The 57,671-nt window shown below is 27.6% G+C and carries 54 protein-coding genes, 1 tRNA gene, 1 other RNA gene, 2 riboswitches and 1 other annotated feature (1 of these 59 running past the window's edge); of the genes, 39 read left to right on the top strand and 17 right to left on the bottom strand.

Annotated elements, in window-relative coordinates; all coding sequences use genetic code 11:
- The 10 genes from yqfD to ppdK all read left to right on the top strand — a co-directional run.
- A protein-coding gene (gene yqfD, locus TY07_RS05365) for a sporulation protein YqfD (RefSeq protein ID WP_042396390.1) crosses the window boundary here: on the top strand, positions 1-570 show its 3' end. 570 nt of this gene lie to the left of the window's left edge; 570 of the gene's 1,140 nt are visible here — the last part of the coding sequence; its start codon lies beyond the left edge, outside the window; its stop codon occupies positions 568-570.
- Positions 571-599: 29 nt separating this feature from the next.
- Complete coding sequence (locus TY07_RS05360) at positions 600-2,663, top strand: HD family phosphohydrolase (protein ID WP_042396389.1); 2,064 nt, start codon at positions 600-602, stop codon at positions 2,661-2,663.
- Positions 2,664-2,784: 121 nt separating this feature from the next.
- Positions 2,785-3,285, top strand: a complete 501-nt coding sequence (gene ybeY / locus TY07_RS05355) for an rRNA maturation RNase YbeY (protein WP_042396387.1) — start codon at positions 2,785-2,787, stop codon at positions 3,283-3,285.
- Positions 3,286-3,306: 21 nt separating this feature from the next.
- Entirely contained in the window at positions 3,307-4,008 is a 702-nt protein-coding gene (locus TY07_RS05350) for a diacylglycerol kinase (RefSeq protein WP_042396386.1), read from the top strand.
- Positions 4,009-4,086: 78 nt separating this feature from the next.
- Positions 4,087-4,488, top strand: a complete 402-nt coding sequence (locus TY07_RS05345; protein WP_042396384.1) for a cytidine deaminase — start codon at positions 4,087-4,089, stop codon at positions 4,486-4,488.
- A gap of 9 nt (positions 4,489-4,497) precedes the next feature.
- Positions 4,498-5,388: a GTPase Era gene (gene era / locus TY07_RS05340; RefSeq protein WP_042396383.1), complete on the top strand. Its 891-nt coding sequence runs from the start codon at positions 4,498-4,500 to the stop codon at positions 5,386-5,388.
- Positions 5,389-5,395: 7 nt separating this feature from the next.
- Complete coding sequence (gene recO / locus TY07_RS05335) at positions 5,396-6,145, top strand: DNA repair protein RecO (protein WP_042396381.1); 750 nt, start codon at positions 5,396-5,398, stop codon at positions 6,143-6,145.
- Between the two features lie 7 nt (positions 6,146-6,152).
- On the top strand, positions 6,153-6,764 hold the full coding sequence (locus TY07_RS05330) for a DUF4342 domain-containing protein (RefSeq protein ID WP_042396380.1): 612 nt from the start codon (positions 6,153-6,155) through the stop codon (positions 6,762-6,764).
- Between the two features lie 187 nt (positions 6,765-6,951).
- Positions 6,952-7,590: a transcriptional regulator CcpN gene (gene ccpN, locus TY07_RS05325; RefSeq protein ID WP_042396378.1), complete on the top strand. Its 639-nt coding sequence runs from the start codon at positions 6,952-6,954 to the stop codon at positions 7,588-7,590.
- 69 nt (positions 7,591-7,659) lie between these two features.
- Complete coding sequence (gene ppdK, locus TY07_RS05320; RefSeq protein WP_042396377.1) at positions 7,660-10,293, top strand: pyruvate, phosphate dikinase; 2,634 nt, start codon at positions 7,660-7,662, stop codon at positions 10,291-10,293.
- Positions 10,294-10,349: 56 nt separating this feature from the next.
- On the opposite strand, the gene TY07_RS05315 is transcribed toward ppdK, so the two are convergent.
- Entirely contained in the window at positions 10,350-11,402 is a 1,053-nt protein-coding gene (locus tag TY07_RS05315) for a CotS family spore coat protein (protein WP_042396375.1), read from the bottom strand.
- Between the two features lie 160 nt (positions 11,403-11,562).
- Between TY07_RS05315 and TY07_RS05310 the strand changes: the two genes are divergently transcribed.
- The 5 genes from TY07_RS05310 to TY07_RS05290 all read left to right on the top strand — a co-directional run bounded on the left by TY07_RS05310 (position 11,563) and on the right by TY07_RS05290 (position 17,545).
- Positions 11,563-12,591: a deoxyguanosinetriphosphate triphosphohydrolase gene (locus tag TY07_RS05310; RefSeq protein WP_042396373.1), complete on the top strand. Its 1,029-nt coding sequence runs from the start codon at positions 11,563-11,565 to the stop codon at positions 12,589-12,591.
- Between the two features lie 224 nt (positions 12,592-12,815).
- Positions 12,816-14,597, top strand: coding sequence for a DNA primase (dnaG, locus tag TY07_RS05305; RefSeq protein WP_042396371.1), 1,782 nt, complete (start codon positions 12,816-12,818; stop codon positions 14,595-14,597).
- Positions 14,598-14,605: 8 nt separating this feature from the next.
- Positions 14,606-15,736 (top strand): RNA polymerase sigma factor RpoD, encoded by a 1,131-nt coding sequence (gene rpoD / locus TY07_RS05300; protein WP_042396369.1) that lies wholly within the window; start codon positions 14,606-14,608, stop codon positions 15,734-15,736.
- A gap of 321 nt (positions 15,737-16,057) precedes the next feature.
- A complete protein-coding gene (locus tag TY07_RS05295) occupies positions 16,058-16,750 on the top strand; it encodes a tRNA (adenine(22)-N(1))-methyltransferase (protein WP_042396367.1) in 693 nt (230 codons plus the stop codon).
- Between the two features lie 12 nt (positions 16,751-16,762).
- Positions 16,763-17,545, top strand: a complete 783-nt coding sequence (locus TY07_RS05290; RefSeq protein ID WP_198133979.1) for a Nif3-like dinuclear metal center hexameric protein — start codon at positions 16,763-16,765, stop codon at positions 17,543-17,545.
- Positions 17,546-17,667: 122 nt separating this feature from the next.
- On the opposite strand, the gene rnpB is transcribed toward TY07_RS05290, so the two are convergent.
- Both rnpB and TY07_RS18320 read right to left on the bottom strand, forming a co-directional pair.
- An RNA gene (gene rnpB, locus TY07_RS17210) (RNase P RNA component class A) lies at positions 17,668-18,032 on the bottom strand.
- Between the two features lie 45 nt (positions 18,033-18,077).
- A complete protein-coding gene (locus TY07_RS18320; RefSeq protein ID WP_042396364.1) occupies positions 18,078-18,302 on the bottom strand; it encodes a hypothetical protein in 225 nt (74 codons plus the stop codon).
- A 190-nt stretch (positions 18,303-18,492) separates the two neighbouring features.
- Here TY07_RS18320 and TY07_RS05280 point away from each other — a divergent pair, with 190 nt between their 5' ends.
- Entirely contained in the window at positions 18,493-19,155 is a 663-nt protein-coding gene (locus TY07_RS05280) for a TVP38/TMEM64 family protein (RefSeq protein WP_052330621.1), read from the top strand.
- A 43-nt stretch (positions 19,156-19,198) separates the two neighbouring features.
- Here TY07_RS05280 and TY07_RS05275 read toward each other — a convergent pair whose 3' ends face one another.
- Positions 19,199-20,749 carry a ClC family H(+)/Cl(-) exchange transporter gene (locus TY07_RS05275; protein ID WP_042396361.1) on the bottom strand — a complete coding sequence of 517 codons (1,551 nt, stop codon included), beginning with the start codon at positions 20,747-20,749 and terminating at the stop codon, positions 19,199-19,201.
- Positions 20,750-21,027: 278 nt separating this feature from the next.
- On the opposite strand from TY07_RS05275, the gene TY07_RS05270 reads away from it, so the two are divergent.
- From TY07_RS05270 to TY07_RS17200, 16 genes are all read left to right on the top strand, one after another.
- Positions 21,028-23,037, top strand: a complete 2,010-nt coding sequence (locus tag TY07_RS05270) for a molybdopterin-dependent oxidoreductase (RefSeq protein ID WP_042396360.1) — start codon at positions 21,028-21,030, stop codon at positions 23,035-23,037.
- 236 nt (positions 23,038-23,273) lie between these two features.
- Positions 23,274-24,044 (top strand): DUF2087 domain-containing protein, encoded by a 771-nt coding sequence (locus tag TY07_RS05265; protein ID WP_042396357.1) that lies wholly within the window; start codon positions 23,274-23,276, stop codon positions 24,042-24,044.
- A gap of 18 nt (positions 24,045-24,062) precedes the next feature.
- The gene (locus TY07_RS18020) at positions 24,063-24,209 is read left to right on the top strand and encodes an N-acetyltransferase (RefSeq protein WP_207743549.1); all 147 of its coding nucleotides are present in this window, start codon (positions 24,063-24,065) and stop codon (positions 24,207-24,209) included.
- 127 nt (positions 24,210-24,336) lie between these two features.
- A complete protein-coding gene (gene tpx, locus TY07_RS05260) occupies positions 24,337-24,822 on the top strand; it encodes a thiol peroxidase (protein WP_042396355.1) in 486 nt (161 codons plus the stop codon).
- A 23-nt stretch (positions 24,823-24,845) separates the two neighbouring features.
- Positions 24,846-25,163 carry a hypothetical protein gene (locus tag TY07_RS05255; RefSeq protein WP_042396353.1) on the top strand — a complete coding sequence of 106 codons (318 nt, stop codon included), beginning with the start codon at positions 24,846-24,848 and terminating at the stop codon, positions 25,161-25,163.
- A 226-nt stretch (positions 25,164-25,389) separates the two neighbouring features.
- On the top strand, positions 25,390-26,499 hold the full coding sequence (locus tag TY07_RS05250) for an ABC transporter ATP-binding protein (protein ID WP_042396351.1): 1,110 nt from the start codon (positions 25,390-25,392) through the stop codon (positions 26,497-26,499).
- Positions 26,500-26,524: 25 nt separating this feature from the next.
- Positions 26,525-27,466, top strand: coding sequence for a PucR family transcriptional regulator (locus TY07_RS05245; protein WP_042396349.1), 942 nt, complete (start codon positions 26,525-26,527; stop codon positions 27,464-27,466).
- Between the two features lie 179 nt (positions 27,467-27,645).
- On the top strand, positions 27,646-28,590 hold the full coding sequence (locus tag TY07_RS05240) for a PucR family transcriptional regulator (RefSeq protein WP_052330619.1): 945 nt from the start codon (positions 27,646-27,648) through the stop codon (positions 28,588-28,590).
- A 251-nt stretch (positions 28,591-28,841) separates the two neighbouring features.
- The gene (locus TY07_RS05235) at positions 28,842-29,861 is read left to right on the top strand and encodes a LacI family DNA-binding transcriptional regulator (RefSeq protein WP_042396347.1); all 1,020 of its coding nucleotides are present in this window, start codon (positions 28,842-28,844) and stop codon (positions 29,859-29,861) included.
- Between the two features lie 65 nt (positions 29,862-29,926).
- On the top strand, positions 29,927-31,423 hold the full coding sequence (gene malQ / locus TY07_RS05230; protein ID WP_042396345.1) for a 4-alpha-glucanotransferase: 1,497 nt from the start codon (positions 29,927-29,929) through the stop codon (positions 31,421-31,423).
- Positions 31,424-31,539: 116 nt separating this feature from the next.
- Positions 31,540-32,304, top strand: coding sequence for a potassium channel family protein (locus TY07_RS05225; RefSeq protein ID WP_042396343.1), 765 nt, complete (start codon positions 31,540-31,542; stop codon positions 32,302-32,304).
- A gap of 67 nt (positions 32,305-32,371) precedes the next feature.
- Positions 32,372-32,458: transfer RNA gene (locus TY07_RS05220), tRNA-Leu, on the top strand.
- An 83-nt stretch (positions 32,459-32,541) separates the two neighbouring features.
- On the top strand, positions 32,542-33,501 hold the full coding sequence (locus tag TY07_RS05215; protein ID WP_042396341.1) for a D-2-hydroxyacid dehydrogenase: 960 nt from the start codon (positions 32,542-32,544) through the stop codon (positions 33,499-33,501).
- Positions 33,502-33,560: 59 nt separating this feature from the next.
- Positions 33,561-33,754: a binding site (T-box leader), on the top strand.
- Positions 33,755-33,838: 84 nt separating this feature from the next.
- A complete protein-coding gene (gene leuA, locus TY07_RS05210; protein WP_042396339.1) occupies positions 33,839-35,509 on the top strand; it encodes a 2-isopropylmalate synthase in 1,671 nt (556 codons plus the stop codon).
- A 65-nt stretch (positions 35,510-35,574) separates the two neighbouring features.
- A riboswitch (glycine riboswitch) is annotated at positions 35,575-35,648 on the top strand.
- Positions 35,649-35,740: riboswitch (glycine riboswitch) on the top strand. It abuts the riboswitch before it with no gap.
- 306 nt (positions 35,741-36,046) lie between these two features.
- Positions 36,047-37,453, top strand: a complete 1,407-nt coding sequence (locus tag TY07_RS05205) for an alanine/glycine:cation symporter family protein (RefSeq protein WP_042396338.1) — start codon at positions 36,047-36,049, stop codon at positions 37,451-37,453.
- Positions 37,454-37,689: 236 nt separating this feature from the next.
- On the top strand, positions 37,690-38,460 hold the full coding sequence (locus tag TY07_RS17200; protein ID WP_052330618.1) for a glycoside hydrolase family 73 protein: 771 nt from the start codon (positions 37,690-37,692) through the stop codon (positions 38,458-38,460).
- A gap of 69 nt (positions 38,461-38,529) precedes the next feature.
- Here the strand turns inward: TY07_RS17200 and TY07_RS05195 are convergent, their stop codons facing one another.
- The 6 genes from TY07_RS05195 to TY07_RS05170 form a co-directional block, all read right to left on the bottom strand.
- Positions 38,530-38,802 (bottom strand): acylphosphatase, encoded by a 273-nt coding sequence (locus tag TY07_RS05195; protein WP_042396335.1) that lies wholly within the window; start codon positions 38,800-38,802, stop codon positions 38,530-38,532.
- 152 nt (positions 38,803-38,954) lie between these two features.
- A complete protein-coding gene (locus TY07_RS05190; RefSeq protein WP_042396333.1) occupies positions 38,955-40,016 on the bottom strand; it encodes an ABC transporter substrate-binding protein in 1,062 nt (353 codons plus the stop codon).
- A 1-nt stretch (position 40,017) separates the two neighbouring features.
- On the bottom strand, positions 40,018-40,830 hold the full coding sequence (locus TY07_RS05185; RefSeq protein ID WP_042396331.1) for an ABC transporter permease: 813 nt from the start codon (positions 40,828-40,830) through the stop codon (positions 40,018-40,020).
- 17 nt (positions 40,831-40,847) lie between these two features.
- Positions 40,848-41,675, bottom strand: coding sequence for an ABC transporter permease (locus TY07_RS05180; protein WP_042396329.1), 828 nt, complete (start codon positions 41,673-41,675; stop codon positions 40,848-40,850).
- Complete coding sequence (gene potA / locus TY07_RS05175) at positions 41,659-42,717, bottom strand: spermidine/putrescine ABC transporter ATP-binding protein (protein WP_042396327.1); 1,059 nt, start codon at positions 42,715-42,717, stop codon at positions 41,659-41,661. The genes TY07_RS05180 and potA overlap by 17 nt, the downstream gene beginning before the upstream one ends.
- Before the next feature lie 74 nt (positions 42,718-42,791).
- Positions 42,792-43,331 carry a helix-turn-helix domain-containing protein gene (locus TY07_RS05170; protein WP_042396324.1) on the bottom strand — a complete coding sequence of 180 codons (540 nt, stop codon included), beginning with the start codon at positions 43,329-43,331 and terminating at the stop codon, positions 42,792-42,794.
- 553 nt (positions 43,332-43,884) lie between these two features.
- Here TY07_RS05170 and pflA point away from each other — a divergent pair.
- Positions 43,885-44,598 (top strand): pyruvate formate-lyase-activating protein, encoded by a 714-nt coding sequence (gene pflA / locus TY07_RS05165; protein ID WP_042396321.1) that lies wholly within the window; start codon positions 43,885-43,887, stop codon positions 44,596-44,598.
- Between the two features lie 54 nt (positions 44,599-44,652).
- Here pflA and TY07_RS05160 read toward each other — a convergent pair whose 3' ends face one another.
- Both TY07_RS05160 and rocF read right to left on the bottom strand, forming a co-directional pair.
- Positions 44,653-45,279 (bottom strand): 3'-5' exonuclease, encoded by a 627-nt coding sequence (locus TY07_RS05160; RefSeq protein WP_042396320.1) that lies wholly within the window; start codon positions 45,277-45,279, stop codon positions 44,653-44,655.
- Between the two features lie 111 nt (positions 45,280-45,390).
- Positions 45,391-46,290: an arginase gene (gene rocF, locus TY07_RS05155; protein ID WP_042396319.1), complete on the bottom strand. Its 900-nt coding sequence runs from the start codon at positions 46,288-46,290 to the stop codon at positions 45,391-45,393.
- A gap of 428 nt (positions 46,291-46,718) precedes the next feature.
- On the opposite strand from rocF, the gene TY07_RS05150 reads away from it, so the two are divergent.
- Both TY07_RS05150 and TY07_RS05145 read left to right on the top strand, forming a co-directional pair.
- Positions 46,719-48,092: an LCP family protein gene (locus tag TY07_RS05150; RefSeq protein WP_052330617.1), complete on the top strand. Its 1,374-nt coding sequence runs from the start codon at positions 46,719-46,721 to the stop codon at positions 48,090-48,092.
- A 120-nt stretch (positions 48,093-48,212) separates the two neighbouring features.
- Positions 48,213-48,860, top strand: coding sequence for a site-2 protease family protein (locus TY07_RS05145; protein WP_078061299.1), 648 nt, complete (start codon positions 48,213-48,215; stop codon positions 48,858-48,860).
- 15 nt (positions 48,861-48,875) lie between these two features.
- Here the strand turns inward: TY07_RS05145 and TY07_RS05140 are convergent, their stop codons facing one another.
- Positions 48,876-50,393 carry a Ppx/GppA phosphatase family protein gene (locus TY07_RS05140; protein WP_042396317.1) on the bottom strand — a complete coding sequence of 506 codons (1,518 nt, stop codon included), beginning with the start codon at positions 50,391-50,393 and terminating at the stop codon, positions 48,876-48,878.
- A gap of 126 nt (positions 50,394-50,519) precedes the next feature.
- Here TY07_RS05140 and TY07_RS05135 point away from each other — a divergent pair, with 126 nt between their 5' ends.
- From TY07_RS05135 to TY07_RS18015, 3 genes are all read left to right on the top strand, one after another.
- On the top strand, positions 50,520-51,956 hold the full coding sequence (locus TY07_RS05135) for a DALR anticodon-binding domain-containing protein (protein WP_042396315.1): 1,437 nt from the start codon (positions 50,520-50,522) through the stop codon (positions 51,954-51,956).
- Positions 51,957-52,090: 134 nt separating this feature from the next.
- The gene (locus TY07_RS05130; RefSeq protein ID WP_052330616.1) at positions 52,091-53,089 is read left to right on the top strand and encodes an AI-2E family transporter; all 999 of its coding nucleotides are present in this window, start codon (positions 52,091-52,093) and stop codon (positions 53,087-53,089) included.
- A gap of 21 nt (positions 53,090-53,110) precedes the next feature.
- Positions 53,111-53,266 carry a hypothetical protein gene (locus tag TY07_RS18015; protein WP_157029144.1) on the top strand — a complete coding sequence of 52 codons (156 nt, stop codon included), beginning with the start codon at positions 53,111-53,113 and terminating at the stop codon, positions 53,264-53,266.
- An 18-nt stretch (positions 53,267-53,284) separates the two neighbouring features.
- Here the strand turns inward: TY07_RS18015 and TY07_RS17575 are convergent, their stop codons facing one another.
- From TY07_RS17575 to TY07_RS05120, 3 genes are read right to left on the bottom strand one after another with little or no spacing between them, the layout of a single operon-like run.
- Positions 53,285-53,416: a FeoB-associated Cys-rich membrane protein gene (locus TY07_RS17575; protein ID WP_198133978.1), complete on the bottom strand. Its 132-nt coding sequence runs from the start codon at positions 53,414-53,416 to the stop codon at positions 53,285-53,287.
- A 28-nt stretch (positions 53,417-53,444) separates the two neighbouring features.
- Positions 53,445-55,202 carry a ferrous iron transport protein B gene (feoB, locus tag TY07_RS05125; protein ID WP_042396313.1) on the bottom strand — a complete coding sequence of 586 codons (1,758 nt, stop codon included), beginning with the start codon at positions 55,200-55,202 and terminating at the stop codon, positions 53,445-53,447.
- Between the two features lie 20 nt (positions 55,203-55,222).
- On the bottom strand, positions 55,223-55,444 hold the full coding sequence (locus TY07_RS05120; RefSeq protein WP_042396311.1) for a FeoA family protein: 222 nt from the start codon (positions 55,442-55,444) through the stop codon (positions 55,223-55,225).
- A gap of 237 nt (positions 55,445-55,681) precedes the next feature.
- Here TY07_RS05120 and TY07_RS05115 point away from each other — a divergent pair, with 237 nt between their 5' ends.
- On the top strand, positions 55,682-56,536 hold the full coding sequence (locus tag TY07_RS05115) for a ribonuclease H-like domain-containing protein (RefSeq protein ID WP_042396309.1): 855 nt from the start codon (positions 55,682-55,684) through the stop codon (positions 56,534-56,536).
- Positions 56,537-56,633: 97 nt separating this feature from the next.
- On the opposite strand, the gene TY07_RS05110 is transcribed toward TY07_RS05115, so the two are convergent.
- Positions 56,634-57,497: a ComEC/Rec2 family competence protein gene (locus TY07_RS05110; protein WP_042396307.1), complete on the bottom strand. Its 864-nt coding sequence runs from the start codon at positions 57,495-57,497 to the stop codon at positions 56,634-56,636.
- Between the last annotated feature and the right edge of the window lie 174 nt (positions 57,498-57,671).

Raw genomic sequence — 57,671 nt, 5'->3', positions numbered from 1 at the left:
GTAGCCACTAGAGAAGGAGAAATAAAGAGAGTATATACATTTGCTGGAAGAAGTGCTGTGAAAGCAGGTCAATTAGTAAAAGCAGGTGATGTTATAATTGAAGGTATTGATGGGGCTGAAGGTGGGGAATATATTTTGCCGCCAAGAGGAATAGTGATTGCAAATACGTTTTATGAAAAATCTATAAATGTAAAAGTTAGTGGTACTTCTTTAGAAAGAAGTGGAAGAAAAGATAGTGATATTTATATATCTATTTTTGGTAAGAAAATATACTTGAAAAAGGCTATAAAAGATTTTGAACAATATGATAAAATAGAAAAGAGTGGAAAAATATTTAATAAGGTGTTATATTATGAGAGAGTAGAGAAAGAAATTAATTTATCTCAAGATGAGGCAATTGAAAATTCGGTTAAAGAATTAGAAAACTCATTGTTAAATGATTTAAATAGAGATGCAAAGATAGTTGATAAATTAATAGATAATGAAATGCAGGATGAAGAGAATTTATTAGTAAAGGTAGTATTTGTTGTAGAGCAAAACATAGTTAGTGAAGAAACCGTAGGCTATTAAAATTAGGGGAAGATGAGAAGGTGAACTAAATGAAAGATAAAAGTGATGTTTTAAAAAAGGCGCATATGGATAAGTGGAAAAGAATATTTTTATTTACTATTACAGCTATTTTCATTTATTTTATAATGTTGACCGTTGTCACACCAAAGAGATATAAATTAAATGAAGGTGATATTGCAACAGTAGATATTAAAGCACCACGAGATATAATTGATGAAGAAGCTACTAAAGCTAAGGAACAAGAGGTTACGGCAAAGGTAGAAAAAAAATTTACACTTAAAAATGAAATTAAAATAGAAGCAAGTGAGAATATAAAAAGCTTTTTTGATAAGTTAATTAATTTGAAGAGTAATGATATAGACGAAAAAAGTAAGATAAGTGAGTTGAAAAAAATAGATGCATTTAAGCTTTCAGATGCAGAGTATAAAACTTTGCTAGATTTAAATGTAGATAAGGACACAGAATTACAATGGATAGCATTAACTGCTATAGATAAGGGTTATGAAAAGCAAATAGAAGAAGATAATAGCGAGGATATAGCAGAAGCAAAAACAATTGTTGATGATTATTTATCGAGTCAAGAGTTAGAGTCAAATATTGAAGTTATTTTAAGAGAAATGTGTGAAAGTCAAATTAAAGCTAATTATTTTTTTGATCAGTCTAAAACTGACGAAGCTGTAAAAGAAGCATTAAAAAGTGTTTCTAAGGTGATGATTAAAAAGAATCAAACTATTGTTAAAGAAGGAGAGCCGATTACTCAGCAACAAATAAATATTTTGGCAGAACTAGGCCTTGTAGGAGAGGATTTAAGTAAAGATTATATTTATACTTATATAATATTAGCCTTTTTTGTTTTATTTGTATTAGGAATGCAGTATATGTATCTAAAAAAAGAAAAGAAAGAAATCTTAATAGATACAAAATTAGTATTTTTAATTTTATTATTAAATTTATTATCAGTAATTTCGGCAAGAGTATTTACGTTTGTATCATTATTTATAATACCAATAGCTTGTGCTCCTATACTTATGACTGTATTTTTAGATTCAAAGATTTCTATTGTAATAAATTCTTTAAATTTATTGTTTGTAGCAGTTATTGTTGGATTTGATCCACAGGTGATTTTGATTGGGATTGTATCAACTATAGTATCGTCAACTACATTGAAGAAAGTTAGTCAAAGAAATGATATACTATATTCAACTGTTTATGTAGCAGCTGCTGTTGCTGTTGTAATTTTATCTAGTGGAATACTTTTATCTAATAATATAAAACAAATATTATTGGATGTGATATTAGCTGTATTTGGAGCATTTATTTCAGGAATTCTAGCAATGGGGTTATTACCATTTTTAGAATCAAGCTTTAGTTTAGTTACTAATATGAAGTTATTAGAATTGTCTAATCCTAATAATCCATTATTAAAGAGATTATTAATGGAAGCACCAGGAACATATCATCATAGTGTAATGGTAGCTAATTTGGCTGAAGTTGCAGCGGAAGAGGTAGGAGCTAATCCTATGTTAGTTAGGGTAGGAGCCTATTATCATGATGTAGGAAAAATCAAAAGGCCATTTTTCTTTGGAGAAAATCAATTAGGAGGTACAAATCCTCATGATAAAATTTCACCAACATTAAGTACTACAATAATAATTTCACATGTTAAGGATGGTTTAGAGTTAGCTAAGGAATATGATATTCCTAAGGTAGTAAGTGATATGATTGTTCAGCACCATGGAACTACATTAGTAAAGTATTTTTATTATACTTTAAAAAATAGTAGTGAGAATCCAGATGAGATAAGAGAGGAAGATTTTAGATATCCAGGACCAAAACCTCAAAGTAAAGAAGCTGCAATTATTATGATGGCAGACAGTGTTGAAGCTGCTGTAAGATCAATTCAAGAACCAACATTAGAGAAAATTGAAGATATGGTAAATAATATTGTTAAGGATAAAATGAACTCTAATCAATTAAATGAGTGTGATTTAACATTTAGAGAACTAGAAGTTATTAAAGCTTGTTTCTTAAGAGTTTTAAAAGGTATTTATCATCATAGGATAGAATATCCAACTGAAAAGGGGAAAGAGTAAAAAGGGAGGGAAACCTCCCTTTTTATATAAGTTGCGAAGTTCAAATAAAAGACGTATAATGAATAAACGCAAGCAATAATAGTACACATATTATATGATAAGTATAAGGAAGGGAGAAAGTATGTTATATACTGATAATAGACAAAATTCAATTGAGGTAACAGATGACTTAATTAATATTATTAATGAAGTGTGTGATGTGGCATTAAAAGATGAAGAAGTTACAATCCCATATCAAATTTCACTTTTGTTTGTAGATAATAATGAAATAAGAGAAATAAATAATGAAACGAGAGGGATAGATAAAGTAACGGATGTATTATCTTTTCCTATGCTAGATTATCCTGAAAATATGGTATTTAAAAATGTTTATAAAAATAAAAAATTTAATGAAATATATTTAGATGGAGAAGAATTAGTACTAGGTGATATGGTTTTATCATTAGAAAGAGCTAAAGAACAAAGTATAGAATATAATCATTCTTTTGAGAGAGAGGTTTGTTATTTAGTAGTACATTCAATACTTCATTTATTAGGATATGATCACATGAATGATGAAGATAAAGCTAAAATGAGAACTAGGGAAGAAGAGATATTAGGTAAATTAAATATAAAGAGATAGATATGGTAAGAGGGTGAATTTATGGAGATGAAAAAGTTGTTAGAGAGCTTTAATCATGCAATTAATGGGGTAATTGATGCTGTTAGAACACAAAGGAATATGAAAATACATATTGTAGCTTCAATAGGAGTACTTATAGCATGTTTTTTCTTTGATATTTCTAAGGCAGAATTTTTAGCATTAGCAATTACAATTACAATGGTAATTAGTGCTGAACTTGTAAATACAGCAGTAGAAGCTGCTGTAGATTTAAATACTAATTATTATCACCCATTAGCAAAGGTGGCTAAAAACACTGCGGCAGGAGCTGTATTGGTAACAGCAATAAATGCATTGTTAGTAGGATATATTGTGTTTTGGGATAAATTATCGAATTTTTCTTATGAGGTAGTATATAAGATTAAACATTCAGAGCCATATATGATTTTTATTGCGTTAGTAATAGTTATATTAGCAGTATTAATAATTAAGGCTATATTTGGTGAAGGTACACCCCTTAAAGGAGGAATGCCAAGTGGGCATAGTGCATTGGCATTTTCAATATCAACAGCTATTTCGCTTATAACTGAAAAACCTATTTGTATTATATTAGCTTATTTAATGGCATTTATTACAGCTCAAAGTAGGGTTGATTCAGAAGTTCATACTGTTTTTGAAGTAATTGTTGGTGGTGTGTTAGGAATTTTATTAACATTATTAATATTTACTATATTTAAATTATAAAGTTAGTTATAAATATTTAGTTTTTATGAGATATTAAAATTAATATATATGATATACTATTTAAATGGAGGAATAAGAATGGAATATAGAGAATTAATTTTAAGTGCATTAGAAGCAAGGGAAAAAGCTTATTGTCCATATTCAAATTTTAAGGTAGGTGCTGCTGTACTTTTTGAGGATGGAAAAATATATGATGGAAGTAATATTGAAAATGCTTCTTTTGGTGGAACAAATTGTGCTGAAAGAACAGCTATTTTTAAAGGTGTTCATGAAGGGAATAGAGAAATTCAGGCTATAGCAGTAGTTGGTGATATAAAAGCATATACTTATCCGTGTGGAATATGCAGACAGGTCATTGCTGAATTTGCTAAAGATGAAAAGATACCAGTAATAATTATAAAGAATGAAAATGACTATATAGTGAAAACTTTTGAAGAAATACTTCCAGGTGTTTTTTCGAAGAAGGACTTAAAAGGCTAGGAGGATAAAATGTTTAAATCAGGATTTGTAACAATAGTAGGAAGACCAAATGTAGGAAAATCTACATTATTAAATGAAATAATGGGGGAAAAATTATCAATAGTATCTAATAAACCTCAAACAACAAGAAATAATATTCAAACTATATTAACTGGGGATGATTATCAGTTAGTTTTCGTAGATACTCCAGGTATACATAAGCCTAAACATAAATTAGGTGAATATATGGTGAATTCAGCTAAAGATTCAATAAAAGAAGTAGATTTAGTATTGTTTTTAGTTAATCCATGTGAAGAAATTGGTAGAGGAGATAAGTTTATATTAGAAGCTTTAAAAGCTCAAAAGGCACCAGTTTTCTTAGTTGTAAATAAGGTTGATGAAAATTCACATGATAAGGTTGCAAAAACTTTAGAAATGTTTTCTAAGGAATATAATTTTGAAGAATTAATACCAATATCAGCACTAAAGGGGAAAAATGTTGATTCATTAGTAAAATTAATGGTTGATAAAATGCCAGAAGGACCACAATACTATCCAGAAGATATGATTACTGATGTTCAAGAAAGATTTATTGTAGCTGAAATTGTAAGAGAAAAAGCTTTAAAGAACTTAAGAGATGAGGTACCTCATGGAATAGCTGTTGATGTTATTCAAATGAAACAAAACGAGAAAGGTACATATCATATTGAGGTAGACTTGATTTGTGAAAAAGATTCACATAAAGGAATAATAATAGGTAAAAACGGAGCAAGTTTAAAGAAGATAGGTGAAACTTCAAGATATGAAATAGAAAGATTCCTTCGTGCTAAAATTAATTTAAAGATTTGGGTTAAGGTAAGAAAGGAATGGAGAGATAACGGACTTCTACTTAGAGAATTAGGATATAAAAAAAATAAGTAGATAGGAGTTGATTATTCTGTCTATTACAAAAACTAAAGGTGTAATAATTAAATCGATAGATTATAAAGAAAATGATAAGCTAATTTGGGCATATTGTGAAGAGTTAGGGAAAATAACATTCATAGCAAGAGGTGCTAAGAAAAGTAAAAGTAAAAACTTAGCACTTACATTACCATTATGTTTTGCAGATTATATATTTTTCAAGGGAAGAAATTTATATAATTTACAAGAAGGAAGAATTATAAATTCATTTCAAGGATTGTTAGATAATTTAGATAAATTAACATATTCATCATATATTTGTGAATTAATAGATATTTGTGTACAAGAAGGAGAAGTAAATAAAAACTTATTTAGAGATTTCATCACATGCATATATTTATTAAATACAGATGCTATGGAGTATGAATTATTAATAAGAGCTTTTGAACTAAGATTGCTTAATGCTACTGGATACGGTTTGCAATTTGATAAGTGTTCTATATGTAAAAAAGCAATTAATACAAGTGATTATATTTCTTTGTCATATTTTGGTGGAGTTTGTGATACATGTAATAAAGAACATGGAATATATATATCAAGGGCGGGATATAATGCTCTTAGATTTTTAAGTAATACACCAATGGATAAGATATATAGACTAAATGTTACAAAAGAGGTTAAGCAACAAATTGAAAAAGTAACAACGTTTATAATTAATTCAAATTACTCAAGAAAGCCTAAAAGTTTAGAAATGTTAAAATATATAAAGGAGTAGAGAGAGTATGGATATTACATTGGAAAAAGTTGATAAAGTAAAGGAAAGAACTGGAGTTAGCTATAGTGAAGCAAAGGAAGCATTAGAAATATCTAATGGAAGTGTTTTAGATGCAATAATATTTTTAGAAGAAAAATCTAAAAATAATGCAAATAATAATGAAAATATGGAATATAACAAGAAAACTGAAACTATAGATGAATTAAAGGTTTGGTTAAAAGATTTAATAAACAAAGGGAATGTTACTAGAATTAAAGTAAGTAAGGATGGGAAAAAGTTAGTTGATGTACCAGTAAATGCAGGAATAGCAGCAGGAGTTATTGCTATTGTTATTCCACCTATACTAGCATTTGTAGTTGTTGCAGCCGTAGTTACACAAGTAACTATAGAAATAACTAAAGCTGATGGAAGTGTTGAAGTAGTTAACAAATATATTTCTGCAGCTGTAAATGAGGCAAAAGATAAAGCAAGTGATTTTGCAGATAAGGTAAAAGAAAAAGTGCAAGATGTTAATATCGATAGTATTAAAATGCATGGAAAAGGTAATGCCAAAGAAGAGGATGATAGTAACACATTTACTTATACCGTAAATTTTGATGATGAAGATGATAAAAAATAGCAAATCGAAGAAAAACAAAGATATAATATAGATAATTAGAAAAGAATGGGAATATTCAAACGAAATGAAAGAATTTTCTTAAAATTAGGTATAGTAAAAAGATTATAAAATGTTATAATTATACTGTAAATAGAAAAAATTCTTAATTGTCTGAATATTCCTTTAATAGTCGAAAAGAGGGGTAGCATTGAAGTTTACAAACAGACAAGAGGAAATAATTAAAATAGTTAAAGCCGGTGAGCCGGTTACAAGTGAAGCGATAGCTGAAAAGCTAGGCGTAACAAGAGCAGCTTTAAGAGCTGATTTAGCGATACTTACAATGACTGGTACTTTAGATGCTAGACCAAAAGTAGGTTATGTTTATTTAGGTAAAAAGGTTGACGGGGACATATTAGAAAATATATCCAAAATAAGGGTGGGAGACATTATGTCAAAGCCTGTAACCGTTAACGATGCTACGACGGTTTATGATGCAATTGTTCATTTATTTTTACATGATGTAGGAACACTATTTGTTGAGAGTAATGGTAATTTGGTTGGTGCAGCTTCTAGAAAGGATTTCTTAAAGATTGCGATAGGGGGAACTGATATACATAAGGTCCCAGTTGGAGTAATCATGACTAGAATGCCTAATATAATTTATGGTTCACCAGATGATAGTGCTTATTCTTTAGCAAAGAAAATAATAGAACATGAAATTGATAGTATACCGATAGTAGAGAAATCTTGCGATTCAGACGATGGAAAGTTTAATTTAAAAATAGTGGGTAAAATTTCTAAGACTAACATAACTAAGTTATTTGTTAATCTAGGAGAGGCAAAGTAAATTAAAGGGTAACTACAAGATTATAATCTTGTTAGTATATATTTATTGTATGAACGGAGGAGTATTGAGATGGAGAATAAAAAGTATGTTTATCTTTTCAGTGAAGGTGACGGGTCAATGAGAAACCTTCTTGGAGGTAAAGGGGCAAATTTAGCAGAAATGACTAGAATAGGGATTCCAGTTCCTCAAGGATTTATAGTTACAACTGAAGCTTGTAACAAGTATTACGAGGATGGAAAACAAATTACAGATTCAATTGTAGAAGAGATCCATGCAAACATCAAAGAACTAGAAAGAATAACAGGAAAAGAATTTGGAAGCAACACTAATCCATTATTAGTTTCTGTAAGATCTGGTGCAAGGGTATCAATGCCAGGTATGATGGATACAATATTAAATTTAGGATTAAATGACGTTGCTGTAGAAGCTGTTGCAAAGTCAACAAATAATCCAAGATTTGCTTATGATTCATATAGAAGATTTATTCAAATGTTCTCTGATGTTGTTATGGGAATAGAAAAGAGACTATTTGAAAATTTAATAGATGAAGCTAAAGAAGCAAAAGGTGTTAAATATGACACTGAATTAGATGAAAATGATTTAAAAGAATTAGTTGTAAAGTATAAGGAATTATACAAGAAAGAAAAGGGTGAAGACTTCCCACAAAACCCAATAGATCAATTAACAGAAGCTATTACGGCTGTATTTAGATCATGGGATAATCCAAGAGCCATCGTTTATAGAAGATTAAATGATATTCCAGGTGAATGGGGAACTGCTGTTAATGTTCAACAAATGGTTTTTGGTAACAAGGGAGAAACTTCAGGTACTGGTGTTGCATTCTCAAGAAATGCTGCAACAGGTGAAAAAGAAATTTATGGTGAATATTTAATGAATGCACAAGGTGAAGACGTTGTTGCAGGTATTAGAACACCACTTCCAATATCTAAATTAGAAGAACAAAATCCAGCTATATATAAACAATTCATGGATATAGTTCATACTCTTGAAAATCATTATAGAGATATGCAAGATATGGAATTTACTATTGAAGAAGGTAAATTATACTTTTTACAAACAAGAAATGGTAAGAGAACAGCTCAAGCTGCATTAAAGATTGCAGTTGATTTAGTTGAAGAAGGTATGTTAACTAAAGAGGAAGCAATACTTAAAGTTGAACCTAAGCAATTAGACTCTTTATTACATCCAGCTTTTGATGCTAATGAATTGAAAAATGCAAATGCTATAGCTAAGGGCCTTCCAGCATCACCAGGAGCAGCTTGCGGTAAAATTGCATTTACTGCAGAAGAAGCTAAGGAAAGAGCTGAAAAAGGAGAAAAAGTAGTATTAGTAAGACTTGAAACTTCACCAGAAGATATTGAAGGTATGATTGCAGCTGAAGGTATTTTAACTGTAAGAGGTGGTATGACATCTCATGCAGCAGTTGTTGCAAGAGGTATGGGTACTTGCTGTGTTGCAGGTTGTGGAGACTTAAAAGTTAATGAAGAAGCTAGAACTTTAGAAGCTAACGGAAAAGTTTATACTGATGAAGATTATATTTCAATAGATGGATCTACAGGAAATGTATTTGGTGGAGCTATAAAAACAGTTACTCCAGAAATTTCAGGGCACTTTGCAACATTTATGGGATGGGCAGATGATATTAGAAAGCTTAAAGTTAGAACTAATGCAGATAACCCAAGAGATACAAAGCAAGCCGTTGAATTTGGAGCAGAAGGTATAGGACTTTGTAGAACAGAGCATATGTTCTTTGAAGAAGATAGAATTATGTCTATGAGAGAAATGATAGTAGCTAAGAATGAAGAGGAAAGAAGAGCTGCACTTGCTAAATTACTTCCAATGCAAAAGAAAGACTTTATTGGAATGTATGAAGCATTAAAGGGAATGCCAGCTACAATTAGATTTTTAGATCCACCACTACATGAATTCTTACCTCATACTGATGAAGAAATTGCAGATCTTGCAAAAACAATGGGATTAACATTTGATGAACTTAAGGGAACAGTAGAAAGTTTACATGAATTTAATCCTATGATGGGTCATAGAGGTTGTAGATTAGCTGTTTCTTATCCAGAAATTGCTGAAATGCAAACTAGAGCAGTTATTGAAGCTGCAATAGAAGTTAAGAACAATAAGGGATATGATATAGTTCCAGAAATAATGATTCCTTTAGTTGGTGAAGTAAAAGAATTAAAGTTTGTTAAGGATATAGTTGTTAGAACAGCAGAGGAAGTTATGAAAGAAAAGGGAGTTAAATTAGAATACCATGTTGGTACAATGATTGAAATTCCAAGAGCTGCTATAACTGCGGATGAAATAGCTAAGGAAGCTGAATTCTTCTCATTTGGAACAAATGATTTAACACAAATGACATTTGGTTTCTCAAGAGATGATGCTGCTAAATTCTTATCAGATTATTATGAAAGAAAAATATATGAACAAGATCCATTTGCTAAGCTTGATCAAAAAGGCGTTGGGCAATTAGTTAAGATTGCAGCTGAAAAAGGTAGAGCTTCAAGACCAAATATCAAATTAGGTATTTGTGGAGAACATGGAGGAGATCCATCATCAGTTGAATTCTGTCATGATATTGGATTAAATTATGTATCTTGTTCACCATTTAGAGTGCCTGTTGCAAGACTTGCAGCTGCACAAGCACAAGTTAAGAATCCAAGAAATTAAAAATTAAAATAAGAATAAAAATAAAGGAGTGTGAAAACACTCCTTTATTTTTATTCTTAAAATTTTATATCATAGTAACGTTTATATATGTCAATCATATTATTAATATAATCAAGTTGCGCTTCTGAATGATTTAACCCTTTGGTCAATAAAGAAATAAATGAATTTTTATTACACTTATCAATGTTTTTATAGTAATCTCTAGAAATTTTCCAGTATTTTTGAGGAAATGCTAAATAAGCTAAAATATACTTTAAATCTGATTTGCTCAAATTATTATACTTTCTATAAGTATTAAGAATATTAACAGTTAAAGCGGAATTCCAGTTAGTTGTGTTACGCTTAAGTAATCTTCTCAAAAAATAAGAAATATCATGAGCGGAATAATCTATTTTACATTTATCAAAGTCAATAATCCAAACATCATTATTAGATTTATTTATTAATATATTTTTATTTACATAATCACCATGACATAGGGATATACTTAAATCATTATTGTTTATTGATGAAGATATTTCAAGAGATAATTTTGCAAGTGCTAAGTTATTATCAAAGTTTTTTAAATATATTTTAGAAAATTTATCTTTATATGAAAAAGCTAAATTTGCATTTTCTAGGAGTTCATTAAAGTGTTTATTTACAGAAAGATAATAATCTTCTAATCCAATTCTTTTTTCACTACCATCAATTGGGCTGAAGTCTTTAGAACATTTATGTAATTTTGCAAGAGTTTCAATAGACAAATTTAAGTCACTTAGTGAATCAAAATCGCATTTTTCACCTTCAACCCAAGGAGTTAAAATAAAAAGCATACCTTCATAAATAATATATCTGCACTTATCATATGAAGGTAGCAATTTAGGGACCTTGATATTATTTCTATATAACCATTCCATTGCTGAATAAACAAATAGTAAATTCCTTTCATCATAATATACTTTTTTTAAACAATAATTCTTATTATTTGAGCTTATTTTAAATACCGCTCTTTGCTTGTCAGTATCTTTAAATTTAATCATAGTAATATCAGCATTATCTAAAAAAAATTTAGGAAGTATATTTTTCCTTATATTATCAATATCAATGACGTTATTTTCATTGTTCATTATAAATCTCCTTATTAAATTTTCTTATTATAATAATATTATGGAAAATATATAAATATACATAGCTAGGAGAGAGAATAAAATATAATAATGTGATACCTATTATAAAATAGAGGATTTATGAGAAAAATATAGAATAGATTATTTTGAGGTGAGTTATATGGAAATAAGAGAAAGAATAGAAAATAACGAAGACTTGACATTAATTCCAGAAGCTATTCATAGTAATAAAAGTATGGGGAGAGAGATAAAAGAAGAAGCTGATAATATTAGAACTTGTTTTATGGTGGATAGGGATAGAATTATACATTGTAAATCCTTTAGAAGATTGAAGCATAAGACACAAGTATACATACGAACTTTTGGGGATCACTATAGAACTAGACTTACTCACACTTTAGAAGTTGCACAAATAGGAAGAACTATAGGTGCAGGTATAGGATTAAATGAAATGCTTATTGAAGCAATTGCATTAGGCCATGATTTAGGACATGTTGCTTTTGCCCATAATGGTGAAGAGGTACTTAATGAATTTTTAGATGGTGGATTTAGGCATAATGAACAAAGTGTAAGAGTGGTAAAAAAGCTAGAGAAAGATGGAAAAGGATTAAATCTTACTGAAGAAGTTATAGATGGTATACTTAATCATAGTGGATTAGGACAAAAAGAAAATATAGCAAAAACATTAGAAGGTCGAATAGTAAAGTATAGTGATAAGATTGCATATTTAAATCATGATATTGATGATTCAATTAGGGCAGGATTATTACATGAAGAACAATTACCTAAGGAGATTATTAAAGTATTAGGGAAAAATCATTCGGAGAGAATACATGTACTTATTAATGATATGATAAATGAAACAACAGAAAATTTAAAAAATGGTAAATACGATATTAAGCAAAGTGATGAAGTTAAGGAAGCAATGATTGAATTAAGAAGATATATGTTTAAAAATATTTATTTAGCCGATGTTTTAAAGGAGGAGCGTGGTAAAGCAAAATTTATATTGACACATGTAATAGATTATTTTTATAAACATAGTGAAGAATTGCCTAATCTTTATAAAGAAATTGCAAATGAAGAAGGATTAAAAAGAGGCGTTGCAGATTATATAGCAGGAATGACAGATGATTATTGTATTTCAACATTTAATAAAATATATGTTCCAAAGTTTGTAATTTATTAGTAAAAAAATTGTATAATACAAAAAAATTGGGAACAATAAATTTTGTAGAAGAAAAAGGATTTTAAGAATTGAGATAGAATTAATAATATTAGGGTAGAATAACAATAAAAATTCTATGAGTATGACATAATAAAATAAATTTAATTAAAAAAGTTAGAAGGAATTTATAATAATATGTCGAAATGTATAGAGTGGGAAAAAATATTAGGTAAGGAGGGATCTCCTTGCAGATTTCTGAAGAGATTTTAGAAAAAATAAAATCACAAAATGATATTGTAGATGTAATTTCTGAAAGGGTTAGACTAAAGAAGGCTGGTAGAAACTTCACGGGACTATGCCCTTTTCATAATGAAAAAACACCTTCTTTCTCAGTATCTCAAGAAAAGCAAATTTATAAGTGTTTTGGATGTGGAGAAGCTGGAAATGTCATTTCCTTTGTGATGAAAGATAAAAATTTACCTTTTATTGAAGCTGTTAAATATTTAGCTAATAGGGCGAATATTCCTTTGAAATTAGGAAATGGAGAACAAAGCCAAAGTAATAGAAAAAAAGAGTTGTTATATAAAGTAAATGTTGAGGCAGCAAAGTTCTTCTTTTCAAATCTTATGAATAACCAAAATGCAAAAGAATACTTTTTAAATAGGGGAATTAAAGAAGAAACAATTAAAAAGTTTGGCTTAGGATATGCCAATGATAGTTGGAATAGTTTAATGTTCTATTTAAGAAAAAAAGGCATTAATGATGGGTTATTAGAAGAAGCAGGTCTTATTTCTGTTAATAAAGAAAAAGGTAGAAAATATGATAGGTTTAGAAATAGGGTTATGTTCCCGGTGTTTGATTATCAAGGTAAGGTAATTGGATTTGGTGGAAGAGTATTAGATGATTCAAAGCCTAAGTATTTAAATTCACCTGAAACTTTAGTTTTCCAAAAAGGTACTAATTTATATGGATTAAATTTTGCTTTAAAGCATAATATGAGCGAGAGGTATTTTGTTATCGTAGAAGGATATATGGATTTAATATCATTGCATCAATATGGTATAACTAATGTCGTTGCATCTTTAGGAACTGCTTTAACAATTAATCAAGCAAGATTACTAAAGAGATATGCAGATAAGGTTGTAATTTCTTACGATGCTGATTTAGCAGGGCAGATGGCAACATTAAGAGGTCTTGAAATTTTAAGGACTGCAGGTTTTGATGTTAGGGTATTAAGTATCCCTCAAGGAAAAGACCCTGATGAATATGTCAGAAGTAATGGAAGAGAGGCATTTTTAAAATTAATAAATAATGCGGAGCCATTAATAGACTATAGAATTAAGAAGGCTGAAGAAGGAATTGATTTTAAAAATAGTCAATCCGTAATTTTATATTCAAAGAGAATAATGGATATAATTTCAGATTTGGATCCTATAGAAAAAGATGTTTATATTAAAAAGGCATCTGAAAATACTGGCATAAAAGAGCAGGCGTTGTATGATATCCTTAAAATTAAAATGAAAGATAATAGAGAAAATGATTTTAGGAATAATAAGGAAGAAGATAGGTCAAAATTATATGTAGAACCTGGATTTTTAAAAGCAGAAAGAACACTATTAAAAATGATGCTTGAAAATGAAGAGTATTTACAGTATATAGAGGAAAGAATATCAGAAAACGACTTTATTTTGCTAGAACATAAAGAAATTTTCACTGTTATTATATTGGGAAAAGGGGAAAATATAAATAACATAGAATCATTTATAGAATCAAGACTAAGCAATGCAAAAAGTATTGGAGAATTAGTTAAGATTAAAGAAGAGAATATATTCTTTGCTGATAATATAAAAGTACAAATTGATGATTTAATTAATGAAATACATTCGTATAAATTGAAGCAAAGAATCGATCAACTGAGAAAAGAGCAAAAAGAACTTGAGAATCAAGGTAAAATTGAAGAATCAATTAAATTAGCCATTGAATTAGCAAGTATTACAAAAAAGTTGAAAGAGAGTAAGAGAGTGTAGTTGGTCATATAACGAAAGGAGGTAGTCAGCTAGTGGAAGAAAAAACAAAAGTAAATAAGAATAAGCCTAAGGATGGTCAAGATAGAAATAATAGAATGAGTATCGTAAAGAATTTACTTGACAAAGGTAAAAAGAATGGGGTACTAACATATCAAGAAATATTAGATGAGGTAGAAAATATAGATTTAAGTCCAGAACAAATTGAAAAAATTTATGAGGTACTTGAATCAATGGGAATCGAAGTTCAAGGTGTAGCCAATGATGTTGACATTATTGAAGAGGAGATTGATTTATCAGTACCAGAGGGTATTGCAATTGATGACCCAGTAAGAATGTATTTAAAGGAAATAGGTAAAGTTCCACTATTATCATCTGAAGAAGAAATGGAGCTTGCTAAGCAAATTGAAGAAGGAAGTCAGTATGCTAAAAAGAAGCTTGCTGAAGCCAATCTAAGACTTGTTGTTAGTATAGCTAAAAGATATGTTGGTAGAGGAATGTTATTCTTAGACTTAATTCAAGAAGGAAACCTTGGATTAATTAAAGCGGTAGAAAAGTTTGACTTTAGAAAGGGATTTAAATTTTCTACTTATGCTACATGGTGGATAAGACAAGCGATTACTAGAGCCATAGCTGATCAAGCAAGAACAATAAGAATACCAGTTCATATGGTAGAAACTATTAACAAGTTAATAAGAGTTCAAAGACAATTATTACAAGAATTAGGTAGAGATCCTTTCCCTGAGGAAATTTCTAAAGTTATGGATCTTCCAGTAGAGAAGGTAAGAGAAATTCAAAAGATTGCTCAAGAGCCAGTTTCACTTGAAACACCTATTGGTGAAGAAGAAGATTCTCACTTAGGAGACTTTATACCTGATGATGATGCTCCTGCACCAGCTGAAGCAGCCGCATTTACTATGCTTAAAGAACAATTAATTAACGTTTTAGATACATTAACTCCTAGAGAAGAAAAAGTATTAAGATTAAGATTTGGATTAGATGATGGAAGAGCAAGAACACTTGAAGAAGTTGGTAAAGAGTTTAATGTTACAAGAGAAAGAATTAGACAAATAGAAGCAAAAGCATTAAGAAAGCTTAGACATCCATCTAGAAGTAAGAAGTTAAAAGATTACTTAGATTAGTTAATTAGCACCAGAGTTGGTGCTAATTTTTGCATTAAGTAGGTAAATTTAATTAAATAAAATTTTTAAAATAGCATAACTTAATAAAGTCAAGATAAACTGAATTTTTAGCTTTAGCATAGAGTGTTAACTCTATGTGAAGATTGAAATTTGTTATGTCCCAAGGAAACTAGTCTAGTGGCTTATCTGTTATTACATCCAACCTAAAAACAGGTAGAAGTGTTATAAGAGCTAGCCATAATATAAATAATAAGCTTGGATTTAAAAATAATATAAAATATTAGAGCAAATGATTAAATAATATATATAGAGGTAGTTAAAATGGAAGTTAGTAATAGAATAGAATTTATAATCGAAAATTTAGAAAATGTAGAAGTACTTGCAGATATAGGGACTGATCATGGATATGTTCCGTTAATAGCACTAGAAAGAGGAATATGTAATAAAGCTATTGCTTGTGATATTAATAAAGACCCATTAGATAAGGCGAGATTAAATGCAATACTTGAAGGTGCTGGAGACGAATTAGAATTTAGATTAGGTGGAGGGTTTGAGCCACTAGAAGTAAATGAAGCTAATGAAGTTGTAATAGCAGGTATGGGTGGTAATTTAATCAGAGATATATTAGAAGCTGATTTAGAAAAAGTAAAATCTGCTGAATATTTAATTTTAGTGCCAGCACAAAATCCAGAGGTATTAAGAGAGTATTTATATAAAAATAATTATGAGATTATAAAGGAAGACTTATGCCTTGATGAAGGAATATATTATGAATTATTTAAAGTAAGAAGTGCAGAAGGTCAAACAACTGAACTTGATAGTATATATTATGAAATAAGTCCAATATTATTAAGAAGTAAACATTCATTAATGAAAGATTTCTTACAAAATAAAATAGATGAATATAATAAAATTTTAGGATTTATAACTGAAGCAACTGTAAGTGCAAATAAGAGAAGAGAAGAAATAAAAGAGAAAATTAGTATTATAACTAGTATGTTAAATTATTTATAAGGTGATTTTATGATAAAAGTAAATAATGTTATTAAAGAAATGGAAACATTAGCACCAATATGCTTAAAAGAAGATTTCGATAATGTTGGTTTAATGGTTGGGGATAGAAATAAAGAAGTTAAAAAAGTGTTATTAGCATTAGATTGTACTTTAAAGGTAATTGAAGAAGCAAAAGACGAAAATGTTGATTTAATTATAACTCATCATCCTCTTATTTTTAGAAAGCCTAGTAGTATTACAACTGATACTTTGCAAGGTAAAAAAATAATAGAACTTATAAAAAATGATATTTCTCTTTATGCAAGCCATACCAATTTAGATTCAGTAGAAAATGGATTAAATCATACTATTGTTTCTATATTAGGATTTAATGACTCTATAATATTAGAAAAGAATAATAGAGATGATAGTGCTGGATTAGGGAGATTAGTATCTTTAGATGAAGAAATATCTTTAGAAGAGCTAGTAAGTAAAATTAAAGGTGCTTTAAATATATCTAATTTAAGAGTTGTTAAAGGTAAAGATAAAGTTTCTAAAATTGCAATAATAAATGGTAGTGGTCAAGATTTTATTGCTAAAGCAGTTTCAAAGGGAGCTGATTGTATTATTACTGGTGATACAACATATCATTTTGCTTCTGATTATAAGGAAATGGGAATAAACATATTAGATGTTGGACATTTCGCATCTGAGCACGTTACTTTCTTTAACGTAATGGAAAGATTAAAGGAAAAGTTTTCTGATGTTGAATTCATAACTTCTAAAGTTGAAGAGGATCCATTTAGTTTTTATTAAAAATATAAGGTATAAGTTTTACTAAAATGTAAGACTTATACCTTTTTTCTTTATTTGAAATTAAATTGTCAGTTTTATAGTAAAAAAGAAAAAACACTAGACTCAAACCTAGTGTTTTTCATGATGCGAGATAATCCGTAAGCGGAGTTCTGTATTAAGCAATCATCTATCTAGGCTTACTGTTACCAGTAAGCTCAAGCGACACACCACATGGCGGGACGGGCAATCCCATAATGCCATTACTCGGTCTTGCTCCAGGTGGGGTTTACATAGCCATGATGTCACCACCATGCTGGTGAGCTCTTACCTCGCCTTTCCACCCTTACCAGTCATATAAAATGAACTCAGTTAAAAAACTTCTGGCGGTATATCTCTGTTGCACTATCCTTCAAGTCGCCTTGACTGGCCGTTAACCAGCACCCTGCCCTATGGAGCTCCGACTTTCCTCTCCTAGCTTAAAGCTAGCAGCGATTGCATGTATTACTCGCAGGATTTATAATAACATAAATTTTTTAATAATACAAATTTTTTTTTAGACAAAAGATAAAATAATAAACAACATGATTATTATTATCCAACTATAGATACCAATTCCAGAAAAAAGTAATGTAATTCCAATAAGTATTAAAATACATATTCGAGCTTTAGGATTTGGACAATTCGGTTGTTTAGGTTTTGAAGAAGGTGTTTTAATAGCACAAATTATATCATTAACAGTTTCCCTGACTACTTTACCCCAATCAGTTTTCTTTGACAATTATTTCAACTCCAGAAATTTATATTACTATAATATATGCATTTTTATTGTGACAATAACAAAAAATTATTAATACTTTATTACGTTAATAGAAATTTAATAGTAAATTAATATGAAATTATGAAAAGTTATTTTATAATAAATAAATGATAAGAAAGTTAATTCATATAAGAGGAGTGGATTATAAATAGTGAATAAAAATAAAAAATCCTATATAGCTATTTTTATTATTATAGCAATTGCATTGAGTATTATAGGGGTTAAAACTTTAGCTAGTAATTTAAATATAGATTTTAGTGTAGATTCTTTAAGGCAGTTGATTGATTCTATGAAATATTCAGAATTTATATTTGTAATATTATGGTGTATTAGATTAATTAGTCTTATTCCCGGTGTTACATTAATGATATTAGGAGGATTGATTTTTGAACCAGAAAAGGCAGTTATACTATCATTAGTGGGAGTTTTAATAAGTGATATAATAGTTTTTTTTGTTGCGAGAATTAATTTATTTAAAGGATTGAAAGAAAAAATCAGCGAAAAGCATCCAGAAATAATAGAACTTATTGATTCATACAATTATAAGATACTTGCAGTAGGTGTTTTGTGCCCTGTGGCGCCTACAGATATAATAGTGTTTGTATCATCATATATGGGGATTAGTTTTAAGAAATTTACCTTAATATTTACAGTGTCAAATATGCCTGCTATATTTTTATATAGTTATTTAGGGGAAAGTTTTGATGGCTCTATTATTAATACTGTAATGATAGTTATTACTTTGATAATAACAGGAGTTTTTTCTATAAAGTTATGGAATGAAATGAAATATAAATTAATAAAAGATAATTGATATAAAAGGCAAGTTAACCTTATAAAGATTAATTTGCCTTTTTCTATTCTATAGTTGTTAATGAATCCATTAGCTCTCTAACTTTCCATTCATTCTTTAAATCAGTCATAGTAAGAATCGTATCGCCAGCTTTAATAAGAGTATTTCCTTTTGGAACAATAGAAACTTCATCACGCTTAATTGAAACAATAAGAGTGTTTTCAGGTAGTTTAAGATTATTTAAGTATGTTTTTTCTATTTTGGAACCAAAGTGAACTACGTTAGTAATAATAATTTTTTTTGTACTTTTACTGTGATATTCATTAATATTATTTTTAAGTAAAAGTCTTTTAAGTAATGAGTCATATATAGGAGTACTTTTTAGTAAATCAGCAACTATATATGAAATTATAGATACCACTGAAAGTGATAATAAATGTGTAAATGACCCAGTCATTTCTGTAATAAGAATTATTCCTGTAATAGGAGCTCTAACTATTGCAGTAAAGTACCCAGCCATAGAAATTATAATAAAATTATTAAATAGTGCAGGACTTATTCCAAGATAATTAATTGCAATATAACCAAATACTGCACCAAAGGTTCCACCAATAATTAGAAGTGGAAAGAAAATACCACCAGGAGCACCAGAACCAAAGGATATAATAGAAAATAAAAATTTTGCTACAAGCATTAATAAAAGTAAGCTTAAAGTTGTTGTTAAAGACAATTCTTCAACTATTGCATGACCACCACATAAAACTATAGGAAATAATAAGCCTAAGATTCCTGCAAGTAAAAAAGGTATCATTAGCTTTATTGAAGTAGAACATTTTAATTTAGCATATAAATCTTGCGTCTTTAATGTTATCCAGTTATAAAAAGCACCGAAAATTCCTAAGCAAATTCCTAATATTAATAATATCCAATAATTATTTAAAGGAATAGCTTGAGAGGTTGAGAAGTTAAATACTGGATTTAATCCGAAAAACTGTTTTGAAATAAAATCAGCAACAACTGCAGCCGTGATTGTTGATATTAATACAAGAGGTGAAAAATATTTATAAATTTCCTCTAGAGAAAATAAGACACCTGATAATGGGGCATTAAATGCTGCAGCTAATCCAGCAGTAGCACCACTGCTTATAAGAAGTCTTCTTTCAAGTCTTGTACTTTTGAATTTTTTACTTACTATATCACCTACGCTGGAGCCAAGTTGTACAGAAGGACCTTCTCTTCCTAGAGATAAACCAGAGACAATACAAAGTGTGCCTCCAATAAATTTATTGATTATAATTGAGAGAGGTCTATTTTTTATATATCCTCCCATTACACCTTTAACTTGTGGAATACCACTTCCACTTATGTAGGGTTCTTTATCTATTAGTTTTCCTATAAAAAAGGCTAATAGTATTAAAATGATGAACCATATTGGTATAAGATATTTTTTATCTTTAATAAATGAATAAATAAAAAATGAAAAATCTTCTGCATAGGATAATGCAAATCTATATAATACAACTACAAAAGCAGCAATAATTCCAACGAGAAGACCTTTAAGGACTAGTTTAGAATGATGTTCTCTATCGTTAGTGATTATATCAAAGTTTTTCATTTTATTATCACCTCCAATTAAATTGATATAATACTAGTATAGCATTAGTAAAAGTTTTCATGAAAATATAAATAAAATAAATATAAGAGGAAATTATTAGAATATAAATTATTGCAACTTCAATAGTTTTATTATTATCAGTTATTGGATAAAGAAATACTATTAATAATAAAAAAGTTTTTTATATAAATAATAAAGGTTATAATAAAAATAAATAAAGTATAATTAGAATTTCTGAATAAAGGCCATTAATTAAGCAATAATTGAGGGGGAAGCAAATGAAAAAATTAAGTCATGGTTGTACATTAGATTGTGCAGATTGTTGTAAATTTAATGTATATATAGATAAAAATGAAGTAGTAAAAATAGAAGGAGATGAAGGACATCCTTATACTAAGGGATTTATATGTAAGAAAGGTTTAGCGCATTTAAAAAGAGTAAATCATGAGAAAAGATTATATAATCCTTTATTGAAAGTAAATGGAGAATGGAAAGAAATATCTTTTAAGGAGGCCATAGATATTATGGCAAAAAGATTAAAAGATTATAAAAATGAATTTGGAAGCAGATCTATTTTATATTATGAGCAATATGGAAATGGTTCATTATTAAAAAGTATAGGTGAAAAATTCTTTAATTTTTATGGTGGTGTTAGTTTAGCCAAGGGTGGACCTTGTTGGAGTGCAGGAATTGCGGCACAAAAATTAGATTTTGGAGATTCTAAAAGTCATTCATTAGAAGATATGATGAATAGTAATAATATTTTTGTATGGGGTAAAAACCCTGCTAATACAACAATACATACTATGCAAATGATAAGAAAAGCTAAAGCAAATGGAAGCAAAATAATAGTTATAGATCCAATAGAAACTGCAACTGCAACCTTAAGTGATAAATATATTAGAATTAAGCCAAATGGAGATTTAGCCCTAGCATTAGCAATAGGAAAGGTAATAATTGAAAATGAATTTTTTGATGAAAAGTATATAAAATCATATGTTAATGGATTTGAAGAATATAAAGAATATGTTTTATCTTTAAATATTGAAGAGTTAAGTCTTGAATGTGGAGTAGAAATTAATGAAATTAATGAATTAGTAAGATTATATTGTGAAAAGTATTCTACTATTTTATTAGGTTTTGGAATGCAGAAATATAAAAATGGCGGAATTACTATTAGAGCAATAGATGCTTTAGGCGCTATAACAGGACAAATAGGATTTAGTGGTGGGGGAGTAAATTATGCTAATAAAGTTTATCCTAAAATATTAAATAGTGATCCTTATAATAGTGAAAAAGCAGCTTCTAATAGATATTTTTATACTAGTGAGATTAATGAGTTTATAGAAAAATGTTCTTTAGGTAAAACATATTACAAGAATGATATTTTTATCTGTAATAAAGATAAGGAAAGTGATTATGACTTAAACATTCCAATAAAAATGGCTGTAATAACTAAAAGCAATTTAGTAAATCAGCTTCCAAATGTAAATAAATTGAAAAAGTCCCTATCTAAGATAGATTTTAAGGTGTGCTTTGATATGTTTATGACTGATACTGCAAAGGTATGCGATTTGATTATACCAACGAGTAGTCAACTTGAAAGTGAAGATTTATTATTTAGTTCAATGATGAATCCTTATTTAATATACAATGAGAAATTAATAGAACCTAGGGAAAAATTAATGGATGAATATTATTTCTTCATGGAATTAGCAAAGGAAATGAACTTAAATGATTATCCCTATCTAGAAAAGACAGATTATTTAGAAAAAGTAATAGAGCCATTAAAACATATTAATAGTAATATAAATTTAGAGTTTATAAAAAGTAATTATCTTACTTTACATAAAAATATTGCTTGGGAAGATAAAAAGTTTATGACTAAAAGTAGGAAATTTGAAATTATAAGATTATATGATCTTAATAATAAAGTTAAATGTAGTGAAAATAAAGCAAAGATAAGATTATTAACTAATCATGGAAGAGATAGTTTATCAAGTCAACATTTTATAGATGAAGAGGGAATGTCTATTGCATATATTAATGAAAATATGTCAAAAAGTTTAGATATAGATAATGATGAAATAGTATATTTAAAGTCAGAGAATGGACAAATAAAAGTAAGGATAAAAATAGATAGTTCAATTAGTGATAAAGTTGTAATGATGTTTGTTGGTTGGTGGGAAAAACATGGTAATCCTAATGTTTTAACTAATAGTGGTATTTCAGATATTGGTGGACAAATTACTTATAATGAAACTTTTGTGGATATAATTAAAATATAGTGATTAATTTATGAGTCAGCATTTTATGCTGACTTTTTCTTTTAAGTAAAGTTGCAAATTTATAATTTTGATAATTGAAATTACTAATATGGTTCAATATGATTATGAGCTTCTCTATGAAATCAATATAAAGCAATAATATAATAAACAAAAGATAAAAATATCTATAAAATAATAGACAAAAATAGAAAGTATCTATATGATAATTTTAAGAGCAAGAAAAGGAGTAAGAGAAAATGAGCAATGAAAATAAAAATGAGTTATGGGATTCAAAGATAGAAGATATAAAAAAGGGCTATATAGAAAGAGATGAGTATTATAAATGTTTAATTTGTAATGAAGTTTATACAAAGGGGAGGATTTATGAAGTTGATTCATATTTATATGAAGCTAAAAAAGCTATGGAACTGCATATAAAAGAATATCATAAGTCTATGTTAGATTATTTGTTAAATATGAATACAGCATATACAGGTATTACTGAAGTGCAGAGAGAGTTAATTGTTTTAATTGTACAAGGATTAAGTGATAAAGAAATAGCTAATAAACTTGGTGTAGCTGCATCTACAGTTAGAAATCATAGATATAAGCTAAGAGAAAAGGAAAAGCAAGCAAAATTATTCTTATCAATGATGGAATTATTAGCGTCTCATACAAGTAAAAATATTTGTAAAATGGATAATGAAGAAATATGTGATTCACATGCTGGTGCAACAACATTAGATGATAGGTATAACATTACAGATAAAGAAAAATTACAAACTGTTAAAAGTTATATGACAGAAGAAGGAGCACTTAAAAATTTCCCTGCAAAGGAAAAAAAGAAAATTATAATTTTAGAAGAAATAATGAAAAATTTTCGTAAGGGTAAAATCTATTCTGAAAAAGATATAAATAAAACATTAAAAAGAATATATGAAGATAATGCTACTATAAGAAGATATTTAATTGAATATGGATTTTTAGATAGATCAAAGGATTGTAGCAAGTATTGGGTAAAGGAATAAAGGATTAGGAAAAAACTTTTGGAAACTGCTATAAAATTTCTAGTTGATAAAAATGTTGATAAAATAGGACTAATAGTAATTGAGAAAAATAAGGTAGCTTATGAACTATATAAAAAGAGAGGATTTATAAAAGAAAATACCATAAGTGAGTGGATAGAACTATAAATATAATAAAATCCAAAGATGTAATTAATATATCTTTGGATTTTGTTATTGAAATAATTAAATTACATACTATTGGGGAACTATATTAATGTAGCAAGTATTAATAAGTTTAAGGGAGGTGTAATTTATGCAAATAACATTTAATGGTGATCCTATTACTCTTGTTGGAAACATGCTTAAAGTAGGAGATGATGCACCTGATTTCTTAGTGGTAGATAACACTTTAAAAGATGTAAAGTTGAATGACACAAAAGGAAAAAGAATATTTGTAACTGTACCATCAATAGATACTTCTGTATGCGATATGGAGGTAAGAAAATTTAATGAAGAAGCTTCAAAATTAAATGATGTTACAGTATATGTAGTATCAATGGATTTACCATTTGCACAAGTAAGATGGTGTGGAAATGCTGGTGTTGATAGAGTAAAAACAGTATCAGATTTTAAACAAAAAAGCTTTGGTAAACAATATGGAACATTGATACAAGAGTTTGGATTTTTAACTAGGGCTATATTTGTAGTAGATGAAAATAATAAAATTACATATGTTGAATATTGTAATGATGTAATAAATGAACCCAATTATGAAAAGGTATTGGATGCTGTAAAATAATTTTTATAAAAGGAGATTTTATTATGAGTATAAAAGAATCAATCGAAGAAATGAAAATTCATCATGAAGAAAGAAAAGAAGAGAGACATGAAAGACATGAAGAGAAAAAATTTGCTCATGAAATAAAACATCAAATGAAAGAAGAGGAAAGAGAAGAAAAAAAGGCACAAAGAGAAAAACAACATGAATTAAAGAAGGAATTTAAAGAAGAAGAAAAAGGAGCTGAAAAGATAGCAAAGGATTTAGATAAAGAAATAAGAAAGTATGAAAAAGAAGAAAGAAAGGAACAAAAAGAATTTGCTCATGAATTAAAAAAGCAAATGGAAAAAGAAACTGAATAAAAGAAATTAGCATAAAGGCATATAGAGAGTTGTTTTCTATATGTCTTTTAGTTTATTATATATTATGTAAAAAATATCATTTTAATAATAGTTTTAGATAAATATACAAAATAAAGGTAACATATTTGTAAATATTGCATATGGATGAAAACAGTTACAGGTTGTACAATAAATATATCAAATGAAGTTAATAAATTTAGAAGTTGATTTATGGGAGGAATAAAAAATGGCAAATTTATCATTACAACATATTTATAAAATATATCCAGGGGATGTAACAGCAGTTAAAGATTTTAATTTAGAAATTGAAGACAAAGAGTTTATTGTATTCGTTGGACCATCAGGATGTGGTAAGTCAACAACTTTAAGAATGATTGCAGGGCTAGAAGATATTTCTAAAGGGGAATTATATATAGGGGACAAGCTAGTTAACGATGTTGAACCAAAGGAAAGAGATATAGCAATGGTTTTCCAAAACTACGCATTATATCCACACATGACAGTATTCGATAACATGGCATTTGCATTAAAATTAAGAAAAGTTCCAAAAGCTGAAATAGAACAAAAAGTAACTGAAGCAGCTAAAATATTAGATATTGAACACCTATTAAAGAGAAAGCCAAAAGCTTTATCAGGAGGTCAAAGACAAAGAGTTGCATTAGGAAGAGCTATCGTAAGACATCCAAAAGTATTCTTAATGGATGAGCCTTTATCAAACTTAGATGCTAAATTAAGAGTTCAAATGAGAACAGAAATAACTAAGTTATATAGAAAGTTACAAACTACATTTATATATGTAACACATGACCAAGTAGAAGCTATGACAATGGGTACTAGAATCGTTGTAATGAAGGATGGAGTTATTCAACAAGTCGATTCTCCAATAAATATTTACAATAATCCAGCTAACCTTTTTGTAGCTGGATTCATAGGAAGCCCTCAAATGAACTTCTTAGAAGGAAAAGTAGAAAAAGATGGAAATGATGTTTGTGCGGTATTTGGTGAAAATAAAATAATATTACCAGCTGAAAAGGCTCAAATATTAACAAAATCTGGATATGTTGGTAAGTCAGTAACATTTGGTATTAGACCAGAACACTTGAGTGATGATGCAGATTTAATTGCAGCTAATCCAGGAAGCATTGTAAAAGGGCATGTAGAAGTTATTGAACTTATGGGTTCAGAAAGTTATATATATACAAAATGTGGAAATAATCCGCTGAACATTAAAATTGAAGGTAGTACAGAATTAAAGATTGGTGAAGTAGCAAGTCTTTACTTAAAGGCAGAAAAGTTACATGTATTTGATAAGGAAACAGAATTAAGAGTTGTATAATAATTAATTCGTTGGAGGAGATATTGTGAAATGTATTGAGAAACTGGTAAATGAAGTGTATAACAGTTGTAAAATACCTTTCCAATTAATAATGCACGATGTAGGGGAATATTCTACACCGCAATTTGAAATTGCTCAAAATGAAGTTAATAAGAGATTTATTTATAATAACACTGAGTGCTGCATCAAAATAAATGCAGCATTTAGTGTTACACTTGATTTATTACAACTTTATGTAGAAGAAAGGTTAAATAAAGTATTTTTAAGTAAAAAGAGTATTATTTCAGCATTGTTAGATGGTAAGGAAATTGAAGAAGAAATAATTAAAGCTAGTTGGCCAGTGCTAACAAAAGATTTTGATTTAATAAATATATATATTGATAATTATAAGGATGAAATAATATCATATCTTAAACAGGGATATTCATGTAGTAAAGTAGATATTATAAATTATAAAGGTCAAATCCTTATGTTTGGAAAATTTGAAGACATGCTAGAACATGCTAAAAGCATTAAGGATACTATACAAAGTGTAATTACTTGTAAGTGTTATATTAGTTATTGCAATGTTGAAAATTATTTAACATTAAAAAAACATTATGACGATACAAGATATAAAATTGATTTAGCATTTAAATATAATATTATTGATGGAATATTTGATGCAAACAAGATTATTTTAGAGGGTATAATAGACTCAGTTTCGGAAGAAATGAAAAAAGATGTATATGATAGGTTTGAAAAAGGAATATCAAAGTTAGATAATGAAATGATAAGAACTATGGAAGTTTTCTTTAAATGTGGATTAAATTTAAGTGAAGCTGCAAAAGAATTATATATTCATAGAAATACATTAATTTATAGATTAGATAAGATTCAAAAGTATACAAATTATGATATAAGAGATTTTAATGATGCTGTACTATTAAAGATCATATTCTTTATTTGGAAAGAAAAAAAATCTTGAGAATATTTTGAAAATAGTATATAATAACATTGAAAACGATACCGAAACTGTAAATTTAAGGGTAATTAGAATCTCCTAATATTTCTACCAATTTATTTAATTGGTGGAAATATCCTTAAAATGAGTGGGAATTATTTATCAAAACACCAATAGTATATGGGGTATTAGGAGGAGATAGTTTGGGAAATATTGATACCTTAGTTAATGAAATATATAATAATTCACAAATACCATTTCAATTGAATATTGAAGGAATTGGTAAATATACTACACCAAAATTTAAAAATGCAAATAGTACTGTGGAAAAAGCTATTAAATATAAAGGTGTAGATTATAAGGTTATGGTAAATAATCAACACAATTTAGCAATTGATTTATTAATGTTTTGTTTACAAAGTGCACTTAAAAGCATAATTATTGAAAAAGAAAATTTAATTTCTATGCTCTTAGATGATAATGAGGTGGAAAAGTCAATAATATTAGATATATGGCCACGGTTAAATGGAACATTTCAATTAATGAATATATTTGTTGAAGGAGACACTAACAATATATTAGCATGTATTAAGAAAAGTTATATAAATACCGAAGTAGAAGTTGTATTATATAATGGAAATATAATAGTAATAGGTGATTTACAAGAGACTATTAATCATGCAAAAAAAATAAAAGAAATTATAAATACACAATTTAATAAAAAATGCTATATTAGTTATTGTGAAGTAAGTAATTACAAAAAGATAAGACAAGCATATATTGAAAATCTTAAAAAAATTCAAATAGCAATTAAGTATAAAGTTAATTGTGAAATTTTTGATGACAATGAATTAATATTAGAAGTGATAGTTGATTCAATTTCAGATGAGATGAAACTTAGAATGTATGACAAATTTGCATCGAAAATATCGAATTTAGATGGAGAAATGATAAGAACTATAGAAACGTATTTCAAGTGTGGTTTAAATACAAGTGAAGCAGCTAAAGAATTGTTTATTCATAGAAATACTTTGTTATATAGATTAGATAAGATACAAAAAATAACGTCCTATGATATAAGGGAATTTAACAATGCAATGTTAATGAGGATAATGTTTTTTTATTTAGGAATAAAAAAGCAATTTTAATATTGAAAATATTAAAATTATAAGATACAATTATATTTGGAAACGGTACCGAATGGAGGGTATTTAAAACAAATATATTTAGTGAAAGTATTATTTAATCATGTATAGACATAAGTGACTCATTGGTGTAATATTTAGTAAGATTAATGAATCACTCCAATATAAAAAATGTTTTTGGTGTGGTCCATATCGTATTTTTTTAGATTTTACAGGTAACGATACCATAAATATTTTTTTGAGGAGGTATATTGATGAATATAAGGGATATCGCGAAAATATCCGGGGTTGGAGTTAGTACTGTATCCCGTGTTTTAAATAATCATCCTGATGTTAAAGAAAGTACTCGTGAAAGAGTTTTAGCAGTTATTAGAGAAAGTAATTATGTACCCAATAATAGTGCTAGAATATTAAAACAAAATAATACTAAAAATATAGGTGTTTTAGTAAAAGGGGTTTTTAATCCATTTTTCTCTGAGCTTATTAATGTTATTGGAAGCAAAATTAACGAAAAAAATTATACAATGATTTTACAACAAAATGATTATGTGTTAGAGCATGAAGTAGAAAACATAATTTCATTTGTAAAAGAAAAGAGATTACAAGGGATAATTTGCCTTGGAGGTAACTTTATTGATTTAGATGAAGATAGTTTCAAGAATATTGATGTTCCAGTAGTCTTAACGTCAGTTAATACTGTATCACCTTTAGGTAGAGATAAATATTCTACTGTGGGGATAGATAATCTTCAAGCTTCCTATTCTGCTACAGAATATCTTATAAAAAAAGGCCATACAAACATAGCATTAATGATAGGTGAGGAAAATGACTTTTGTGTTAGTTGGTGGAGATATAAGGGATATATAAAGGCTTTACGGGAATATGATATTGAAGTAAATGATGATAATTTACTTATTGGAGATTATGACACTAAAAAAGCTTACGAAGAAACATTAAAGTTTTTAAAACGTAGAAAAGATATTACTGCAATTTTTGCAATTTCAGATTTTATGGCTATAGGTGCAGCTAGAGCAGTTGTAGATAGTGGATTAGTTGTAGGTAAGGATGTATCTATATTAGGGTTTGATGGTATGGATATTAGTTGTTATTATAACCCAGGAATTTCAACTATAAAGCAACCTAAAAAAGAAATGGCTGAGAAGAGTGTAGAGATATTATTCGAACTTTTAAAGGGCAACGGAGAGAATAAACATATTTTATTAGATACAGAACTTTTAGAGAGAGAATCAAGTTCTTGTATTAATAAAAAATAAAATATTTATTAACGTAAATATAATATAATCAATTAAAATTATCGTGATAAAAGGAGCAGAATTATATGGAAAGAAGTGCAGGGGTTATAATGCATATTGCATCTTTACCAGGGAAGTTTGGTATTGGTACTTTTGGTAAAGAAGCGTATGAATATGTTGAATTTTTATTTAAATCAGGGTTAAAATACTGGCAGATATTGCCTTTAGGACAAACTGGATATGGGGATTCACCTTATCAATCATTTTCAGCATTTGCTGGAAACCCATATTTCATAGACTTTGATATTTTAAATAAAGAAGGAATTCTTAATAAAGAAGATTATGTAAATGAAAATTATGGAGATAATGAAGAATATATTGATTATGGGCGTTTATATGAAGTTAAATATATAGTATTAAAAAGAGCTTATGAAAATTTTAAAAAGCTAAATAATATAGATTTAAAAGCCAAATTTGAAGAGTTTACAAAAGAAAATGATTCATGGTTAGATGATTACTCGCTTTATATGGCAGTTAAGGGTAGATTTGGACTAGTTAGTTGGCAAGAATGGGATGAAGATATCAAGAAGAGAGAACCAGAAGCAATTAATAGATACAAAGACGAATTGTCTGATGAAATAGGATTTTGGTCTTTTATTCAATTCCTATTCTTTAGACAATGGAATGAATTAAAGAGTTATGCTAATGAAAAAGGAATAAATATTATAGGTGATATTCCTATATATGTGGCAGAAGATAGTGCTGATGTATGGAGTAATCCAGAAGCATATTTAATATATGAAGATACGTTAAAACCAATATCAGTAGCTGGATGTCCACCAGATGCTTTTTCAGAAACAGGACAACTATGGGGGAATCCTCTTTACGATTGGAACTATATGGAGAAGACAGGCTATAAGTGGTGGATTAAAAGAGTAGAAGAAAGCTTAAAGCTTTATGATGTAGTTAGAATTGATCACTTTAGAGGTTTTGAAAGCTATTGGGAAATTCCTTATGGTGAAGATACTGCTATTAATGGTAAGTGGGTTAAAGGACCTGGAATTAAATTATTTAAGGCAATTAAAGAAACATTAGGTGAAATAAATGTTATTGCAGAAGATTTAGGGTATTTAACAGATGAGGTTATTGATTTCTTACAAGAAACAGGATTCCCAGGAATGAAGGTATTACAATTTGCTTTTGATGCAAGAGAAGAAAGTAATTATTTACCTCATACTTATACAAGAAATTGTATAGCATATACAGGAACACATGATAATGATACTTTTAGAGGATGGTTTGAGTTAACAGGAAGTAAGAGTGATGTTGAGTATTGTAAAGAGTATTTAGCATTATCAGAAGAAGAAGGATATAACTGGGGCTTTATAAGAGGAGCATGGAGTAGTGTTGCAAATGTTTCAGTAGCATTAATGCAAGACTTCTTAAATCTTGGAAATGAGACAAGGGTTAACTTCCCATCAACTTTAGGAAATAACTGGAAATGGAGAGCTAAAGAAGGTAGTTATAATACTGAATTAGCAGATAAAATTTACAAGTATACAAAAATGTATGGAAGATGTTAATTATAATAAAGGACTATTGCGTAAATGCAATAGTCCTTTGATTTTTTATTCATCATATATCAGTTACATATAACATAAATATAAATATATAAATTTATATTTTATGAGGCAAGGGTATGAATAAGAAATGTGTATATGATTTTTTTATAGGATTGCTTGCGCTTATGTTAACGTTAATGTTGATTATAGAAATTTTCATTAATATTCCCAAAGAGGTAAGTTGGACATTTTATTATATTGATAATATAGTCAGATTGATATTTATAGGTGATTACGTTACAAGACTTGCAATAAGTAAAGAAAAAAGGAAATTTATAAAAGAAAATTTAATAGATTTGTTTTCAATATTTTCTATAAGATTTTATGTTAGAGTTTTAGGTTTTACTATTATTCCTTCAAAAGTTAATTCTTCATATTGTATAAAAGCTATTAAATCTATTATGTTAATTATTTGTGCAATAAAATTTAAAATAAGAGTCAAGGATGAAATTAGAAAAAGTAGGTTAAATTTTTTATTAGTTGTTTCTACTATTTTTATAGTAATAGGGGCTGTATTAATATCTATAGTTGAAGGTATGTCAATAGGAGATGCTTTATGGTGGAGTTTTGTAACATTTACTACGGTTGGGTATGGTGATATTTTATTAAAAACTCAATTAGGTAAAGCAATTGCTGTTTTATTAATGATTATAGGTATAGGTGTTATAGGAGTTATAACAACTAGTATTACATTATACATAATAAATGGCGGTAAAAAGATAGAAAAAACATATGAGGAAAAAGTCATTGAAGATATTAAGAGTATGCTTGATAATTTTGATGATTTAAGTAATGAGGATTTAGACAATATTGTAAAGATACTAAAGGCTTTAAAGAAATAAATGGAAAAATATACTTGAAATTAATTTATTAATAACATAAAATTATATTATAGTTTTTAAATTTTGCGCAGGTGTGCTGGAATAGGCAGACAGGATAGATTGAGGGTCTATTGAGGGATTCCTCGTGTGGGTTCAAGTCCCACCATCTGCACCAATAATAGAACTGCATCAAAGGTATATGTGAATATATTTTTGATGTGGCTCTTTTTTTATAGAAATTTTCGGGAGGATTTATAAATGAAAAAAATAGTAATACTTGATGGTAAAACTTTAGGAGATATTAGTATAGAAAAACTTAATGAAATTGGAGAAGTGCAATATTATGAAGCTACAGATGAAAGTCAAGTAGTTGAAAGAATAAAGGATGCTAATATAATATTAACTAATAAAGTAGTGTTAAATAGAAATAACATGAAAGATGCAAAAAATCTTGAATTCATTGCAGAAACAGCTACAGGATTTAATAACATAGATATAGATTATGCTAAAGAGCATAAAATAGGGGTAGCTAATGTAGCTGGATATTCAACAAATGCTGTAGTTCAACATACATTTGCTAGTGCACTAGGACTATTAGATCAAGTAGTATATTATGATAGGTATGTAAAGGAGGGTGAATATTCAAAATCAGGATCTTTTACATGTTTAAATAAACCTTATTATGAAATTGAAAATAAAGTATGGGGAATTATAGGTCTAGGAGCAATAGGAAATAGGGTAGGAAAGATAGCAGAAGCTTTTGGTGCGGAGGTAATATATTATTCTACTTCTGGCAAAAACTCTTCTACTCAATTTAAAAAAGTATCTTTTGAAGAGTTATTAGAAAAAAGTGATATTATTTCTATACATGCTCCATTAAATGAAAATACAAAGGGATTAATTAATTATGAAGCATTAATTAAGATGAAGAGTAGTGCAATACTAGTAAATATGGGCAGAGGGCCTATTGTTGTAGAAAAGGATTTAGCTAGGGCTATTGAGGAAGAGCAAATAAGAGGGGCTGCGCTAGATGTCTATGAGACAGAGCCAGTTGGTGAAGATAATATTTTATTATCAATAAAAAATAAAGATAAGCTTCTTTTATCACCACATATTGCATGGGCAAGCATAGAGGCGCGTGAAAGATTATTTAATGAAGTTGTAGAAAATATTAAAGCTTTTTATAATGGAAAAGATAGAAATAGAGTTGATAAATAAAATAATTATGTTCATTGACAAATATAAAGCAATATAGTAATATTATAGAAAATAAAATAAATATTGCTAGGAATGAGAGTAGTAAAGAATCCATGGTTTTTCAGAGAGTAGACGGTTGCTGCGAGTCTATAAATTATATTTTTGAACTCGCTCATGAGCTATAAGGGTGAACTTTTAGTAGCTCTTATCGGTTAATACCGTTATTTTAATTAAGTATAAATTTTGGATGGTACCGCGTAAATACGCTCCAATGGAGGGTAATATTACGCGTTTTTTTTATTTATTATAATAATATGTTAATAATTTATTTTATTTATATATAAGGGGGCATTTATACATGTTAAATTACAGTAAGTATAGGAGATTTGAAACAATCAGTTTGAAGGAAAGAACATGGCCAAATAATGTTATTGAAAAAGCACCAATTTGGTGTAGTGTTGATTTAAGAGATGGAAATCAAGCTCTTATAAATCCAATGAATATAGATGAAAAAGTAGAATTCTTTAATATGTTAGTTAAATTGGGGTTTAAAGAAATTGAAGTTGGTTTCCCTTCATCATCTCAGATTGAATTTGATTTTTTAAGAAGATTAGTAGAGGATAATTGTATTCCTGATGATGTAGTAGTACAAGTATTAACTCAGGCAAGGCCACATTTAATAGAAAGAACTTTTGAAGCTTTACAAGGAGTAAAACAAGCTATAGTTCATATATATAATTCAACTTCAGTTTTACAAAGAGATGTAGTATTCAATATGAGTAAAGAAGAAATAAAGAATATTGCAGTTGAGGGGACAAAGCTTGTAAAAAAATATACTTCTGATTTTGAGGGGAAAATATTTTTAGAATATTCACCTGAAAGTTTTACTGGAACAGAAGTAGAATATGCATTAGAAGTTTGTGATGCAGTTGCTGATGCTTGGGGTGCAACTAGTGAAAATAAGATTATTATAAATTTACCATCAACAGTACAAATGGATACACCAAATGTATTTGCTGATCAAATAGAATATATGTGTCAAAATTTTAAGAATAGAGATAGAATTATTGTTAGTGTTCATCCGCATAATGATAGAGGTACAGGTGTTGCTGATGCTGAGTTAGCTTTATTAGCAGGAGCAGATAGAGTTGAAGGAACATTATTTGGTAATGGAGAAAGAACAGGTAATGTAGATATATTAACGGTTGCATATAATATGTTTTCACATGGAGTTAATCCAATGTTAAATCTTGAAAATATAAATGATATAATTGAGATTTATGAAAGATGTGTAAAAATACCAGTACCGGTTAGACATCCTTATGCAGGAAATTTAGTATTTACTGCATTTTCAGGTTCACATCAAGATGCAATAAATAAAGGGATGAAGAAATATGAAGAAAGAGGCTCAAAAATATGGCAAGTACCATATTTGCCTGTTGATCCAAGTGATCTTGGAAGAGAATATGAACCATTAGTTAGAATTAATAGTCAATCAGGTAAAGGTGGAGTTGCATTTGTAATGGATCATTGTTTTGGATTTAAATTACCTAAATCAATGCAACAGGAATTTGCAGAAGTGGTACAAAAAATTTCTGAGAAAAAAGGTGAAGTTCAGCCAAACGAAATTATGGATGCATTTAAAGAGCAGTATTTATCTTTACAGGAACCTTTTAAATTAATAAGTATTTCTATATCAGATATCAATAGTGATACAGAGAAAACAACGAAAGTAAATGCTGTTATTAATTATAAAGGAGAAGAACGTGAAATAGAAGGTATAGGTAATGGACCAATAGATTCATTAGGTAAAGCATTATCTAATAGTAAATTAATAGATGTTAGTATAATTGATTATAAGGAACATGCATTGAGTACAGGTTCTGAAGCTGAAGCAGCAGCATATGTTTATATGAGTAGAAATGATACTAACAAAAAGACATTTGGTGTTGGAGTTGATAGTAATATTACGAGAGCTTCAATAAAGTCTATAATAAGTGCTTTAAATAGATTGTATGGAAGTAAATAAAAATTTTTATATTGATTGATTTGAAATTTATGTATATAATAAGCTTTATAAGTTAATATGTTCGGTTGAAGGTAATGGGAGAGCGATTTAGATCCACCGAAGAAGTAAATCTTTCAGGTATTAGGACCGTTACTGGACGAGCCTCTGGAGAGACTCATAAGAGCACCGAAGGAGCAAGGTTTAATTTAAAGTTAAACTGAAACTCTCAGGTAAAAGGACAGGGGATTAAGATTAGTTAAAAGTTAATAGTTAATAGTTAGTAGTTAAGGTTTAAACTCATTATTGAGTTTATTAGTTTTATCTTATGGATAGTAATTTACAACCAATTTTTAGGTTAGAGATAACAAGGAATAAGATTTAGATAACGAATTCTAATATTAAGATTGCATAAAAATTTAATCTTAATATTAGAAATTCACTTTATATTAAAAAATTCAGGTTACCTGAATTTTACCTTAGCGCCTAACTAAAAACTCTTAACTAAAAACTAACTCTAATCTCCTCCTATAAATTTATAATTTTAAGGAGGATTTTTTTATGGAATTTTTAAATGGAGTTGAAAAAGTATTAAATAGTATTGATGGGATAGTATGGGGGCCACCTTTGCTAATATTATTAGTAGGAACAGGAATATACTTTACTTTTAAATTAAAGTTAATACAAGTATTTAAATTACCACTAGCACTTAAATATTTATTTGTTAAAGATGATGAAGAAGGTGATGAAGAGGCAAAAGGTGATGTATCAAGTTTTGCGGCATTATGTACTGCTTTATCAGCTACAATAGGGACAGGAAACATCGTTGGTGTAGCAACGGCTATTGCAGCAGGGGGACCAGGAGCTTTATTTTGGATGTGGATTGCTGCATTTTTTGGAATGGCAACTAAATATGCAGAAGGAGTTTTAGCTATAAAATATAGGGAAGTAGATGAAAATGGACAAATGTCAGGTGGACCTATGTATTATATAGAAAAAGGTCTTGGTAATAAATTTTTAGCTAAAATGTTTGCTGTGTTTGGCGTAGGGGTAGCACTTCTTGGAATAGGTACATTTGGACAAGTAAATTCTATATCTAAAGCAGCATTAATATCTTTTAATATTCCTTTATGGTGTACTGCTATTATAGTAACTGTATTAGTTGCATTAGTAACTTTAGGTGGTATAAAAAGAATATCAAATGTTGCTGAAAAGATTGTACCATCAATGGCTATATTATATATATTAGGTGCATTATTAGTATTAGGATTTAATTTAAAAGAAATACCTTCAGCAATAATGTTAATAATAAATAGTGCATTTAATCCAAAGGCAGCATTAGGTGGTACAGCAGGTATTACTGTAGCTTTAGCCATTCAAAGAGGTGTTGGAAGAGGCGTGTTTTCAAATGAAGCAGGTCTTGGTAGTGCACCAATAGCAGCTGCTGCGGCTAAAACAAAATCACCAGTTAAGCAAGGTTTAATTTCAATGACGGGTACATTTATTGACACAATAATAATATGTACTATGACAGGTCTTGCAATTGTATTAACAGGAAGCTTTAACAGTGGTCTTGAGGGTGCTGAAATGACTACATTTGCATTTCAACAAGGATTACCATTTGCAGTTATAGGAAAGTATATAGTAAATATAGGATTAATTTTCTTTGCATTTACTACTATAATAGGATGGAATTATTATGGAGAAAGATGTATTCAATATTTAACAGGTGTAAAGGGCATTATATTTTATAAGATAATATTTATTGTTTTTGTAGCAGTAGGTCCATTCTTATCACTAGATTTAGTATTTATAATAGCTGATATAGTAAATGGATTGATGGCATTACCTAATTTAGTTGGATTAATTGGATTAAGAAATGTAGTAATAAATGAAACTAATGAGTTTTTTCAAGAATTTAAGAGGGAACAAAGTAATGCTTTAGAGAAAGTTTATGAAATAGAATAATGAAAAAGTTGAATCTGTTATAGGTTTTAGATTATAAATTTAGCCTATAACAGATTTTTTTATTATATATGTATTTTTAAAATTATGGTTACTTTAGTAATAAAAATATACTTAAAAAGGTAAAATAAAGTATAGGAGGTAAATATGATTTATAAATATCCAAAGGTGTAGCTTTAAAATATAGATGGAAAAGTGAAGCCACTAAAGAGTATTTTAAAATTATAGGAGAGTTTAAGATGAAAAGTAATATTAAATACAGAGGTTTAAATAGTTATGTTTTATCTGATAAGAAAACTATGCTTTATAAATTTGCTATGATAATTATTTTATCTTCATTGATGATTGTAACTATATTTAGTACAATAAAAATTAAAATTTCTCAAAGTGTTACAAATGTAAGATATATAAGTGAAGAAACAGGAAATGATAACATAAACGATAGTATTGAAGAGGAAAATAGTGCAGATGTAAATTCAGATATAAGTAATGAAAAAGTAGTAGAGGTAAATTTTAATGTTAATTTGGATGATGATAAGATAGAATTTTTAAATAAAATATCTCATGGCGCTATTAAAAGTTATGAGGAGTATGGGATTTTACCATCAATTACTATAGCTCAAGCCATATTAGAATCAGGATGGGGGCAATCAGACCTTGCAGTTACCCATAATAATTTATTTGGAATAAAAGCAGATTCTAGATGGAGCGGAGCCATTGCAACAGTCTCTACAAGTGAAAATTATAATGATACTACTATAGCTAACTTTAGAAAGTATGATAATATTGAAGATTCAATTGAAGATCATGGAAGATTTCTATATGAAAATTCAAGATATGCGGAATCAGGATTATTTTCAGGAAAGAATTATAAAGAACAGGCGCAAGCATTAGAAAATGCAGGGTATAGTACAGTTAGAAATGCAGATGGGGTAGCAGTTTATGCAGATAAATTAATTGCATTAATAGAAAAATATAATTTAATGGAATATGATAATAAAGTTAAATAGTAATATTAATAAAAGAGTTAAATGATTAAGGATTTATAAACATTTAACTCTTATTTTATGTGAATATAATTAATATTTTTCTGTAAATGTACGCTCATTTGGAAGAATTTCAATTTTCTTTTGGTAAAGTTCATCAACTCTAATGAACCTATTACCTTTTTTTATATCTTTAATATATTTAGTTATAGAAGAATCATCTCCTTGAACTTCCATTTCAACCATACCATTTTCCATATTTCTTACCCAACCAGTTAAATCATACTTTCTTGCAGTCATAGTACAAAAAAATCTAAATCCAACACCTTGGACACGACCATCTACTATTATGTAATATCTAACCATAAAATCCTCCTAAAAATAATATAATCTATTATAGATTATATCATATGTGATTTTGATGTTAATAATATGTTTATTTATAATTTTAAATTATAATATTTATAAAAAAACAGAATTATATACTATGAATGTATATAATTCTGTTTTTTATAATACTATTGAGAAAGCACTTCAGTAAATGCTGATTCGTATAATTTTAAAGTTTCTTGATTTAAATTAGTAAATAAGACACATTTATCTAATATAGAATCAGAAGGATATGCAGCTGGATTATTTTTAGTTTCATCATCAAGTAAATCATATGCTGCAGTATTAGGAGTAGAATATCCTATATAATCAACATTTTCTTTTGCGTTTTCAGGATCGCATAAGAAGTTGATAAATGCTTCAGCACCAGCTTTATTAGGAGCATCCTTAGGAATACATAAAGCATCAACCCATTTATTTGAGCCTTCTTCTGGAATAACATATTTCATGTCAGGATTTTCATTCATTATATATATTGCATCTCCAGACCAAACAGCAGCAAGCATTTTTTCACCTGTAATCATATTATCTTTGACTTCATCAACAACGTAAACAGGATTTGTTAATTTTCTTTGTTCTAATAATTCATCTTTAGCTGCATCTATTTCACTAGGAACATCTGAATTAATAGAATATCCAGCTTTAATTAAAGCTATAGCTAAAGAATCTCTTAAAGAATTAAACATATATACTTCATCTTTATATTTGCTATCCCAAAGTATATCCCAACTAGTTACAGGTTCTGTAATTCTAGAACTGTCATAGATAATACCAATAGTACCCCACATATATGGCACAGAGTATTCATTTGTTGGATCGTAAGATAAGTTTTTATAATTTTCACCTATATATTGATAGTTAGGAATATTGTTATAATCTATTGTTTCTAGCAAATCTTCTTGTATCATTTTTTCAATCATATAATCAGAAGGAACTACTAAGTCGTATGTACCAGGATTAGTTTTTACCTTTTGATACATGATTTCATTAGTATCATAAGTTGAGTAATTAACTTTAATTCCAGTTTCTTTTTCAAATTTTCTAATTAGAGCTTCATCAATATAGTCTCCTACATTAAAGAAATTTATTGTTCCATTTTCACCAACATTACTATTTCCACAGCCAGTGAAAAGAGAAGCAGTTAATATTGCAGCAGCTGCTAATGCAACTAAAGATTTTAATTTTTTCAATCTACACACCCCTTGAAGTAAATTCTTTTCTATTAACAATTAATAATAAAATTAATACTGTAATAAACATTAAAGTTGATAATGCATTTATTGATGGATTGATACCTTTTCTAGCCATGGAGTATATTTCTATAGAAAGATTAGTAACTCCAGGACCTGTTGTAAAGAAACTTATTACAAAATCATCAATAGACATAGTAAATGCCATTAATAATCCTGCAAATATCCCCGGCTTTATTTGAGGAAGTATTATTTTCCACATTGCATAACCAGGTGTTGCACCTAAATCTAAAGCTGCTTCAGTTATATTATGAGGTAATTGCTTTAATTTTGGTAATACTGATAATATTACATAAGGAATATTAAAAGTAATATGTGCTAAAAGCATTGTTCCAAATCCAAATTGAGCATTTATCCCTATTTTATTTAAAATAGGAAATATAAAAATAAATAAACTCATAAGTGAAATACCTGTAACTATATCAGGATTTAATACAGGTAGATTATTTATATTTAGTAGTGTTTTTTTAGGAACACCTTTCATTCTATGAATTCCTATTGCAGCTAAAGTTCCAATTATAGTTGCTATAATTGAAGCAAGTACAGCAATTATTAATGTATACTTTAATGCATCCATTATTCTTGTGTTTTGGAAAAGCTCACTATACCATCTTAATGTGAATCCATTCCATTTTGCAGTTGATTTTGAATCATTAAAGGAGAATATCATTAAGGTAACTATTGGTGTATATAAAAACACAAAAATAATTAGTAGATAAAATCTTTTAATGAAAGATTCAAGCTTTTTAACCATAATATACGTCCTCCTTATTATTTATCATCAGTACCTTCAAATTTATTCATGAAGGCCATAGATATTAAAATTATTATCATCATGAAAATTGCAATTGCAGATCCAAAGTTCCAATCATCCATTGAAGTATATTGAGTTTCAATTAAATTACCAAGTAGCATGTATTGGCCTCCACCTAATATTCTTGAAATAACAAAGGTAGAAACAGCAGGCATAAATACCATAGTAATACCAGAAATTATTCCAGGCATACTTAGAGGGAAAATTATTTTTGTGAAAATTTCCTTTCTACTTGCACCTAAATCTGAAGCTGCATTAATTAAATCAGTATCCATCTTTATTAATACAGTATAAATAGGTAAAATCATAAATGGTAAAAAGTTATAAATCATACCTAATAAAACTGCAAAATCATTATAAAGAAGATTAGCGCGTGCAAAGCCTAGGGTAACTAAAAGAGAATTAATTAATCCGTTTTTACCTAGAATAGGTAGCCAAGCATAGGTTCTTAATAAGAAATTCATCCACATTGGTATTATAAATAGCATAATTAAAATATTTCTTTTACCTTCACGCATTTTTGAAATTAAATACGCAACGGGATAACCTAAAATAAGGCAACCTAAAGTAGCTTCTACAGCTAAAAGAATACTTCTTCCAAAAACTTTTAAGTATTTAGGGTCCATTAATCTTTGAAAATTCTCTAGTGAAAAATGATAACTATCTCCAGATTTTATTGTGAAACCAAAAAATACTACTATTAATAGTGGAATAACAATAAAAAGTGAACTCCACACAACATAAGGTGCTGCAGGTAAAGCACTTTGATTATTTTTCTTTCTCATAGTCTTTCACCTTTCTCATTATATGTATTGATTCTGGATCTATTATTAAACCAACAGTGTTTCCGACAGTTGCGCTTTTTATATTATGAATAATCCAAGTATTATTTTCTGTAATAACTTCAATTTCGTAATGAACTCCTTTGAAGGTAACAGAGTTAACTTTACCAGTTAACATTCCTTTATCGGCAGTAGTTATTTCTATATCTTCAGGTCTAATTACAACGTCAATGTCCTCAGATGGATTAAAACCACTGTCTACACATTTAAATATAGTATCTGCAAATTTAACTTTATAATCCTCAAGCATTATTCCATCTAAGATGTTACTTTCTCCAATAAAGTCAGCAACAAAAGCATTTGCTGGTTCATTATAAATATCTTCAGGAGATCCCATTTGTTGTATTTCTCCCTTGTTCATTACAACTATTGTATCAGACATAGTAAGAGCTTCTTCCTGATCGTGAGTTACAAAGATAAAAGTAATACCAAGTCTTTTTTGAATTTTTTTAAGTTCTAATTGCATTTCTTTTCTAAGCTTTAAGTCTAATGCACCAAGAGGCTCATCTAATAAAAGAACTTGAGGTTCATTAACTAATGCTCTTGCAATTGCAACTCTTTGTTGCTGACCACCACTAAGTGAGTCTACAGATCTTTTTTCAAAACCTTCTAATGCTACCATTTTTAGCATTTCATGAACTTTTTTATCAATTTCATTTTTAGGTAGTTTTTTAATTTTTAGACCAAAAGCAATATTTTCATAAATATTCATATGAGGAAATAAAGCATACTTTTGGAATACTGTATTTAATTGTCTTTTGTAAGGAGGTACATCAGAAATATCATTTCCGGCAAAGACAACCTTTCCACTGTCAGCAGTTTCAAATCCTGCTATTATTTTAAGAGTCGTAGTTTTACCACAGCCACTAGGACCAAGCAATGTTAAAAATTCATTTTTTCTTATATTCAGCGAAAGATTATCTAAGACAGTATTATCACCATAAACTTTAGATACACCTTGTATTTCTATAATATTTTGACTCAAAAAAAACACCTCTTTCTTTAATATTAAAAGGAAACACCTTATCACATTTTTCTAATGAGTATATATAAATTTATCTAAAATGATGGGGGAGTAGAAATCCAAATAACCTTAGCTGTAGTTTTACCATCATTACTGATATAGTGATTTGCTCTAGGTTTAAAATAAAAACTTTCGTTTTTACGGACTTTATAAGATTTATCTCCTAAATGTAGAGTTATACTTCCAGATAATACATATCCAAATTCTTCGCCTTCATGAGGTTCTTCTTCTAGATATTTCCCACCAGATTCAATTGTTATCATTATAGGTTCCATTTCATTTTTTTGTGCATTAGGAACTAGCCACATTAATTTATATTTCAAGTCAGAATTTTCAGTTTCAAACATATCTTCGTATGTATAAGTTATTTTTTCATCCTTATCGTCACTAAAAAATTCTTTTAGGTTTGTCCCTAGTATTTCAAGAATGTCTATTAGTGTTGCTATAGAGGGAGAAGTTAAATCATTTTCTACTTGAGATATAAATCCCTTAGATAATTCACATCTATTAGCAAGTTCTTCTTGTGTTAATCCTTTTTCAATTCTCATTCGTTTAATTTTATCACCAATTTGCACAATTTCACCTTGCCTTTCATTTTGTTTGATAATAACTATTACTAAACTAAAGGTTTAAAATTACTAAACAAACAATGTTATTATATAGACATATAAACAAAAAATCAATAATTTTTAAAAAAAATGTTAAAAATATAATTTTGAATTTTCCTTTTAAAATAAGGGGTTAAAGTAAAAGAAATAAACATAAGTTTAACATTTATACATTAAAAGTTTAGTAAAACTAAGAATTGTAGAATTTAAATAAAAAATTTTAAAAAAAGAATTGTAGTGATAGTACAATAATTACTTTAACTAATACTATATAAAGTTATAATGAGTAAACTAAGCAAAAAAAATACTAATATAATAAATAAATATTAAATTAATTATTATGTGAATTATTATTTTAAACAAATAATAATTATTATGAATAAATAATGATTATGATGAAGTATTAACAAATATAAGGTTAAGGTGTATAATGAAAGAAAGAAAAAATTTAATAATTAAATAAAAAGATATAAGTAAAATTAATTGGTTAATAACTTATAGATAAATTGGAGGAAGTATAATGCTAAAAGGAAGAATACATTCAATAGAAACAATGGGCCTTGTGGATGGACCAGGAATAAGAGTTGTAGTATTTATGCAAGGATGTGCACTAAGATGTCAATATTGTCATAACCCTGATACATGGAGCGATAAAGGTGAAGATAATTTAGAATTAACACCAGAAGAATTAGTTAATAGAATAGTTAGATTTAGATCTTACTTTGAAAGATCAGGTGGTGGAGTTACTTTTTCAGGTGGAGATCCTTTAAGACAACCAGAGTTTTTAAAGGAATGTTTAAAGCTATGTAAAGAAAAAGGAATACATACAACTTTAGATACTTCAGGTGTAGGGGCTGGAAATTATGAAGAAATATTAAAATATACAGATTTAGTTCTTTTTGATGTTAAGCATTTAACAGCAGAAGGGTACAAGTATATGACAGGAATTAATATTGATGAAAGTTTAAAATTCCTTGAGGCATGTAAAAAATGTGATACTAAATTATGGATAAGACAAGTAGTTGTTCCAGGTTTAACAGATAATGAAGAATATATTACTGAATTAGGTAAGTTTATAAAAACTTTAAATAATGTAGAAAAAGTTGAATTATTACCATATCACTTATTAGGAGTAAATAAGTATGAAACTATGGGAATAAAGTATAGATTAGAGGGAACTCCAGCAATGGACAAAGAAAAATGTAAAGAACTATACAAGTTATTAGATATATAAAAAATATGTATAAAAGAGGATGTTTTAATTAACATCCTCTTTTTAGGTTTATAATTAAAGTTGACTAGAAAAAAATCCAGGTTTAATATATTTCTTTTTCATACCTTCTATAACTAAAAGATAAACGGCAGCAGTATCAAATCTTGCATCATGATAATTCCCACTACCTTGGAATAATTCATCAGCTTTTTTTGCAATAGTATCGTCAGAGATTCCTAAGAAGTTTATTACTTCAGAAAGCTTAGGGTTTTTTATGCCATTGCCACTTGGAGAAGGAATTTGACAAATGTTTTTATAGTAAGCCATAGTACAAAATGTCTTTTTAGGTTCCCAAGAACAATCAATCATACCAGCTTCATATAGAGAATTAACTTCGTGCTTTAAGAATTTAACATCAAACTGAACATTATGACCAATTACAAAATCAGCATCAAAGAAGTCAGACATAAAATCTTGAATTTGTTCAAGAAATTCTAAACCATTTGATAATTCATACAATTTTTCTAATGAAAAACCATGAACTTCTTCGGCTGCCGGATCCATTTCATCCACTGTAAAGAAGAAATTTTTCCCTGTTGTAGTTTGGGGTTTAGTTGAAGTATCAACTGTTATATAACTTAACTGACATATATGGCCAGGTCTTACACTAGTTGTTTCAGTATCAAAAAATAAAAGTTTCATCTGTGCCTCCAAAAATATTTTTATTGATTTTATAATATCATAAGTTATGTTAATTAACAATTTTTCATAAAAAAATGCTTTTTACTTACTTGAAAGTAAAAAGCATTTTTATTAATTCAATTCATTTGAGATTAACTTTAGTAATTCAACACATGTTTCTTTTGTTTTATTATTTTTATCTAAATCAGGATTATATTCTACAAAATCCATAGAACTTACTAAGCTTGTACTCATAATTCCTTGAAGAAGTTCTTTACTTTGTGAATAACTTAATCCATCGCTTACAGGAGTTCCTGTCCCAGGAACATAATCAGGATCTAAACAATCAATATCATAAGAGAGATGAATATTTTTTATATTCTTTTCTTTAATTAATGATAATAATTGATTTAATACTTCTTTTGTACCTAAGTTATTGATTTGTTCATTAGTCCATACATGCATATTTAATTCATTTATTAAATCTACTTCACCTTTGTCTAAATCACGACAAGCCAAAATAAAAACATTTTCTGGTTTGATTTTAGCTTTATCAAAGAAAATTGAAGTTAATTTTTCATAACCATAACCCATTGAAGCAGCTAAAGGCATACCATGAATATTTCCTGAAGGTGAGGTCTTGTCTGTATTAATGTCTCCATGAGCATCTATCCAAATTACTGCTAAATCATCTCCAAAATATTTACTTGCACCAGCAAGTGATCCTAAAGCTAAAGAATGATCTCCACCAACTATAAATGGGAAGGTATCATTTTCTAATGCTTCTAAAACTTTAGAAGCTAGTCCATTATTTGCATTAACAACTTGTGTTAAATATTTTAATTTTAAATCACCTTTATATTTTTCTTTTTCGCTAACTTTTTCAACTTCTATATCTCCTAAATCATAAACATTATGATTCTTTTCAAATATATCAATGAGGTTGTTTTTTCTTAACTCTTCAGGGCCCTTTTCTACTCCAGGTTTATCACAACCATAAAAAAGAGGCATTCCAATAATACTTATATTCATAAAAAGACCTCCAAATCTATTAATTTTTCACATTACTTATAATAATACTTTAAGATATATAAGTAAATATTAAAATTTTTTTATTTTAAAATATTCAATAAATAATATTTTCTTTAATAATAGTTTATCCAAAACAAGTAGAATAATGTTAAAATAATTAAAGTATATAAGTAATAAACTACAAAATAATATATAAAAAGAATAAAAAAGACTAGATACAACTTTAATGTGCAATATATACCACTTTTTTAAAAAAAAATTCTAAATCTCTAAAAATTTAATAAAACTTTGAAAGAAATTGTGGTATTATTATATTTATTATTTTATAATTATATAATGTAAGTTGTATAAACTACATTTAGAAAATAATAATAATGCAATATTTAACTTAAAAAATGAATAAACATTTTCGAAGGGATGGCACAGCTATGAATGAACAAAATAAAAATAGAAAAAAGCGTTCTAGTAAAAAAAGATGGTCTACAAAAAAGAAAATAATATTATCGACTGTAGTTGTTTTTGCATTAATAATCGGTATGTTAGCTTCTGGATATCTTTATATAAGGAGTAGAATATATTCAGGGTTAAATCAATCAGAAATAACAAGCGATATTGACTACCAAGAAGTTGATGGTATAACAAATGTTTTATTACTTGGAACAGATGCAAGAACGTTAGATGAAGCTGCAAGAGCGGATTCAATTATTATAGCAACATTAGATAATAACAATAAAAATATAAGATTAACATCATTATTTAGAGATACATTAGTAAATATACCTGGACATGGCGAAGGAAAATTAAATGCAGCTTTAGCATATGGTGGACCAGAGTTACTAATAGAAACTATTAGAAATACATATGGAATAAATTTAGATAAATATATTATTATTAACTTTTGGGGATTTGAAGCTATAATCGATCAAATGGGAGGATTAGAATTTGATGTTGAAGATTATATGCTTGAGGAGTTAAATAAATATATTGGAGAATCTACTGGTGGAAATGATTGTCCAGTAACTGAAGCAGGAGTACAGATTTTAAATGGTAAACAAGCACTATCATATGCAAGAATAAGAAAAGGTGTTGGAGATGAATATGCTAGAACCGATAGACAAAGAGAGGTTTTAATAAAAGTTGCAGAAAAGTTAAAAGAAACAAAACCAAGTAAGTATTTAGGAATTATGAATAGCATGCTTGATTATATTAAAACCAATATTGATCCAATAGAAGCATTAAATATGGCTTATACTATTTATAAATTCCCGGCTTTAGAAATAGAACAATTACAAATACCTATACCAGAATTAGCAGATGGAAGATTATATAAAAATTTAGGTTGGGTATTTTTAATGGATACGGAGCAAAATGCAAAATACTTAAGAGAATTTGTTTTTGAAAATAAAATACCAGATTCATCAACATATGATTATGATTCTTTTAATGAAGCAATGTCAGATTACAAAGCAGAAGAAAGTGATTATAATGATAGACATAATATAAATCCTAAAGACTATGAAGAAAATAGTGTAGATGTTACTGAACCACCAGCATCTAATAATAGTAATCAAGGTGGAAGTACTGGGGGAACACAAACAACACCACCAGTAAGTGATGAAAAGGAAGAGGAAGTAACACCTCCAACAACACCAACAACGCCACCAGTAAGTGATGAAAAGGAAGAGGAAGTAACACCTCCAACAACACCACCACCAACAGAAGAACAAAAGCCAGAAACAACACCAAGTGAGGATATAGGTGAACAAGAAACTAATCCAAATGAAGTAAAACCAGCTGAATAGTAGAAGATAAAGCGATGAATTTAGTTCATCGCTTTTATTTTATTAAATTATTTTAAATAAGATATTATGTACCATAATATGTGATATAATGTTTTTAAAAGAAATGAAAGGAGAGGAAAGATGAGCTCATTTAGAATGCAATTACTTTACCTTATTTTAAAAATTCCGGCTATATTAATAGCTTTTACTGCACAAGGATATGCAAAAGCTTTGGTTGCAGATAAATTAGGTGATAAAACACCTAGATTTCAAGGAAGATTAACTTTAAATCCAGCAGCACATATAGATTTAATAGGGTTTATAATGATTTTAATAGCTGGATTCGGATGGACTAAACCATTAAATACGAATCCTAGTGCATATAAAAGGGGGTATAAAGATGCTATAAAGGTTTCTATTGCAGCACCTTTAGCAAATTTATTCGTAGGTTTTATAGGTATAATTTTACTTGTATTTACATCAAAGTTTTTATCAAGTATATTACCTGAAACAATATTCTTTATATTATTTTATATGTTAAAGTTTATAACTTCAATAAACATAAGTTTATTTGTATTTAATTTATTACCATTACCAGGATTAGCTGGGTTTGAAATATTTAGAGATATATGGCCAAAAACATTTTATAAGGTTTCAGATAAGATATATCAATATCAATTTTTAATACTTATATTAATTATTTTTGCTGGTGGAACTATATTATCAATTCCAGTTAACTTAATTTATAACTTTTTCTATACTATAGCTAAATTAATTTTTGGAATGTAATAAAAAAGGTGGCAATTAATTTTGCCACCTTTCTTTTTCTATAAATAAATCTCTATGATATATTTCTTTAAAGAAATTCTTTCCTCTCAAAGCTTGATGAATTTCAACATCTAAGTTAGAAGGCGATGATACAGTAATTATTACTTTTTCATCATCATAATAAACATTTAACTTTTTAACAACACCAACTAAACTTCTATCTAGACCTTCAGCAATTTTAACTAAAGCACCTAATTTATTAATTATATCAATATCTAATTTGTTAATTAAATAAGAAAACTGAGCTAAAGGTAAATGATAGTCGTTAAATCTATGCGAAGCTGCAACGGCTGCACTCATTAAATGTTCTTTATGAGTTAACTCATTAATTAAGGAATTTAAAATTATATAAAATGAATGCTTATGATGATTTTGATAGTTTATACTAGTACCACAATCATGAAGCATTGAACCTGCTTTTAATATATTTAAATATTTATCATCTAATCTGTGAAGAGGTTTTAATTCTTCAAACAATTGAGCAGATATAAAATACACTTGTTCAGCATGAGGAATATTAGCATTTAGAGAATTTAAAATACCATATATACTATAATCTAAAATATCATCCATAACATTATAATTTTTATAAAGATAATCATAAAGAATACCTTCTCTTATAGTATTATTACAAATTCTAATAACTTCAGGTGAAACCTTTTTTACTAATTCATTTAGGATTAGTAAAGAGCTAAACATGCTATCAACCATATCTAGATCAATTCCATCTATTTTTCTACGTAATTTTAAGTCTTTGCATTTTATTGTATTATAAATTTCATGTATTCCTACAGGAGTAATTTCGTAATTATTGATTATTTCTAAAGGATAATGAGTTTTAAATTTATCCATTTTAACTATGGTTTTAGCTAAATCACCTAGGAATATTATTGATTCATAATTATCATTTAGCCAAGAGATATCATCTAATTTATCTTTTACATATGAAGATGAAACATCTAAATTAGTATTTAAAATTCTATCATTAATATTAAAAGTATATGCTAAATTTATTCCACCAAAAGGAAGAATAGTAAAGTTATTTATTTTACCATCTTTGATATCAATTAAATTAGTTGATGTGCCAGTTATTTCTACAATAAGTGAATTGTTTAATTTCATGCTTCTATTTACTGCTAACACAGTGAATTTAATTTCTTCTTCTTGTGATAGTATTTTTAAATCTAAGTTAAGATTTAGTTTAATCATAGAAACAATAGATTCACTATCTTTTAAATCATGAAAGAAGCTAGTTGTTATTGCAAAAATTTCTTTTGCGCCAGAAGCTTCGCAAAGAGATTTATATGTTTTTATTGTAGATAATATATAATTTAACTTTTCTGAGCATAAAATACATTCCTTTGATAATTCATAACAGATTTTAAATGGAGTTTTCAATTCATCAATAACTTTAAAATAGCCCATTTCTTCTACTTCAGCTAATATCAATCTAATTTTACTAGAACCTATGTGTATTACACCTACTCTAATCATATTTAATCATTCCTATCAAAATACTTTATATAATTCTATCTTATATAAAAACTATATAAAAATAAAGGGGAGTTGACAAAAAATATTTTTAATACCTAAAATATTATGTACATGGGAGAAGATAATATGGATTATAAGATATATATAGCAAAAAAAATAAATGAGTATATTAATTTATCTATTGAAGAAATAGAAAGTATGTTGGAGGTTCCAGTAAAATATGAAAATGGAGACTATTCATTGCCGTGCTTTCACTTAAGTAAAATATTAAAAAAACCTCCTAACTTAATTGCTAAAGAATTAAAAAAACAAATAAAAGATGATATCTTTGAAAAAATAGAGAATTTAGGACCATACCTGAATTTTTTTCTTAATAAAGGGATTTATATTAGGAATACATTAGAGCGTGTTATACAGCAAGGAGAAGCGTTTGGATACAGTTGTATGGGAGAAGGGAAAATTATTTGTATTGAACACTTATTTTGTAAAAAATCAGGATGTTTTGATATAAGTAATCCTTTTACTATTGTAGTTGGCAATTCATTATGCAATTTATTTAGAAATAGAGGTTTTAAGGTAATAGATATTAATAATATAAGTAAAATCTGGAGTGAAGTTGATAAATTAATTTTAACTCAGTTTGATTATGAAAATACTTTTTTCAATTATGAAGTGGATTTATATTATAATGAGTTAATATCGAAATTAAGAAAAAAGAATTTATTAATAAAATTTAATGAAACTTATGTAGTAAATCTTGAAAATTATAATATGCCTCCATATATAGTGAGTAATGAATATAAAATAGATAAAAAAGTATTAAAGATAGCAGATTTATTGCACATAAATAGTAAATATAACTTTTATAAATATTTATATATATCCAGTAATTCGGAAAAAGTGAATGTAAATCAGAAATTTAAAGTGTTAGAATTATTAGATTATGAGTGGGCTAAACAATGTGAACATGTAAAACTTGGGCTTGTTAAATTTGCTAAAAGTGATACATTTATTAAGAATGAAAAATATTTAAATTTTAATGAGTTACTAAGTAATAGTTGTAACGAAATAATGGAAAATCATATAGAATTAAAAAAAGATAAAGGATTATTAAAAGCTATATTACAAAGTGCACTAGTATTTACTTATTTAAGTGATTATAGAATAGGAAATAAAATAATAGATTTTAATAAAATATTTTCAACTGAATATAAAACGGGTGCATATATTATATATTCATATATTAAATTAAAAAGTATGTTGTTAAAGTTTGAGAATTTAAATTGTAACTGTAATTATAGCAAATTGAATTTTAAAGAAGGATTAGAATTAGTAAAGTTGTTAGATGTATATGAATATTTTATACAAACAGCTACTGATGAATTAGAACCAGCAATAATAAGTAGATATATAATTAAGATAACAGATTCAGTTAATGAAATTTCAAATTCTATATTTGACTTGGAGAATGAGAAACTTATTAAACCTAAATTACAATTAATTAAAGCTACGAATATAGTAATAAAAAATGCATTAAGATTACTAGGAATATATATTGATTAGTGTTTTAAATTTGAGAAAGAACCTAAATGATGAATAAAGGTTCTTTTTTTATAAATATCAATATTTAAATAATGGTATATTTGATATAATTAACATAATAATATTATTAAAGGAAAAAGGAGGAGAGAAAGTAATTGATTTTTAAAAATAATAAATATAAGAGTTTAATAATAGCTGTATTAATTACTATTATAGTTGGAATTTTTGCATTTAAGTTAATTGATAATATAGGTATGCTTATTGATATTATAAGGAAATTTATTTCACTTTCAATGGTATTTGTTTATGGGATAATTATTGCTTATATATTAAGTCCAATAGTCAGTTTTTTCGAGAAAAGAGTAAAATTAAGTAGAAACATTTCTATAACTTTAACGTATGCAATATTATTGGGTTCAATAATTTTATTGGCTGTATATGGTATACCAGGTTTAATAGAAAATATAAAAGAAATAGGTAGTAATGTGCCTAGTTATATATCATCAATAGAAGATTTTATTAATAATATACTTGAAAAGGATGATGTAAGTAAGTTTATAAATACAGCTGGTATAAAAGTGAATATAGATATGTATATTGATAAAGCAGGAAATCTTGTAATGACTGCTATTGAAGGATCATTATTGAAAATGGTAACATTTTCATCGGTGATTGTTAAATTTATTATTGGATTGTTAGTAGCAATTTACATATTGATAGATAAAGAACGATTATTATTTGAGTGTAAAAGAGTTTTATATTTAGTAATAAAAAAAGAAAAAAGTGAAAAGATAGTTGAGTTCATTAAAACGTATAATTCAATGATAGGTACATACATAGGAATAAAAGCAATTGATTCATTAATAATTGGAATTATGGCATTTGTGTTATTAAATATAGTGAAATCTGAGTATGCTATTTTATTAGCAATATTAGTGGGGATAACAAATATGATTCCTTATTTTGGACCATTTGTAGGAGAAATTATAGGGTTTTTAATAAATGTATTTGTATCACCAGCTAAAGGGATAATTGTTTTTTTGACTTTATTTGGATTGCAAATGTTTGATGGTTGGTATTTAGATCCTAAACTTATAGGAGATAAGGTTGGGGTTAGACCTTTTTGGATTATATATTCAGTAGTTATAGGTTGAGGATTCTTTGGGCCATTAGGAATGCTTTTAGCATCACCTACAGCTGCAACAATAAAAATATATTATGGAAAACTTTTAGACAAAAATAAAGATATTATAGATGAATTAACTGATTATGATCATAAAAAGATGAATGTTAAAAAAGAGAAATGTAAAAATACAAAAAAAGAAGAGTAGCGAGAATTCTCGCTACTCTTACTTTTTACAACTAGAGCAATTTGATGAACAGCTTCCGCAGTTACAATTACCTTTAGATGATTTTTTTATATTTTTAAAAATTATATATCCAGAAGCAATAACTAAAATTGCAGTTATTATTATTTCCAAATAAATTCACCTTCTTTATAGAATCAGTTTAAAAAAATAATGAACCGATATTAAATACTAAGAATGAAACTATCCAAGCCAAAATTAATTGATAAGCTACAGAGAATAATGTCATCTTAGTGCCAAATTCCTTTTTCATAGTACCAACAACTGTTATACATGGTGTGTAAAGTAATACAAATACCATAAATGATAAAGCTGAAAGTGCTGTAAAATGAAGAGGAAGAAGTGTTTGAAGATTTCCTCCAAATATTACACCCATAGAAGAAACAACTGTCTCTTTAGCAATTAAACCTGTTAATAGTGACACTGATGCTTGCCAGTTACCAAAGCCAAGTGGTTTAAATATTGGAGCAATAAATCCTCCAATTGAAGACAATATGCTATTATTAACATCTGTCATTCCAGTAAAATTAAAGTTTGATAAGAACCATAAAACTATGCTCATTGCAAATATTAATGTACCAGCTTTTATTATAAAGCTTTTACTCTTTTCATAAAGTTGATTAAGTAAATTCCTTAGTGATGGTAATTTATATTCTGGCAATTCAATAAGTAGAGGTTCTTCTTCATTTTTAAATATTGTATGTTTAAAAATAACACCAAGTATGAATGCTAAAACAATACCTAAGAAGTATAGTGAAGCAACTACTAATCCAACGTATTTAGGGAAAAATACGGCTGCAAATATACTATAAACAGGTAATCTTGCATTACAGCTCATAAGTGGTATTAATAATGCTGTTAATTTTCTATCTTTTTCGCTTTCCAATGTTCTTGCTGTCATAATTGCAGGAACAGAACATCCAAAGCCAACAATCATAGGGATAAATGCTTTGCCTGATAACCCCATTTTTCTCATAATCTTATCCATTATAAATGCAACTCTTGCCATATATCCACTATCTTCTAATACTGTTATACATGCAAATAAAGATAAAATAATAGGTAAAAGAACTAATATTCCACCAACTCCACCAATTATACCATCAATGATAAGTGATTGAAACCAAGGGGAAGTAGTATTAATTAAGCCTTCTATTATTGGAACTAATGAATCATTTAATAATGAATCAAGTAAATCTGAAAGAGGTTGTCCAATCCAAGCAAATGTAACTTGAAATGTTAATGCCATTATTGCAAAGAATATAGGATAAGCAAGCCATGGATTTAACATAATATTATCTAACTTTTCTTTAATAGGCTTCTTAGAAGTATTAGATTTTTTTGTGCATTTACTTAATATGCTTTCTATGTAATCATAAGTTTCTTTTTCATCTGAAAAAGAATAGTTAAGAGTATCAATTTTTTTGTAATCAATAGTACTTAGAGCTGTCTTAATATCATCTATTCCCATTTCTTTTGAAGCTTGAATAGGAACTACAATAACATTTAATAATTCTCCAAGTTTTTTATAATCTATGTTTATACCTTTTTTCTCTGCTACGTCAATCATGTTAACTGCTAAAACAATAGGTTTTTTAAATTGTTTTAACTGCATAGTTAAATATAAATTTCTATCAATGTTAGAAGCATCAATAATGTTTAAAATTAAGTCAACTTTTTCATTTTCTAGAAATTCTTTTGATATTTTTTCTTCATTAGAGTAGGTATCCATAGCATATATACCAGGTAAGTCTACTATAGCAAAATCTCCAAAGAATCCTTCTTTTTTATCAACAGTAACACCAGCCCAGTTTCCAACTCTTTGATTAGAACCAGTTAAACTATTGAATAACGTAGTTTTGCCTACATTAGGATTACCAAGTAAAGCTATATTCTTCATTTTGTCATCTCCCTTTATACTTAAGCTGTTAATAATATATTTTTAGCATCTTTTTTACGGATTGCTAAATCAAATCCTCTCAAATTTACAATTAGTGGATCGCCTAATGGAGCAACTCTTTTTAATTCAATTTCTGTTCCTTGAATTAATCCTAAAGCTGAAAGCCTCTTAGAAAGTTTATCATTTCCACTTATAGCATGGATTGTTGCTTTTTCTCCAAGTTTTAAATCACAAATGCACATAAAATTCACCTCAAATTGAAAATCATTCTCACATTTTTTATACATTTATAATAACAAAAAATGTATAGTGGGTCAAGCATAAGGGGATGATAAAAATAATTTCCAGTAAATTTTGAAAAAAGTATGAAGCTCAAATAGTATTCACTACAGTAATAACATGATATAATAAAAAGATATAAGCAATAGTAAAAAAATTAATACAGGAGATAAAATTTATCGAGGAAAGAGTGATATTGTGTGATTATTCGAGAGAATATTGTGGATGTAGAAGAATATAGACTTGAAAGAATGTTGGAATGTAAGGAGGGAAGTTGTAAGCCAGAAGAAAGTATTTATTTTGATTTAGAACATTACGTATATAAAAAACCAAAATGTATAGGAGTCTTTGGAGCATGTGTATACAATAAAGCAGATAATAAAATTTATGTAACTCAATATATGATTGAAAATAAAAATGAAGTTGTAGAAATTTTATTGCTTGCAAAGAGATATTTTATACGTATGAAAAAAGCAGGTAAAAAAACTATAGTTACATTTTCTGGAAATAATGATTTTACAGTAATAAAATACTTATTTAATAAATATAATATTTATTTTGATTTTGACAAGGAATTTAAATCAGTTGATATTCAAAAAGAATACGAAAAAGATATGAACACATCAATTGGATTAAAAAAATTAGAAAAAATATTTGAAATTTATAGAGAAGGCGATGTAATAAGCGGGTCAAATTTAGCTAAAACTTTTCATAAGGTTCTTAAAGATAAAGAATATATTGAAAGAATGCCTAAAGAAAAAATTGAAACTATATTACAGTATAATGAACAAGATGTAGTTAATTTATATAAAATATTTGTTAATTGGAAAAAATATATTAATGTTGAAAGTGAAGATGAAGAAAATATTAATATAAAAGAGGAAAATGTTGATATAAAATTAGATGAAAATGATATATATAATGAAGAACATAGTGATGAAGAAATATTTGAATTAAAAGATGATAAAACTGTAGAAAAAGTAATTGAAAATCAAGATATTGATGACAATATAGAAGAGAAAGAAGAAAGTTCTCCAGAAGAAAATATATTATAAATTAAGAAGATAATTTTATATTATTGATTTAAGGAAATAATCCTTAAATGATAGATGCTCCTAAGAAATTAGGAGCATCTATCATTTATAGGAGAAATTAGTCTTTTAATGAGTCTATAGATATAGTATTACCATTTGAAGTAACTATTATTGTACCATTTAAATCTGTTCTATAAGTTTGTATATTCATTAGTTCAAGATTTAATAGGGTATCCATGCTAGGGTGGTCATATGTATTATTTTCACCTACAGAAATTATTGCAAAGGATGGATTAACTTCATGTAAAAAATTATAAGAGGTAGAAGTTTTAGAACCATGATGACCTATTTTAATTATATCAGATTTTAAATCTATATTATCAGAGAGAAGTTGATTTTCAGTGTAAACTTCAGCATCTCCTGTAAATAAGAAAGAATTATTGTGAAACGTTAATTTAATAACTGAAGAATAATCATTATAATTATCACTAATCATATTTTTCAATGGTGAAAATATCTCTACGTTAGTATTTTCACCAAGGTTTATCTTACTTGCATCTTTTGCTAAAATATTAATTTTTAGAGATTTATCTATTAATGCATTTACCATATTTTCGAAGCAGATAGAGGGATGAGTTACTTTAGGAGAATAAAATTTATCAACATCGAATCTTTTTATAATTGTATCCATATTACCTATATGATCTTCATGAGGATGTGTGGCAATAATGTAATCAAATTTTTTTATCTTTAATTTAGTTAAATAATTCAATAATTCATTTCGGTTGCTAGATGAACCAGAGTCAATTAATAAATTTTTTTCGTTAACTTGAATTAATATACAATCACCTTGGCCAACATCTATATAATGAATAATCATTTCATTATTTAAGGATGAGTTTGAGTATAGTTGAAAATAATTAAGAGAACAAATAATAAAAACTAGAATTAAATTTAAAATAAATAGTTTACGTTTTTTCATTAAATTTCTCCAATAAAAAATATAGTTATTATTAATTATTGCCTATTAAATAGAGTTAATAACAGTGTTTATAAATAATTAACACTTAAATAATGGGAAATTATAGAATAATATGCTATAATTGTATAATATATTAATTTACTGATGGAAATAAAAAAATAGAATCTGTTAAGC

The organism is Clostridium saudiense, assembly GCF_000577815.1.
GTDB classification, from domain to species: Bacteria; Bacillota; Clostridia; order Clostridiales; family Clostridiaceae; genus Clostridium; species Clostridium saudiense.
Note: the sequence above shows the minus strand (reverse complement) of the source record. Positions and strands in the feature narration are given on the sequence as shown.

Bases quoted from the DNA above. Each gene is read 5' to 3' on its own strand.
- TY07_RS05110 (WP_042396307.1), bottom strand. From the start codon at position 57,497: ATGAAAAAACGTAAACTATTTATTTTAAATTTAATTCTAGTTTTTATT.
- malQ (WP_042396345.1), top strand. From the start codon at position 29,927: ATGGAAAGAAGTGCAGGGGTTATAATGCATATTGCATCTTTACCAGGG.
- TY07_RS05345 (WP_042396384.1), top strand. From the start codon at position 4,087: ATGGAATATAGAGAATTAATTTTAAGTGCATTAGAAGCAAGGGAAAAA.
- TY07_RS18015 (WP_157029144.1), top strand. From the start codon at position 53,111: ATGCTTTTAGCATCACCTACAGCTGCAACAATAAAAATATATTATGGA.
- tpx (WP_042396355.1), top strand. From the start codon at position 24,337: ATGCAAATAACATTTAATGGTGATCCTATTACTCTTGTTGGAAACATG.
- TY07_RS05255 (WP_042396353.1), top strand. From the start codon at position 24,846: ATGAGTATAAAAGAATCAATCGAAGAAATGAAAATTCATCATGAAGAA.
- TY07_RS05145 (WP_078061299.1), top strand. From the start codon at position 48,213: ATGAGCTCATTTAGAATGCAATTACTTTACCTTATTTTAAAAATTCCG.
- TY07_RS05150 (WP_052330617.1), top strand. From the start codon at position 46,719: ATGAATGAACAAAATAAAAATAGAAAAAAGCGTTCTAGTAAAAAAAGA.
- TY07_RS05235 (WP_042396347.1), top strand. From the start codon at position 28,842: ATGAATATAAGGGATATCGCGAAAATATCCGGGGTTGGAGTTAGTACT.
- TY07_RS05250 (WP_042396351.1), top strand. From the start codon at position 25,390: ATGGCAAATTTATCATTACAACATATTTATAAAATATATCCAGGGGAT.
- TY07_RS05350 (WP_042396386.1), top strand. From the start codon at position 3,307: ATGGAGATGAAAAAGTTGTTAGAGAGCTTTAATCATGCAATTAATGGG.
- TY07_RS05180 (WP_042396329.1), bottom strand. From the start codon at position 41,675: ATGAGAAAGAAAAATAATCAAAGTGCTTTACCTGCAGCACCTTATGTT.
- TY07_RS05135 (WP_042396315.1), top strand. From the start codon at position 50,520: ATGGATTATAAGATATATATAGCAAAAAAAATAAATGAGTATATTAAT.
- TY07_RS05360 (WP_042396389.1), top strand. From the start codon at position 600: ATGAAAGATAAAAGTGATGTTTTAAAAAAGGCGCATATGGATAAGTGG.
- TY07_RS05195 (WP_042396335.1), bottom strand. From the start codon at position 38,802: ATGGTTAGATATTACATAATAGTAGATGGTCGTGTCCAAGGTGTTGGA.
- TY07_RS05160 (WP_042396320.1), bottom strand. From the start codon at position 45,279: ATGAAACTTTTATTTTTTGATACTGAAACAACTAGTGTAAGACCTGGC.
- TY07_RS05315 (WP_042396375.1), bottom strand. From the start codon at position 11,402: ATGAACAATGAAAATAACGTCATTGATATTGATAATATAAGGAAAAAT.
- TY07_RS05205 (WP_042396338.1), top strand. From the start codon at position 36,047: ATGGAATTTTTAAATGGAGTTGAAAAAGTATTAAATAGTATTGATGGG.
- ppdK (WP_042396377.1), top strand. From the start codon at position 7,660: ATGGAGAATAAAAAGTATGTTTATCTTTTCAGTGAAGGTGACGGGTCA.
- TY07_RS05265 (WP_042396357.1), top strand. From the start codon at position 23,274: ATGAGCAATGAAAATAAAAATGAGTTATGGGATTCAAAGATAGAAGAT.
- ybeY (WP_042396387.1), top strand. From the start codon at position 2,785: ATGTTATATACTGATAATAGACAAAATTCAATTGAGGTAACAGATGAC.
- TY07_RS05330 (WP_042396380.1), top strand. From the start codon at position 6,153: ATGGATATTACATTGGAAAAAGTTGATAAAGTAAAGGAAAGAACTGGA.
- era (WP_042396383.1), top strand. From the start codon at position 4,498: ATGTTTAAATCAGGATTTGTAACAATAGTAGGAAGACCAAATGTAGGA.
- TY07_RS05225 (WP_042396343.1), top strand. From the start codon at position 31,540: ATGAATAAGAAATGTGTATATGATTTTTTTATAGGATTGCTTGCGCTT.
- rocF (WP_042396319.1), bottom strand. From the start codon at position 46,290: ATGAATATAAGTATTATTGGAATGCCTCTTTTTTATGGTTGTGATAAA.
- TY07_RS05295 (WP_042396367.1), top strand. From the start codon at position 16,058: ATGGAAGTTAGTAATAGAATAGAATTTATAATCGAAAATTTAGAAAAT.
- feoB (WP_042396313.1), bottom strand. From the start codon at position 55,202: ATGAAGAATATAGCTTTACTTGGTAATCCTAATGTAGGCAAAACTACG.
- TY07_RS05185 (WP_042396331.1), bottom strand. From the start codon at position 40,830: ATGGTTAAAAAGCTTGAATCTTTCATTAAAAGATTTTATCTACTAATT.
- TY07_RS05270 (WP_042396360.1), top strand. From the start codon at position 21,028: ATGAAAAAATTAAGTCATGGTTGTACATTAGATTGTGCAGATTGTTGT.
- TY07_RS17200 (WP_052330618.1), top strand. From the start codon at position 37,690: ATGAAAAGTAATATTAAATACAGAGGTTTAAATAGTTATGTTTTATCT.
- TY07_RS05120 (WP_042396311.1), bottom strand. From the start codon at position 55,444: ATGTGCATTTGTGATTTAAAACTTGGAGAAAAAGCAACAATCCATGCT.
- leuA (WP_042396339.1), top strand. From the start codon at position 33,839: ATGTTAAATTACAGTAAGTATAGGAGATTTGAAACAATCAGTTTGAAG.
- TY07_RS05275 (WP_042396361.1), bottom strand. From the start codon at position 20,749: ATGAAAAACTTTGATATAATCACTAACGATAGAGAACATCATTCTAAA.
- pflA (WP_042396321.1), top strand. From the start codon at position 43,885: ATGCTAAAAGGAAGAATACATTCAATAGAAACAATGGGCCTTGTGGAT.
- TY07_RS05310 (WP_042396373.1), top strand. From the start codon at position 11,563: ATGGAAATAAGAGAAAGAATAGAAAATAACGAAGACTTGACATTAATT.
- TY07_RS05215 (WP_042396341.1), top strand. From the start codon at position 32,542: ATGAAAAAAATAGTAATACTTGATGGTAAAACTTTAGGAGATATTAGT.
- TY07_RS05140 (WP_042396317.1), bottom strand. From the start codon at position 50,393: ATGATTAGAGTAGGTGTAATACACATAGGTTCTAGTAAAATTAGATTG.